This is a genomic window from Serratia sp. (in: enterobacteria), assembly GCF_051654945.1.
In the GTDB taxonomy this organism is placed as follows: Bacteria; Pseudomonadota; Gammaproteobacteria; order Enterobacterales; family Enterobacteriaceae; genus Chania.
The window spans coordinates 115,344-171,150 of record NZ_JBOFZA010000072.1 but is presented as its reverse complement, the minus strand read 5'-3'; the positions used below and the strand labels follow the sequence as shown (position 1 = coordinate 171,150).

Annotated in this window: 59 protein-coding genes and 2 tRNA genes (2 of these 61 only partly in view); 26 read left to right on the top strand and 35 right to left on the bottom strand. The window is 53.4% G+C overall.

Annotation, left to right across the window (positions count from 1 at the left end):
* From sufS to ACRDCA_RS11255, 3 genes are all read left to right on the top strand, one after another.
* Nucleotides 1-699, top strand: the 3' portion of a protein-coding gene (gene sufS / locus ACRDCA_RS11265) for a cysteine desulfurase SufS (protein WP_438689584.1). Its footprint begins 522 nt before the window's first position; only the last 699 of its 1,221 coding nucleotides appear in the window; its start codon lies beyond the left edge, outside the window; the stop codon is at nt 697-699.
* 17 nt (nt 700-716) lie between these two features.
* On the top strand, nt 717-1,133 hold the full coding sequence (gene sufE, locus ACRDCA_RS11260; protein ID WP_438689583.1) for a cysteine desulfuration protein SufE: 417 nt from the start codon (nt 717-719) through the stop codon (nt 1,131-1,133).
* A 280-nt stretch (nt 1,134-1,413) separates the two neighbouring features.
* Nucleotides 1,414-2,433, top strand: a complete 1,020-nt coding sequence (locus ACRDCA_RS11255) for a L,D-transpeptidase family protein (protein WP_438689582.1) — start codon at nt 1,414-1,416, stop codon at nt 2,431-2,433.
* Between the two features lie 158 nt (nt 2,434-2,591).
* Here ACRDCA_RS11255 and ACRDCA_RS11250 read toward each other — a convergent pair whose 3' ends face one another.
* The 6 genes from ACRDCA_RS11250 to ACRDCA_RS11225 form a co-directional block, all read right to left on the bottom strand.
* Nucleotides 2,592-2,828, bottom strand: coding sequence for a major outer membrane lipoprotein (locus ACRDCA_RS11250; RefSeq protein ID WP_005165631.1), 237 nt, complete (start codon nt 2,826-2,828; stop codon nt 2,592-2,594).
* A 307-nt stretch (nt 2,829-3,135) separates the two neighbouring features.
* Complete coding sequence (pykF, locus tag ACRDCA_RS11245; RefSeq protein ID WP_024486166.1) at nt 3,136-4,548, bottom strand: pyruvate kinase PykF; 1,413 nt, start codon at nt 4,546-4,548, stop codon at nt 3,136-3,138.
* Between the two features lie 406 nt (nt 4,549-4,954).
* Nucleotides 4,955-5,260: a cupin gene (locus ACRDCA_RS11240; protein WP_438690143.1), complete on the bottom strand. Its 306-nt coding sequence runs from the start codon at nt 5,258-5,260 to the stop codon at nt 4,955-4,957.
* A 121-nt stretch (nt 5,261-5,381) separates the two neighbouring features.
* Nucleotides 5,382-5,458 (bottom strand) — tRNA-Val (locus ACRDCA_RS11235).
* Nucleotides 5,459-5,479: 21 nt separating this feature from the next.
* Nucleotides 5,480-5,556, bottom strand: a tRNA-Val gene (locus ACRDCA_RS11230).
* A 192-nt stretch (nt 5,557-5,748) separates the two neighbouring features.
* Nucleotides 5,749-7,125 carry an MATE family efflux transporter gene (locus tag ACRDCA_RS11225; RefSeq protein WP_438689581.1) on the bottom strand — a complete coding sequence of 459 codons (1,377 nt, stop codon included), beginning with the start codon at nt 7,123-7,125 and terminating at the stop codon, nt 5,749-5,751.
* A gap of 277 nt (nt 7,126-7,402) precedes the next feature.
* Between ACRDCA_RS11225 and ACRDCA_RS11220 the strand changes: the two genes are divergently transcribed.
* Both ACRDCA_RS11220 and ACRDCA_RS11215 read left to right on the top strand, forming a co-directional pair.
* Nucleotides 7,403-8,053 carry a riboflavin synthase subunit alpha gene (locus ACRDCA_RS11220; RefSeq protein WP_438689580.1) on the top strand — a complete coding sequence of 217 codons (651 nt, stop codon included), beginning with the start codon at nt 7,403-7,405 and terminating at the stop codon, nt 8,051-8,053.
* A gap of 35 nt (nt 8,054-8,088) precedes the next feature.
* Entirely contained in the window at nt 8,089-8,376 is a 288-nt protein-coding gene (locus ACRDCA_RS11215) for an I78 family peptidase inhibitor (protein WP_438689579.1), read from the top strand.
* 33 nt (nt 8,377-8,409) lie between these two features.
* On the opposite strand, the gene cfa is transcribed toward ACRDCA_RS11215, so the two are convergent.
* Complete coding sequence (cfa, locus tag ACRDCA_RS11210) at nt 8,410-9,561, bottom strand: cyclopropane fatty acyl phospholipid synthase (RefSeq protein WP_438689578.1); 1,152 nt, start codon at nt 9,559-9,561, stop codon at nt 8,410-8,412.
* Between the two features lie 339 nt (nt 9,562-9,900).
* Nucleotides 9,901-11,106, bottom strand: a complete 1,206-nt coding sequence (gene punC, locus ACRDCA_RS11205; RefSeq protein ID WP_438689577.1) for a purine nucleoside transporter PunC — start codon at nt 11,104-11,106, stop codon at nt 9,901-9,903.
* 125 nt (nt 11,107-11,231) lie between these two features.
* Between punC and punR the strand changes: the two genes are divergently transcribed.
* Nucleotides 11,232-12,161 (top strand): DNA-binding transcriptional activator PunR, encoded by a 930-nt coding sequence (punR, locus tag ACRDCA_RS11200; protein ID WP_438689576.1) that lies wholly within the window; start codon nt 11,232-11,234, stop codon nt 12,159-12,161.
* A gap of 37 nt (nt 12,162-12,198) precedes the next feature.
* Here the strand turns inward: punR and purR are convergent, their stop codons facing one another.
* Nucleotides 12,199-13,224: an HTH-type transcriptional repressor PurR gene (gene purR / locus ACRDCA_RS11195; RefSeq protein WP_438689575.1), complete on the bottom strand. Its 1,026-nt coding sequence runs from the start codon at nt 13,222-13,224 to the stop codon at nt 12,199-12,201.
* Nucleotides 13,225-13,548: 324 nt separating this feature from the next.
* Between purR and ACRDCA_RS11190 the strand changes: the two genes are divergently transcribed.
* Entirely contained in the window at nt 13,549-13,638 is a 90-nt protein-coding gene (locus ACRDCA_RS11190) for a cytochrome bd-I oxidase subunit CydH (protein ID WP_248945280.1), read from the top strand.
* A gap of 63 nt (nt 13,639-13,701) precedes the next feature.
* On the opposite strand, the gene sodB is transcribed toward ACRDCA_RS11190, so the two are convergent.
* Entirely contained in the window at nt 13,702-14,280 is a 579-nt protein-coding gene (sodB, locus tag ACRDCA_RS11185) for a superoxide dismutase [Fe] (protein ID WP_438689574.1), read from the bottom strand.
* A gap of 230 nt (nt 14,281-14,510) precedes the next feature.
* A complete protein-coding gene (locus tag ACRDCA_RS11180; RefSeq protein WP_438689573.1) occupies nt 14,511-15,326 on the bottom strand; it encodes a C40 family peptidase in 816 nt (271 codons plus the stop codon).
* A 409-nt stretch (nt 15,327-15,735) separates the two neighbouring features.
* On the opposite strand from ACRDCA_RS11180, the gene ACRDCA_RS11175 reads away from it, so the two are divergent.
* A complete protein-coding gene (locus tag ACRDCA_RS11175; protein WP_172413932.1) occupies nt 15,736-16,083 on the top strand; it encodes a Grx4 family monothiol glutaredoxin in 348 nt (115 codons plus the stop codon).
* Between the two features lie 83 nt (nt 16,084-16,166).
* Here the strand turns inward: ACRDCA_RS11175 and rnt are convergent, their stop codons facing one another.
* From rnt to ACRDCA_RS11145, 6 genes are all read right to left on the bottom strand, one after another.
* A complete protein-coding gene (gene rnt / locus ACRDCA_RS11170; protein ID WP_438689572.1) occupies nt 16,167-16,847 on the bottom strand; it encodes a ribonuclease T in 681 nt (226 codons plus the stop codon).
* Between the two features lie 69 nt (nt 16,848-16,916).
* Nucleotides 16,917-17,324, bottom strand: a complete 408-nt coding sequence (gene gloA, locus ACRDCA_RS11165) for a lactoylglutathione lyase (protein ID WP_071683647.1) — start codon at nt 17,322-17,324, stop codon at nt 16,917-16,919.
* 332 nt (nt 17,325-17,656) lie between these two features.
* Nucleotides 17,657-18,754, bottom strand: coding sequence for an alkene reductase (locus ACRDCA_RS11160; protein ID WP_438689571.1), 1,098 nt, complete (start codon nt 18,752-18,754; stop codon nt 17,657-17,659).
* Nucleotides 18,755-18,835: 81 nt separating this feature from the next.
* Entirely contained in the window at nt 18,836-19,456 is a 621-nt protein-coding gene (locus ACRDCA_RS11155) for a TetR/AcrR family transcriptional regulator (protein WP_438689570.1), read from the bottom strand.
* 107 nt (nt 19,457-19,563) lie between these two features.
* Entirely contained in the window at nt 19,564-21,198 is a 1,635-nt protein-coding gene (eptA, locus tag ACRDCA_RS11150; protein WP_438689569.1) for a phosphoethanolamine transferase EptA, read from the bottom strand.
* Between the two features lie 110 nt (nt 21,199-21,308).
* Nucleotides 21,309-21,950, bottom strand: a complete 642-nt coding sequence (locus tag ACRDCA_RS11145) for an NAD(P)-dependent oxidoreductase (RefSeq protein WP_438689568.1) — start codon at nt 21,948-21,950, stop codon at nt 21,309-21,311.
* Between the two features lie 138 nt (nt 21,951-22,088).
* Between ACRDCA_RS11145 and ACRDCA_RS11140 the strand changes: the two genes are divergently transcribed.
* From ACRDCA_RS11140 to ACRDCA_RS11130, 3 genes are all read left to right on the top strand, one after another.
* On the top strand, nt 22,089-23,018 hold the full coding sequence (locus tag ACRDCA_RS11140) for a LysR substrate-binding domain-containing protein (protein ID WP_438689567.1): 930 nt from the start codon (nt 22,089-22,091) through the stop codon (nt 23,016-23,018).
* A gap of 21 nt (nt 23,019-23,039) precedes the next feature.
* Nucleotides 23,040-23,279, top strand: coding sequence for a DUF1289 domain-containing protein (locus ACRDCA_RS11135; RefSeq protein WP_025118939.1), 240 nt, complete (start codon nt 23,040-23,042; stop codon nt 23,277-23,279).
* Between the two features lie 109 nt (nt 23,280-23,388).
* Entirely contained in the window at nt 23,389-24,285 is an 897-nt protein-coding gene (locus ACRDCA_RS11130; RefSeq protein WP_438689566.1) for an aldo/keto reductase, read from the top strand.
* 42 nt (nt 24,286-24,327) lie between these two features.
* Here ACRDCA_RS11130 and ACRDCA_RS11125 read toward each other — a convergent pair whose 3' ends face one another.
* Entirely contained in the window at nt 24,328-25,686 is a 1,359-nt protein-coding gene (locus tag ACRDCA_RS11125; protein WP_438689565.1) for a histidine phosphatase family protein, read from the bottom strand.
* 239 nt (nt 25,687-25,925) lie between these two features.
* On the opposite strand from ACRDCA_RS11125, the gene sodC reads away from it, so the two are divergent.
* Nucleotides 25,926-26,447: a superoxide dismutase family protein gene (gene sodC / locus ACRDCA_RS11120; RefSeq protein ID WP_025118936.1), complete on the top strand. Its 522-nt coding sequence runs from the start codon at nt 25,926-25,928 to the stop codon at nt 26,445-26,447.
* A gap of 14 nt (nt 26,448-26,461) precedes the next feature.
* Here sodC and ACRDCA_RS11115 read toward each other — a convergent pair whose 3' ends face one another.
* Genes ACRDCA_RS11115 through ACRDCA_RS11105 form a run of 3 tightly spaced genes read right to left on the bottom strand, consistent with a single transcriptional unit; the run spans nt 26,462 to nt 29,596 of the window.
* Entirely contained in the window at nt 26,462-28,489 is a 2,028-nt protein-coding gene (locus tag ACRDCA_RS11115; RefSeq protein ID WP_438689564.1) for an FUSC family protein, read from the bottom strand.
* Between the two features lie 3 nt (nt 28,490-28,492).
* Entirely contained in the window at nt 28,493-29,356 is an 864-nt protein-coding gene (locus ACRDCA_RS11110; protein WP_438689563.1) for an efflux RND transporter periplasmic adaptor subunit, read from the bottom strand.
* A 3-nt stretch (nt 29,357-29,359) separates the two neighbouring features.
* Nucleotides 29,360-29,596 carry a DUF1656 domain-containing protein gene (locus ACRDCA_RS11105; protein ID WP_438689562.1) on the bottom strand — a complete coding sequence of 79 codons (237 nt, stop codon included), beginning with the start codon at nt 29,594-29,596 and terminating at the stop codon, nt 29,360-29,362.
* A 179-nt stretch (nt 29,597-29,775) separates the two neighbouring features.
* Here ACRDCA_RS11105 and slyA point away from each other — a divergent pair, with 179 nt between their 5' ends.
* Complete coding sequence (gene slyA / locus ACRDCA_RS11100) at nt 29,776-30,210, top strand: transcriptional regulator SlyA (RefSeq protein ID WP_438689561.1); 435 nt, start codon at nt 29,776-29,778, stop codon at nt 30,208-30,210.
* Nucleotides 30,211-30,299: 89 nt separating this feature from the next.
* Here the strand turns inward: slyA and ACRDCA_RS11095 are convergent, their stop codons facing one another.
* Nucleotides 30,300-30,764: a glycine zipper 2TM domain-containing protein gene (locus ACRDCA_RS11095; RefSeq protein ID WP_438689560.1), complete on the bottom strand. Its 465-nt coding sequence runs from the start codon at nt 30,762-30,764 to the stop codon at nt 30,300-30,302.
* A 366-nt stretch (nt 30,765-31,130) separates the two neighbouring features.
* On the opposite strand from ACRDCA_RS11095, the gene anmK reads away from it, so the two are divergent.
* The 4 genes from anmK to tyrS all read left to right on the top strand — a co-directional run bounded on the left by anmK (nt 31,131) and on the right by tyrS (nt 34,879).
* Nucleotides 31,131-32,252 carry an anhydro-N-acetylmuramic acid kinase gene (anmK, locus tag ACRDCA_RS11090; RefSeq protein ID WP_438689559.1) on the top strand — a complete coding sequence of 374 codons (1,122 nt, stop codon included), beginning with the start codon at nt 31,131-31,133 and terminating at the stop codon, nt 32,250-32,252.
* Nucleotides 32,253-32,296: 44 nt separating this feature from the next.
* Nucleotides 32,297-32,614 carry an MliC family protein gene (locus ACRDCA_RS11085; RefSeq protein WP_438689558.1) on the top strand — a complete coding sequence of 106 codons (318 nt, stop codon included), beginning with the start codon at nt 32,297-32,299 and terminating at the stop codon, nt 32,612-32,614.
* A gap of 195 nt (nt 32,615-32,809) precedes the next feature.
* On the top strand, nt 32,810-33,463 hold the full coding sequence (pdxH, locus tag ACRDCA_RS11080; protein WP_438689557.1) for a pyridoxamine 5'-phosphate oxidase: 654 nt from the start codon (nt 32,810-32,812) through the stop codon (nt 33,461-33,463).
* A gap of 141 nt (nt 33,464-33,604) precedes the next feature.
* On the top strand, nt 33,605-34,879 hold the full coding sequence (tyrS, locus tag ACRDCA_RS11075; protein WP_438689556.1) for a tyrosine--tRNA ligase: 1,275 nt from the start codon (nt 33,605-33,607) through the stop codon (nt 34,877-34,879).
* Nucleotides 34,880-34,930: 51 nt separating this feature from the next.
* Here tyrS and ACRDCA_RS11070 read toward each other — a convergent pair whose 3' ends face one another.
* Nucleotides 34,931-35,629, bottom strand: a complete 699-nt coding sequence (locus tag ACRDCA_RS11070) for a helix-turn-helix domain-containing protein (protein ID WP_438689555.1) — start codon at nt 35,627-35,629, stop codon at nt 34,931-34,933.
* A gap of 658 nt (nt 35,630-36,287) precedes the next feature.
* On the opposite strand from ACRDCA_RS11070, the gene ACRDCA_RS11065 reads away from it, so the two are divergent.
* The 4 genes from ACRDCA_RS11065 (at nt 36,288) to ACRDCA_RS11050 (ending at nt 41,581) form a co-directional block, all read left to right on the top strand.
* A complete protein-coding gene (locus ACRDCA_RS11065) occupies nt 36,288-36,830 on the top strand; it encodes a fimbrial protein (protein ID WP_438689554.1) in 543 nt (180 codons plus the stop codon).
* 56 nt (nt 36,831-36,886) lie between these two features.
* Complete coding sequence (locus ACRDCA_RS11060) at nt 36,887-37,588, top strand: fimbria/pilus periplasmic chaperone (RefSeq protein ID WP_438689553.1); 702 nt, start codon at nt 36,887-36,889, stop codon at nt 37,586-37,588.
* Between the two features lie 72 nt (nt 37,589-37,660).
* Nucleotides 37,661-40,321, top strand: coding sequence for a fimbria/pilus outer membrane usher protein (locus ACRDCA_RS11055; RefSeq protein WP_438689552.1), 2,661 nt, complete (start codon nt 37,661-37,663; stop codon nt 40,319-40,321).
* Nucleotides 40,322-40,384: 63 nt separating this feature from the next.
* Nucleotides 40,385-41,581 (top strand): fimbrial protein, encoded by a 1,197-nt coding sequence (locus ACRDCA_RS11050; RefSeq protein ID WP_438689551.1) that lies wholly within the window; start codon nt 40,385-40,387, stop codon nt 41,579-41,581.
* A 97-nt stretch (nt 41,582-41,678) separates the two neighbouring features.
* Here ACRDCA_RS11050 and ACRDCA_RS11045 read toward each other — a convergent pair whose 3' ends face one another.
* From ACRDCA_RS11045 to ACRDCA_RS11025, 5 genes are all read right to left on the bottom strand, one after another.
* On the bottom strand, nt 41,679-42,599 hold the full coding sequence (locus tag ACRDCA_RS11045) for a LysR substrate-binding domain-containing protein (protein WP_438689550.1): 921 nt from the start codon (nt 42,597-42,599) through the stop codon (nt 41,679-41,681).
* A gap of 636 nt (nt 42,600-43,235) precedes the next feature.
* Nucleotides 43,236-43,838, bottom strand: coding sequence for a glutathione transferase GstA (gene gstA / locus ACRDCA_RS11040; protein ID WP_438689549.1), 603 nt, complete (start codon nt 43,836-43,838; stop codon nt 43,236-43,238).
* Between the two features lie 95 nt (nt 43,839-43,933).
* Entirely contained in the window at nt 43,934-44,815 is an 882-nt protein-coding gene (dapA, locus tag ACRDCA_RS11035; RefSeq protein ID WP_438689548.1) for a 4-hydroxy-tetrahydrodipicolinate synthase, read from the bottom strand.
* 355 nt (nt 44,816-45,170) lie between these two features.
* Complete coding sequence (locus tag ACRDCA_RS11030) at nt 45,171-45,434, bottom strand: DUF3811 domain-containing protein (RefSeq protein ID WP_438689547.1); 264 nt, start codon at nt 45,432-45,434, stop codon at nt 45,171-45,173.
* 238 nt (nt 45,435-45,672) lie between these two features.
* A complete protein-coding gene (locus ACRDCA_RS11025; protein WP_438689546.1) occupies nt 45,673-45,942 on the bottom strand; it encodes a hypothetical protein in 270 nt (89 codons plus the stop codon).
* A gap of 189 nt (nt 45,943-46,131) precedes the next feature.
* On the opposite strand from ACRDCA_RS11025, the gene ACRDCA_RS11020 reads away from it, so the two are divergent.
* Complete coding sequence (locus ACRDCA_RS11020) at nt 46,132-46,443, top strand: hypothetical protein (protein ID WP_438689545.1); 312 nt, start codon at nt 46,132-46,134, stop codon at nt 46,441-46,443.
* A gap of 19 nt (nt 46,444-46,462) precedes the next feature.
* Nucleotides 46,463-46,843, top strand: coding sequence for a nuclear transport factor 2 family protein (locus ACRDCA_RS11015; RefSeq protein ID WP_438690142.1), 381 nt, complete (start codon nt 46,463-46,465; stop codon nt 46,841-46,843).
* A gap of 12 nt (nt 46,844-46,855) precedes the next feature.
* On the opposite strand, the gene ACRDCA_RS11010 is transcribed toward ACRDCA_RS11015, so the two are convergent.
* Nucleotides 46,856-47,233 (bottom strand): RidA family protein, encoded by a 378-nt coding sequence (locus ACRDCA_RS11010; protein WP_438689544.1) that lies wholly within the window; start codon nt 47,231-47,233, stop codon nt 46,856-46,858.
* A gap of 127 nt (nt 47,234-47,360) precedes the next feature.
* Between ACRDCA_RS11010 and ACRDCA_RS11005 the strand changes: the two genes are divergently transcribed.
* Entirely contained in the window at nt 47,361-48,215 is an 855-nt protein-coding gene (locus tag ACRDCA_RS11005) for an aminoglycoside phosphotransferase family protein (protein WP_438690141.1), read from the top strand.
* Nucleotides 48,216-48,221: 6 nt separating this feature from the next.
* Here ACRDCA_RS11005 and ACRDCA_RS11000 read toward each other — a convergent pair whose 3' ends face one another.
* Nucleotides 48,222-49,406, bottom strand: a complete 1,185-nt coding sequence (locus ACRDCA_RS11000) for a benzoate/H(+) symporter BenE family transporter (RefSeq protein WP_438689543.1) — start codon at nt 49,404-49,406, stop codon at nt 48,222-48,224.
* Between the two features lie 109 nt (nt 49,407-49,515).
* Here ACRDCA_RS11000 and ACRDCA_RS10995 point away from each other — a divergent pair, with 109 nt between their 5' ends.
* Entirely contained in the window at nt 49,516-50,079 is a 564-nt protein-coding gene (locus ACRDCA_RS10995) for a helix-turn-helix domain-containing protein (protein WP_438689542.1), read from the top strand.
* A 112-nt stretch (nt 50,080-50,191) separates the two neighbouring features.
* Here ACRDCA_RS10995 and dtpA read toward each other — a convergent pair whose 3' ends face one another.
* From dtpA to rsxD, 5 genes are all read right to left on the bottom strand, one after another.
* Entirely contained in the window at nt 50,192-51,700 is a 1,509-nt protein-coding gene (gene dtpA, locus ACRDCA_RS10990) for a dipeptide/tripeptide permease DtpA (protein WP_438689541.1), read from the bottom strand.
* Between the two features lie 593 nt (nt 51,701-52,293).
* Entirely contained in the window at nt 52,294-52,935 is a 642-nt protein-coding gene (gene nth, locus ACRDCA_RS10985; protein ID WP_438689540.1) for an endonuclease III, read from the bottom strand.
* Nucleotides 52,932-53,633 carry an electron transport complex subunit E gene (locus tag ACRDCA_RS10980; protein WP_438689539.1) on the bottom strand — a complete coding sequence of 234 codons (702 nt, stop codon included), beginning with the start codon at nt 53,631-53,633 and terminating at the stop codon, nt 52,932-52,934. Before ACRDCA_RS10980 ends, nth begins: the two co-directional genes overlap by 4 nt.
* Nucleotides 53,630-54,259, bottom strand: a complete 630-nt coding sequence (gene rsxG / locus ACRDCA_RS10975; protein WP_438689538.1) for an electron transport complex subunit RsxG — start codon at nt 54,257-54,259, stop codon at nt 53,630-53,632. Before rsxG ends, ACRDCA_RS10980 begins: the two co-directional genes overlap by 4 nt.
* Nucleotides 54,260-54,268: 9 nt before the next feature.
* Entirely contained in the window at nt 54,269-55,354 is a 1,086-nt protein-coding gene (rsxD, locus tag ACRDCA_RS10970) for an electron transport complex subunit RsxD (RefSeq protein WP_438689537.1), read from the bottom strand.
* Between the two features lie 339 nt (nt 55,355-55,693).
* On the opposite strand from rsxD, the gene ACRDCA_RS10965 reads away from it, so the two are divergent.
* Nucleotides 55,694-55,807, top strand: partial view of a helix-turn-helix domain-containing protein gene (locus tag ACRDCA_RS10965; protein WP_438689536.1) — the beginning only. The gene runs 780 nt beyond the window's last position; 114 of the gene's 894 nt are visible here — the first part of the coding sequence; the start codon lies at nt 55,694-55,696; its stop codon lies beyond the right edge, outside the window.

Below are 55,807 nucleotides of genomic sequence, written 5' to 3'. Positions count from 1 at the left end.
AACGTGCTGGGTACCGTTAATCCGCTGCATGAAATCATTCCCGTGGCCAAAGCGGCGGGTCTGAAGGTGCTGGTCGATGGCGCTCAGGCGGTGATGCACCAGCGGATCGATGTCCAGGCGCTGGACTGCGATTTCTACGTGTTCTCCGGCCATAAACTGTATGGGCCGAGCGGGATTGGCATTCTGTACGGCAAGCAGGCATTGCTGGCGCAGATGCCACCGTGGGAAGGCGGGGGTGCGATGATCCAACGGGTCAGCCTGACGCAAGGGACCACCTTTGCTGCGCCTCCATGGCGTTTTGAGGCCGGTTCGCCGAATACGGCTGGCATGATGGGGTTGGGAGCCGCCATCGACTATGTCGAGGCTCTGGGGCTGGAAAACATCCACGATTATGAGCAATCTTTAATGCGCTATGCCCTGGAAGCATTACAACAGGTGCCAACGCTGAAGATTTACGGCCCGGCGCAGCGTGCCGGCGTGATTGCCTTCAACCTGGGTGAACACCATGCCTACGACGTGGGCAGCTTTCTGGATCAATACGGGATCGCCATTCGCACCGGGCACCACTGCGCCATGCCACTGATGGATTTCTACCGGGTGCCAAGTATGTGCCGCGCTTCGCTGGCATTGTACACTAGCCGTCAGGAAGTGGATCGGCTGGTGGCAGGTTTGCAGCGTATCCACCGCTTGTTAGGCTAATCATTCAAGGGAGCCACATGGCGCAATTGCCGGACAAAGATAAACTGGTGCGTAACTTTTCCCGCTGCCTGAACTGGGAAGAGAAGTACCTGTATGTGATCGAACTGGGCAGCCAGTTGCCCGCGCTGGAAGAAAGTGAACGCCAGGCGGGCAATCTGATTTCCGGCTGCCAAAGCCAGGTCTGGATCGTGATGAGCAAAGACGCGCAAGGGCGAGTCGAGTTTCACGGCGATAGCGATGCCGCCATCGTCAAGGGGCTGCTGGCGGTGGTGTTTATTGTTTATCACCAGCTCACGCCGCAGCAAATCCTCGATCTGGATGTGCGGCCCTTGTTCAGCGAACTGGCTTTGAGCCAGCATCTGACGCCTTCCCGCTCTCAGGGGCTGGAGGCGATGATCCGCGCTATTCGCAGTAAAGCGGCGCTGATCGTCTGACCGAACCCCCAAGGCTTATTGATGGCAGGTTATGTCAATGAGCCTTTACAATCTCAGCCGAATTCCCTCTTTTTACACCAATCCGCAATCATTTCAGTTACTTATCCGTTGACGATGCCTTGACAATTCCGGTAATTGATTATGTTATAACATGTTGATTTTTGACAATTAATTGCCTTTGAACGGGTTCTTGCTAATATCGAACGAGCATTTGTCTTATTTACCTACCGGCAAGCGACCGCTAGCCTTGCCATGAACCGTAATAACAATAGGGATGAGAATGAAACGTGCGTTGACTCTAATGGGCGTGTTATTCGCCACCGTACTGACCGGCACCCAGGCCGCCAGTGCCAACGAATACCCATTGCCGCCGCCGGGCAGTCGTCTGATTGGTGAAAATACGATTTATAACGTGCCAAACGATGGCCGTTCGCTGGAAGCCATTGCGGCTGAATACAAGATTGGTCTGTTGGGCATGCTGGAAGCCAACCCAGGCACCGATCCCTATTTGCCTAAACCGGGAACGGCGCTGACGATCCCGACGCAAATGCTGCTGCCGGATACCCCACGCGAAGGGATTGTGGTCAACCTGGCGGAACTGCGTCTGTACTATTATCCGAAAGGGGAAGACAAGGTGATCGTCTATCCAATCGGTATCGGCCAGACCGGTATGAACACGCCGCTGAAGGTCACCTCGGTCAGCCAGAAGATCCCGAACCCGACCTGGACGCCAACCACCAACATTCGTAAGCGTTACCAGTCACAGGGAGTCACGTTGCCTGCGGTAGTTCCGGCTGGGCCTGAGAATCCGATGGGCCTGTTTGCCATGCGTCTGGCCATGGGGCATGGGGAATACCTGATCCACGGCACCAATGCCAACTTTGGTATCGGCATGCGCGTGAGCTCGGGGTGTATCCGCCTGCGCCCGGACGATATCGAAGCGCTGTTCAACCAGGTGCCTCAGGGCACCCGAGTGCAAATCGTCAATGAACCGATAAAAGTCGCCGTTGAGCCAGACGGTAAGCGCTATGTCGAAGTGCATCAGCCGTTGTCGAAAGTGGCCAGCGACGATCCGCAAACCATGCCGATCGCGCTTTCCAAAAATCAGAAAGCATTTGCTGCTGATGAACAGACCGATAAGGCCGTGCTCGACAGCGCCATCGTACGGCGTTCAGGCATGCCAGTGCTGGTCAGTGTAGGGCAAGACCCTTCCGCCGTCTCTGTGCCGCCTACAGCGCCTCAGGAACAGGCTGCTGGTACCGCTGGCGAGACTGGGGCCCCGATTAGTTCGGTGAACTGAGTTCTGGTATTGAGGAAGGGCACGGCATAGTTAAAGTGTCATCAATCTGAGCCTGGCGTTGAGCCGGGCTTTTTTTTGTCGGTAAGCGGGCAGGGGCAAATCAGAGGCAAAAAAAAAACGGTGCACAATGTGCACCGTTTTCAATAACCGAAGCAAACTTACTTTTTGTAAGCGTGTGCTTGGTTGTCCAGACGCTGGTTAGCGCGCGCTGCGTCGTCTTTAGCTGCTTGAACGTCTGAACGGATTGCGTTCACGTCGTTGCTCAGCTGATCAACTTTAGCGTTCAGAGTCTGAACGTCAGAAGACAGTTGATCGATTTTAGCATTGCTTGAGCAACCAGCCAGCATAGTTGAAGCCAGGATTACCGCGCCCAGTACCAGTTTAGTACGATTCATTATAACACCCTCTAGATTGAGTTAATCTCCATGTAGCGTTACAAGTATTACACAAACTTTTTTCGAAAGAGAATAAATTTTTTGTATTAGGGTGCTTTATTTTGATCGTTCGCTCAAACTTGCATCTTGTTTTACAAAATAGTTAAAAAAACGAGGGAAAACAGCCGGATTCTATGGGACAACTCTCAATTGAAATGAACAAAATAAAGCGAGTTAATGGTTGCGTTTTTCTGAAACTACGGTACGGCAGATAAAAAAAACGCCGCTAGGCGGCGTTTTGTTCACGGATTTCTTGTCACGTTTAATATTACAGCACGTGAACCGAAGCAGTATTGGTGGTGCCGCTTGGTACCAGAGCACCGGAAACCATCACCACCACGTCGCCTTTTTGTGCCAGGCCGCTCGCCAAAGCCACTTCTTTACCAATGCGGTAGAAGTCGTCGGTAGAAGCAATTTCCTTGACCATCTGAGTGGTAATGCCTTTGCTCAGGATCAACTGACGTGCAGTCACTTCATTGGTAGTCAGTGCCAGGATCACGGCGTTAGGGAAGTATTTACGCACGGATTTGGCTGACTTGCCGCCGCTGGTGGCTACCACGATCAGTGGCGCGTCCAGTTTCTCGGCAGTTTCTACCGCACCACGGCACACCGCTTCGGTGATACGCAGTTTACGGTTGTCGTTCAGGGTGTCGATACGGCTTGGCATTACGCGATCGGTACGTTCGCAGATGGTTGCCATGATGGTCACGGCTTCCAGCGGGTATTTACCCTTGGCGCTTTCACCAGACAGCATTACCGCATCGGTACCGTCCAGGATGGCGTTGGCAACGTCACCCGCTTCCGCACGGGTAGGGCGCGGGTTCTTGATCATTGAATCCAGCATCTGGGTCGCGGTGATAACCACTTTACGGGCGCGGTTACACTTCTCGATCATCATCTTCTGCGCGAAGATCACTTCTTCAACCGGGATTTCAACGCCCAGGTCACCACGAGCAACCATGATGCCGTCAGAGGCTTCGAGGATCTCGTCGAAGTTGTTCAGACCTTCCTGGTTTTCGATCTTGGAGATGATCTGGATGTTTTCGCCGCCGTGGGCTTTCAGGTGCTCACGGATTTCCAGCACGTCGGAACGCTTACGGATAAAGGAAGCCGCAACGAAGTCTACGCCTTGCTCACAACCGAAGATCAGGTCGCGCTTGTCTTTTTCGGCCAGCGCTGGCAGCTGAATGGAAACGCCCGGCAGGTTAACGCCTTTGTTTTCGCCCAGATCGCCGCTGTTCAGAACTTTACAGATCACTTCGCTTTCGGTGACCGCAGTTACTTCCATACCGATCAGGCCGTCATCCACCAGCACGGTATTGCCAATTTTCAGGTCGGCAGCAAAGCCAGGGTAGGTCACCGCAACGCGTTCTTTGTTGCCGATAACGCTTTGATCGGTGGTGAAGGTGAAGGTTTGACCCGCAACCAGGGCTGCGTCAACGCCACCTTCCAGCTTCATGGTACGGATTTCCGGGCCTTTGGTATCGAGCAGGATACCGGCGTTCTTGCCGGTTTTGGCGATCACCGCACGCATGTTCTTGATGCGGTTGCCGTGTTCTTCATAATCGCCATGGGAGAAGTTAAGGCGCATTACGTTCATGCCCGCGTTCAGCAGGCTGGTCAGCATTTCTTCCGATTCGGTTTTTGGGCCGATGGTACAAACAATTTTGGTCTTTTTCATGACGATTTTTTCTGCAAGTTGTGATGGATAATAAAACTAACGGTACCGACGGTTAAGCCATCGGTAAGGGATTTGAGTTGGACCTGGCAATGCAAAACATAGTTAAGGATAGGTGACAGTCGTCGAAATGGTGTGGAAAAATTCGGCCGATGCCCAGATGCGGCTAGGCTGCGCAAAAAGCGAGGATGAGAATTTGTTGTAATCGCGTTTTCGCAGATCAAGGGCTGAAACCATTCAACTGAAAGACGTGGCGCATTATAAGACTATGCGGCTGGAAACAAAACAAAAAACCGCACCCGTCGGCAGGTTTGTACATAAAGTCAGCAAATGTGGCGCAAATAGACCGCAGGTCGGCGGGTTTGTTGCGCAAATAGGGTTACTGTAACGGATTATGTTGGCTAATATTTCAAGCGCTCTGCTGAATTTCCAGCAGGATACCGTCATCCAGACAGAAGCAACCAAATACGGTAGCGGCAGGGATCAATAGCGTTTCCTCGGCGATCAGCGTGTGCACATCGCTGCCGACGGTGAACTCGAAAATACCCGACAGGATACGGATTTGCTGGGGGTAGGGGCGTTTTTGCAGTTGGTCAAAGATGCCCGCGGCAAATTTGACTTCCCAGGCGGTGCTGCCATCGCTCATCAGCCCTTGGCGGCGGGTGAGGCCATTGTCGAGAAGCTCGAACGCTAGCTGTGATTTAAAAACCGACATCATATTACCTCCATCAGGATACAGCGCTGATGATACGCGACAGGCTGACGCTAGTCCGGTATTACTGCTAAACATGATTTGCCGTCAGGCGAGAGAGAATACTGGGAAGCGAAACAAGAAGTGGTGCGTCTGAATGGACTCGAACCATCGACCCCTACCATGTCAAGGTAGTGCTCTAACCAACTGAGCTACAGACGCACTGTGGTACTTGCAGGAATTTGGTGCGTCTGAATGGACTCGAACCATCGACCCCCACCATGTCAAGGTGGTGCTCTAACCAACTGAGCTACAGACGCATCTTCTTCCTCTCTGTCATGGCTGACAGCGGGGACGAATATTAACGAGCAACCCGGCCGCTGGCAAGGGGAAAAACGCAATTTTATTCGGTATTTCACGCGATTGCTGAGCTTCTGTGCAGTCAGGCGGTTTTTTCTGCAATGGCTGGCGAGGAACTGGCCGGTTTGCCTCGGGCAAACCGGCACCAGGGATTAACGGGTGGAACGCTGCAGAATCAATGCAGGCGGTTGGCGCTGCAACCAACGCATACGCAAGACCATCATGATGGCGGCAAAGGTCAGGCCGATAATAAAGCCGAACCAGAATCCGCTTGGCCCCATGGCAGGTACGACGTAATCCGTCAGCGCCAACAGATAGCCGCTTGGTAACCCGAGCACCCAATAGGACACGAAGGTGATGTAGAAGATCGCACGGGTATCTTTATAACCCCGCAGGATCCCGCTGCCGATCACCTGGATAGAGTCGGATATCTGGTAAATCGCCGCCAACAGCATCAGATGGGAGGCCATGGTCACCACTGCTGGATTGTCGTTGTATAACAGGGCGATAGGTTCACGGAACACCGCGGTAAACAGCGCCGAGCAACTGGCCATGGCGATACCGACGGCAATCGCCGCATAGGCGGCAACCCGAGCGCCTTCAACCGAGCCTTCACCAAGGCGGTGCCCAACGCGAATGGTCGCCCCCACCCCGAGCGACAGAGGCAGTACAAACATCAGTGAGCTGAAGTTAAGGGCGATCTGGTGCCCGGCAACCGCGACGATACCCAGCGGCGAAACCAGCAATGCCACTACGGCAAACAGCGTCACTTCGAAGAACAAGGCCAGGGCCACCGGCAGACCAATGCCGATCAGGCGTTTTAACGCCTGCCAGTCCGGGCCACGATGTGCACCTTCCTCCAGTTTGATATCCCGCAGCGAAGGCGCGCGTTTGGCGTACCAGCGCATCATCAGGAACATCATCCAATACACGCTGGCGGTAGCGACACCGCAACCGACACCGCCCATTTCCGGCATGCCAAACTTGCCGAAAATCAAAATGTAGTTGATCGGGATGTTGATCAACAGCCCCAAAAAGCCGATGACCATGCCGGGCTTGGTTTTGGACAAGCCTTCACACTGGCCACGGACTACCTGGAAGAACAAATAGCCGGGTGCCCCCCACATAATGGCGTGCAGGAAACCAATGGCTTTTTCAGCCAGCAGCGGATCGATGTTGTGCATCATGTCGATCACCAAATGGCTGTTATAAATCACGGCAATAATGAGTAGTGACACCCCCGATGCCAACCAAAAGCCCTGACGCACCTGATATGCAATACGATCGCGGCGGCCCGCGCCGTTGAGCTGGGCGATCACCGGGGTCAACGCCAGCAATAAACCGTGGCCGAACAGGATGGTCGGCAGCCAGATAGACGTGCCGACGGCCACGGCCGCCATATCGGTGGCGCTATAGGAACCCGCCATGATGGTATCAACCACGCCCATCGCGGTTTGGGATATTTGCGCAATGATGACCGGAATTGCGAGGGCCAATAAACTACGCGCCTCAATAAAATACTTCTGCACGTACACACCTTTTTAATTATTTATGAAGGGTGTTGCTCTAAAACGGCAACAACTAAAAACTGCGGAATTTGTCGAAAATATTGTACCTGCAAGCCGGAGCTAAGCAAAGGTTGTAACGAAATAGTTATCGCCGTACGGTTTCGGGCCGCAACGTGAAACAACCGGGATGCAAACTAGGCAAGTACCGTTTTTTTTGCCGTTGTGCGTTTGGTTTTCTGCCTTAACTGGGGCAAACTGCTTACAGCGCTTAGAACATAGTCACCAAGAAGAGGCCAACATGTTTACCGGTATCGTACAAGGCACAGCCCCGCTGGTTGCCATTGATGAAAAACCCAATTTCCGTACCCACGTTGTTGAAATGCCAGATGAACTGCTGCCAGGGCTGGAATTGGGGGCCTCGGTTGCCCACAACGGCTGTTGTCTGACCGTCACCGAGATTGCTGGCAACCGTGTCAGCTTTGATCTGATCAAAGAGACTCTGCGGTTGACCAATCTTGGCGATCTTAAGCAGGGGGATATCGTCAACCTGGAAAGAGCGGCCAAGTTTAACGATGAGATCGGTGGGCACCTGATGTCCGGGCATATTATCTGTACGGCGGAAGTTGCCAAGATTTATACCTCGGAAAATAATCGCCAGATTTGGCTACGCATGCCGAATATCGATTTGATGAAATATGTGCTGCATAAAGGTTTCATCGGCATCGACGGCATCAGCCTGACCATTGGCGAGGTGGTAAATAACCGTTTCTGCGTGCATCTGATCCCGGAAACCCTTGAGCGCACCACGCTGGGTAAAAAGCGTCTGGGTGATAAGGTCAATATCGAGATCGATCCGCAAACTCAGGCGGTGGTAGATACCGTTGAGCGCGTATTGGCTAATCGTGAGGCTGCGTTAGCCGTGGCCAACGCGCTGGCACCTAAAGCCTGAAAACCGTAAACCGATAACCCTTGGAGGAGTCAAACGTGAAGTTTTATGGCAAAACGATGATGTTAGCGGCGCTGTTGGCGCTGACGGCCTGTTCAAGCTCAACGGAGCAAGCAAACTCACAGCCCGCCGAGGATGATACCTGTGGCGCGGCGCAATATCAGAATTATGTCGGTAAACCGCTGTCTGCGTTGGATGGGGTCAGTATTCCTCAGCAGGTGCGTACCATTCCTTATAACTCTATGGTGACCATGGACTTCAATCTGAAGCGTTTGAACTTTATGGGTGACAGCGAAGACAAGATCATTCGCGTTTATTGCGGTTAATGACTCTTCCCCCTCGGTGAGGGGGAAGATATTTCAGCGGGGTACGCGCAGGCCGCCCTCGACGCCTTTAGGGCTGAACACCACCTGCCACAGTTGGATATCGCGAGCTCGGAACGCACCAGCACAGGCATTAAGGTAATAACTGAACATCCTTTCGAAGCGTTCGGAATAGCGCGACGCCAGCTGTGGCCAACTCTGTTTGAAACGTTCATACCAGGCCATCAGGGTGCGATCGTAATCCGCACCGATATTATGCCAATCTTCCATCACAAACCGGCCTTCGCTGGCCTTGGCGATATGTTTCACCGACGGCAGGCATCCGTTGGGGAAGATATATTTATTGATCCAGGGATCGACGTTCATATCGGTCTGGTTAGAGCCAATGGTGTGCAACAGGAAAATACCATCCGGTTTTAAATTACGCTCGACCACCTCGAAATAGGTGCGGTAGTTTTTCGGCCCGACGTGTTCGAACATGCCGACGGAGACGATACGGTCAAACTGCTGGTGGAGATCGCGGTAATCCTGCAACAGAATTTCCACGTCCAGCCCAGCACAGCGTTGTTGCGCCATTTTTTGCTGCTCGGCGGAGATGGTCACCCCTACCATGGAAACGCCGTAATGTTTGGCCGCATAGGCAGAAAGCCCCCCCCAGCCACAACCGATATCCAATACCCGCATGCCCGGTTGCAGATGTAGTTTGTCGCAAATCAACCGCAGCTTGGCTTCCTGCGCCTCTTCCAGCGTGTTGGCCTGTGGCCAGTAAGCGCAGGAATATTGCATATAAGGGTCAAGCATCTGGGTAAACAGATCGTTACCCAGATCGTAATGTTCTTTACCCACGATCCAGGCACGTTTTTTAGATTGCAGATTGGTCAGGCGGGCGGCGACAATACGCAGGATATCTTTCAGGTGGTGGGGCAGTTTCTTTTCCAGACCGGCGGCGATAACCCGCTGAAAAAATACGTCCAGCCGCTCGCACTCCCACCAGCCGTCCATATAGCTTTCGCCCAGCCCCAGGGAGCCATCTCGCAGTACGCGTTTAAAGAAATTGGGATTATTGATCTGAATATCGAAAGGGCGTGAGCCATTGATCTCAATACCGGCCATGCTAAGCATTTCATGTGCGATACGATACCAATGGTTATCCTGGACGCTCAGATCTTCTATACACGATGAACTCATAGCTTCTCCATCACCTTCTTCTGACTTATGATCCTGCAGAATTTAGCGTAGACAATTTCTACAGGGGCATACGTATACCTACGGTAAAAGTTGACCGTGGTGTCTGAAATCCGACTGGAACAGAGGTAATTTAAGAGACTCCCTGCGTTAAAGGACGCGGGTAAATTCAGCCTTAAATAAAGTGTGATGCCATCCACGTATGCGGCAGTTGCCGCAATAAGAGCTTAGTATAACTGTTATTGTAAAAGGTCGTTTTGAGTATAGGCTTGCCGAGACACAGACTCAACTGCAAATCGCGCTCGGCAAGAATTTTCATTAAGTGACTATTTACCAAGGTAATTATGACACGGAGTCGGCGTGCTCCTGGCGCGTCACCTGCGTTTCATCCGTTCCTTTCCCACGCTGGATCAGATAGCCCAAGGCTGCCAAAAATACCGTGGCTACCATTACGGTGGTCGTGGCTAACAGCGGTTGGCTGATAAATGCCGAAACCAACAGGCTGGCGATAAAGCATAGTCCCAGCTGGAGCGTGTTTTGCAGCGCTGCGGCTTTGCCGCTGTTGTTGGGGAAAGGCATTAGCGCGTTGGACACTAAAATAGGATAGCTGGCACCGTTCACTAACGCCATAAAGCAGAACGGGATCAACAGCGTGGTCAATGTCGGTTCGCTCAGGATGGCGATCAGATACAACGCCACCATGCTGATGCCATAAGCTACCAGCAGCCACGGCAGCAAGGCTTTGCCAGAAATGCGATTCAAGGCGCTACGGCAGCTGTAACCCCCTAATAAGAAAGCCAGCGTCTGTGGCACATAACTCAGACCAATATCGTTTGGGCCATATCCCATATCGCCGAGAATAAAAGGGGAACCGGTCAGCCAGGCGAAGAACCCGGCAGAGCAGGCAGCAAACACCATCACGTTGCCGCTGAATACCGGAGATTTCAGGATCTGCATAAAGCCAAGACTCGGCTTTTTATCGGCGGAGGGCACCAGTCTGCTACGGTCTTTCAGCAATAACGTCGGGATCAGCAGCAGGGCGGTGATGCCCAGCAGCACGGCGAAGATGGCGCGCCATCCCATATGATTCAGCAACCAGGCCCCCAGCAGCGGAGCCAGCGCCGGGGAGAGGGCAACCAGCGGCATAATGGCAGCGAAAACGCGGTTGGCTTTGCCATCGCGGTAGCGATCGACCACGATCGCCTGCCAGGTGACGGCAGCGGAGCACACGCCAATGGCCTGAATAAAGCGCAATGACCACAGTTGCACAACGTTCTCGACCCACAGCATACCGAGGCAGCCGACGGCGAACAGCGCCAGGCCAATCAATAGCACAGGCTTACGGCCAATACGGTCGGACAGCGGTCCCCACAGCAACTGGGCGAAGGCAAAGCCTGCCAGGAAGATGCTCAGGCTGGCGCTGATGGCACCGGCGGAGATTTGCAGATCCTGCTGCATCGCCCCAAAGGCGGGCAGATACATATCGGTAGCCAGATAGCCCAACATGCTCAGGCCGGCCAGGTAGAACATAAATCCAAAATTTCGCATTACTATTTCTCGTTAAAATTATGTTGTTGCAGGTTTTGAAGCGCCGGCAAGTGTATACGGCTGGATCTCTGGTTGTGAAACGGTAATATTTGCAAGATGCTGTTAAAAAATTTGAAGGCAAGCTTATGTGGTCAGAATATTCACTCGATGTGGTTGATGCGGTCGCGCGGACGGGGAGTTTCAGCGCGGCGGCACAGGAGCTGCACCGCGTTCCTTCTGCGGTGAGTTATACGGTGCGCCAATTGGAGCAATGGCTGGCGGTGCCGCTGTTTGAACGTCGTCACCGTGATGTGGAACTGACGCCAGCGGGGGCGCTGTTTATTAAAGAAGCACGGGTTGTTATCAAAAAAATGCTCGATACCCGGCGACAGTGCCAGCAGGTAGCCAACGGTTGGCGGGGACAGTTGCGGATTGCGGTCGATCTGATCGTCAAACCCCAGCGTAGCCGCCAGTTGGTGCTGGACTTTTATCGTCACTTCCCCGATGTGGAGTTGATGGTGCAGCCGGAAGTGTTTAACGGCGTGTGGGATGCGCTGGTGGATGGCCGTGCGGAGATGGCTATTGGCGCAACGCGAGCGGTGCCTGTAGGAGGGGGGTTTGCCTTTCGCGATATGGGCTTTATGAATTGGCTCTGCGTGGTCCATGCCAAGCACCCGTTGGCTACCTTGACGGGGGAGCTGCGTGACGATCAATTACGGCCCTATCCGTCACTGCTGTTGGAAGACACCTCACGCAATTTACCCAAGCGGGTGACCTGGTCGCTGGACAACCAGCGGCGATTGACGGTGCCGGACTGGGTTTCGGCGGTTGATTGTTTACGTGCCGGGCTGTGTGTGGGCATGGTGCCCGCGCATCGGGTTTTACCCTTGGTGGAAAGTGGCGAATTGGTAGTGTTACCGCTGCAAGAGCCATTCCCGCCCAGCGCCTGCTGCCTGACCTGGCAGCAAAACGCCCAGTCACCGGCGATGGCCTGGCTGCTGGATTATCTGGGCGACAGCGAAACGCTCAATCAGGAATGGCTCAGCGAAGAGATGCCGGGGACAGCGCGTAACTAATCGGGTGCCGCAGGCAGAATACGGCACCCCTTACGGGTTAACGGCGGTAATCGACAAAAGGACCATCGGCCACGGAGCGGCGCTCGATCAGCTTTGGATGTACTTCAATGACCTGTGACTCTTCACGCTTGCTGATGATGCGATCCAGCAGCATGGTAAAGGCCATCTCGCCCAGACGTTCTTTCGGCTGGTGGATGGTGGTCAGGGCCGGGGTGAAGTAGCGCGCATTGCGCACGTTGTCGTAGCCAATGACTGAGATATCCTGCGGGACACGCAGCCCCAACTCATCGGCGGCGCAGATCGCCCCCATGGCCATAATGTCACCCCCACAGAAAACAGCGGTTGGGCGATGCTTTTGCGACAGGATTTGATGCATGGCTTTGTAGCCCGATTCCGGCTCGAAATCTCCCTGCACGATCCACTCTTCGTGTACGTCAATATTGGCTTCCTTCATGGCCTTCAGAAAGCCCTGGTGACGACCTCCGCCGGTATTACGCGACAGTTGACCCGGAATGGCCCCGATATCACGGTGGCCGCGCTCGATCAGGTAACGGCCAGCCAGATAGCCGCCCTCGAAGGCGTTGTCGATAATGGTATCGGTGAAGTCACCGCGTGCGGTGCCCCAATCCATCACCACCATGGGAATATTACGGTAGTCTTCCAGCATGCCCAGCAGTTGGTCCGGGTATTCAGAACACATCACCAGCAGACCATCGACGCGTTTTTGCGCCAGCATCGCCAGATAGGCTTGCTGTTTATCCAGGTTATTGTGCGAGTTACACAGGATCAGGGTGTAGCCTTTACTGTAGCAGCTGTTTTCTACCGCTTCGATCACCTCGGCAAAATAGGGGGCCTCGCTCGAGGTGGCGAGCAAACCGATCGATTTGGTGTGGTTGACCTTGAGGCTGCGGGCCACGGCGCTGGGTGAATAGTGCAGCTCTTTGATAGCGGCCCAAACGGCCGTTTTGGTATCTTCGGCGACGAAACGCGTTTTATTGATAACGTGCGAAACGGTAGTGGTAGAAACGCCAGCGCGTTTGGCCACATCTTTAATCGTTGCCATGTAAAAAATGACTCCTGAACCCACATGTTACAGCATGTAAGTATGATGTTAATCGTTTGCCTGCGTAGATCCTTTCCCAGATAAGCGAAAACTGAGTTTTTAGTGCTGAAGTCGTAAGTCGCTCGAACAGGGAGGGGCAATTTATCGGTACGCAGTTGTGAACTGCGGATTTTGTCGCATATTGGACAAAAGTGGAAGAGCTAATCGGTATTTATCCGCCGGGAAATGATAACAAGATTTTAATCACGAACTGTGGGAAAATGATTTGACGTATTAACTGTGTGGCTTATGCTCTGGAAAAGCCAATCTGAGAGGGAGTTGTATATGGATACCGATTTGAAGATGTCATTACTCACCACCGTGGGTGCTTTGGCAATGATTATTGCTTTCAGCTTTGTTGCCGCATTGAACTGATCCACCGCAATAAACAAAGGCGCAGCTTGATGCCGCGCCTTATTACTCGTTAACCACCCGCCGTTAAGCCAGGTTTTTAGCCACGAACGCCCAGTTTACCAACGCCCAGAAGTTTTCCAGATACTTTGGCCGCGCATTGCGGTAGTCGATATAGTAAGCATGCTCCCACACGTCAACGGTCAATAGCGGAATGTCTTCACCCGTCAGCGGGGTTGCCGCATTCGAGGTGCTGACGATCGCCAGACTGCCATCCGCTTTTTTCACCAGCCAGGTCCAGCCAGCGCCGAAGTTTTTCACGGCGGCATCGGTGAACTGCTCTTTAAAGGCGGCGAAAGAGCCGAATGACTTGTTGATCGCTTCCGCTACTGCGCCCGTTGGCTCGCCACCGCCCTGTGGTGATAAACAGTGCCAATAGAAGGTGTGGTTCCAGACCTGAGCGGCATTGTTGAACACACCGCCGGTAGAGGTCTTGACGATCTCGACCAGGGATTTGCCTTCGAACTCGCTGCCTTTCACCAGATTGTTCAGGTTAACCACGTAGGTGTTATGGTGCTTGCCATAGTGGTATTCCAGCGTTTCGGCGGAAATGTGCGGTTCGAGAGCATTTTTCTCATACGGTAATGCAGGTAATTCAAACGACATTGCTTTCTCCTTTTATCGACAACACGCTTCTCCGACACCGTCAGCCAGGCAGGCCAAGGGAGGAAAAACGCAATTGCACCACTTTTATTATGGTTATTAATCTTAACAACTTTCGGCGCGAAAAGAACATCCAAAGTGTGCCAGGTGGTTGATTGATTAAAGTCGCAGCGGATTTTTATTGGGTAGGGGCAGCAAAGCACGGCCGAACAGCAAGGTTCAGCCGTGACAGGTCAACGAATGGTGGTTGGGGTCACTACGCGGCGGGCGCCAATGTAATGGTTTTGCCAGTAGTCGTTATCCAACTGACTGATGCGGATTTCTTCACCGGTGCGCGGTGACTGGATGAACTTGCCGTTACCAAGATAGACACCAACATGATCGGCGGTGCCGCGGTTATTGATGCGGAAGAATACCAGGTCACCTTTCTCCAGCTCGTTGCGTTTGATCGGTGCTGCATCGCGCAGGTGGTACATTTCGTTGGCGGTGCGCGGCATTTTGATTTTCACTACGTCTTTATAGGCGTAATAAATCAGGCCGCTGCAATCGAAGCCGGTACCCGGTGAAGAGCCGCCCCAGCGGTAAGGTTTACCCATTTGCCCCATCAGCTTGGCCATGGCGGTCTGCTTGGCGTGCTGATAGCGTTTTTTGTGGGCGGCGGAAAGTTTCAGCGGTTTTTCACGACCAGCCAGCTTTGCCGTAGCCAGCCCTTCTTCACGATGACGACCATAACCTTTTTTATAGCCCTTTTTCGGTGGGGTGACTTTAAGTTTGGCCGTCTTGGTTGTCTTATTCTTGGCTTTAACGCTGGTGGTTTTTTTAGCGGTCTTTAATGATGCGGTTTTTGCTTTTAACGTTTTCGGTGGGGGGGTTGCCTTCACTTTTTTATTGGCTTTCTCCGCTTTCTTTTTCTTGCGGTCATCGGGCCGGGCTTCATTAACGTGACTCTTGCGCTGCTCGGCAGAAACACGTGCCTGTGGCGCAGCGTGCGCCAGATTGAAGAAGAGCTGCGTAAACAGCAGCACAAAAAGTGTAATAATTAACCGCATGTCGACGTTACCAACCTTGGCCCCGAACAAAAATCGAATGAGTCACAGTATTCCCGAAATTCACCCTATAAAACAGCGTGGATCTCATAAATACTAATCCATATTGTGAGAAAACGTTAATGGCATTTTTTTTGCTGCATAATCAAACACCTGATGACTAAAAAAACGTCAGGGATGCAGGAGTTTCCTTATTCCGCGCCGGCAGAAGGCGGTGCAAATATAATAGTGAAACGCGTGGATTAAAAATGTTATTCTGGGGCCATGTTTTGACCGGTTCGGTGTGGCCGCAGCCAGTGCTGAGGCAACCAGAGAATGTCCCTGCAAAAGATGGCGTTTTCTTGGTACCGTTCCTGCCGCTACAATAGCCAGTGTGATGCATGTTGTAGCCATGATGTGGCTTGAGGAAGCAATAATGACGACGATTGAAAAAATTCAGCAGCAAATTTCTGCCAACCCGATCCTGCTGTATATGAAAGGCTCCCCGAAATTGCCAAGCTGCGGTTTCTCTGCTCAGGCCGTACAGGCGCTGTCCGCCTGTGGCGAACGTTTCGCCTACGTGGATATTCTGCAAAATCCGGATATCCGCGCCGAGCTGCCAAAATATGCCAACTGGCCAACTTTCCCGCAGCTGTGGGTGGATGGTGAACTGGTTGGCGGTTGCGATATCATCATCGAGATGTACCAGCGTGGTGAACTGCAGCCGTTGATCAAAGAAACGGCCGAGAAATATAAAGATCAGGAAGACCAGCAGCCGTAATCGCTCAGGTCTATCCCGAATAAAATCGGGCGGTACTGTTAAAGTGCCGCCCGATTTTTTTATGCTTGTCGCCCTACGGCAGGCTATTGCGATTCAGCGTTGGCTAGCGGCCAGCCGCCAAGACGTTTCCAGCGGTTGACCAACTCGCAGAACAGCTGAGCGGTTTGTTGGGTATCATACAGCGCGGAATGTGCCTGGCTGCTATCAAACGGCATACCGGCGGCAATACAGGCTTTGGCCAGCACCGTCTGCCCCAATACCAGCCCGCTGAGCGCAGCGGTATCAAAGGTGGCGAAAGGATGGAACGGGTTACGCTTCAGGCTGGCACGCTCGGCGGCAGCCATCAGGAAACTGTGATCAAAGTTGGCATTATGTGCCACGATGATCGCCCGGTTACAGCCCTGATCCTTAATGCCTTTACGCACGGCCTTGAAAATCGCGTGCAGCGCATCATATTCGCTCACTGCGCCACGCAGTGGGTTATGCGGATCGATACCGTTGAAGGCCAGCGCTTCCGGTTGCAGGTTCGCCCCTTCAAACGGCTCGACATGAAAATGCAGCGTTTCATCTTGCTGCAACCAGCCATGCTCATCCATTTTCAGCGTGACGGCGGCAATCTCTAGCAGCGCATCGGTCTGAGCGTGAAACCCGGCGGTTTCCACATCAATAACAACGGGATAAAACCCACGGAAACGACCACTCAGGGCGTTAAGATCACTTTTTTCGGCCATCAGTTTCTTATCTTTAGCGAATTCAGCGCGCATTATGACAAATTTCTTGCCCTGGTGCAGCGGAGAAAGAAAGCAGGGCGCAGAACGCGCCCTGGAGCAACCTCAGTTACCGAGGCCGTGACCGGCGTGCTTGTTCTCGATCAGTTCGATTTTGTAACCGTCCGGATCTTCGACGAAGGCAATCACGGTGGTACCGCCCTTGACCGGGCCAGCTTCGCGGGTGACTTTACCACCGGCCTGGCGGATAGTGTCGCAGGTGGCGGCAACGTCGTCGACGCCCAGCGCCAGATGACCGAAAGCGGAGCCCATGTCGTAGCTGTCGACGCCCCAGTTATAGGTCAGTTCGATGACCGAACCCTCGCTTTCATCGCTGTAGCCAACGAAGGCCAACGAGTATTTGTACTCGGTGTTTTCGCTGGTACGCAGCAGGCGCATGCCTAATACCTTGGTATAGAAGTCGATAGAGCGTTGCAGATCGCCGACACGGAGCATGGTATGGAGTAAGCGCATAATTTCCTCTGATTGGATATGCCGCGGCTGACGGCAGGTGACTTGAACAGCGTCAGACAGTATAGCCTTGTCGCATAAGGCAATTCAACGCATGCGGTTGATAGCGGAGCCAAGTTACGTTGTCACAAAAATAGTTTGCTGCGGATAACGGTGTAGCAGGTGGAAATCATACAGAACGCCGACACGCCGTGAACCCGTCCATGGGGCTCACAATCGCGCTTCCATGCGCTCAACGGTCGGCTAACCTGCATGACTCCCACCTGCCTCAGGCTTGAGGTAATGCGGTAGTAAAGGCATCTATTAAGCTGATTGTGAAATAAATTTCAGTTCACTTACAGGGTTGGGTAATCGGTATAACCTTCGGCACCGCCACCGTAGAAGAAATCGCCGCGAGGTTCGTTGAGCGGAGCCTGCTGCTTGAAGCGCTCTACCAGATCCGGGTTGGCAATATAGCTGCGGCCAAAGGCAACGGCATCAATAAAGCCCTGGGCGATCAGCTCTTCCGCTTTCTCCGCCGTATAGGCACCAGCGCCAATAATCACGCCTTGGAAGTGCGCTCTTACTGCGTCGCGGAACGCGGTGGAGTAAGGCTTGCCACCGGCCCAATCCGGTTCGGAGATATGCAGGTAGGCGATGCCACGCTTGTTCAGCTCTTCGATCAGATACAGCGCCGCCTCTTCCTGATCTTCACCGTTATCCAGGCCATTGAATGGGCCCAGCGGAGAAATACGGATACCAACGCGATCGGCGCCGATCTCGGCGATAGTGGCATCGACCACTTCCAGCGTCAGACGGGTACGGTTTTCAATGCTGCCACCGTATTGGTCGCTACGTTGGTTGGACGCTGGGGACATAAACTGGTGCAGCAGGTAACCGTGCGCGGCATGCAGCTCGATATAATCAAAACCGGCCTCTAGCGAGTTGGCCGCAGCCTGACGGAAATCGTTGACGATCCCTGGGATTTCATCCGTTTCCAGCGCGCATGGGGTAGAGGTTGGCACACGCACCCAGGCCCCGGTTTCATCACGCACCGTGGTGCGGGTTTCGGCATTGATCGCGGAAGGCGCGACCGGAGCCTGCTGGCCCGGCTGTAAGCTGGAATGAGAAATACGGCCTACGTGCCACAGCTGCACGGCGATATGGCCCTGTTTGTCATGTACCGCCTGGGTGATCTTTTTCCACGCGGCAATTTGTTCCGGGGTATGCAGACCGGGAGCGCCGGCATAGCCTTTCGCCTGGAAAGAAATCTGGGTGGCTTCGGTGATCAGCAAACCGGCACTGGCACGCTGGGCATAATATTCCCCCATCAACGGTGTAGGGATGTCACCTGGCTCGATGCTGCGCAGTCGAGTCAGCGGAGCCATGAACACACGGTTGGGTAATGTGGTGTGGCCAACTTTGATTGGAGAGAACAACTTTTCAATCTTCATAGTGCATCCTATAGTATTAGACCAGTCGACTAGTGATGATAAACACTTTCGCTACAATGTCTTTCGGGTAACCAGGGGGTGTTATAGCTGCGCTGGGCGCAACAGCAATTCGATACTTTCCAACGCACAGGTCAGTGGGGCGACCGAATGGCGGATTTTAGCCCGCAACGACGCGCCCAACCACAGCGAGTAAAGCGTTTCCGCCGTAGCGGCCGGGCTCATGGAAACAGCCAGTGAACCTTCACGGATGCCGCGCTCGATCGCTTCTTGCAGATGGCCGATCACGCGGCTGGTGCCCGCTTCCAACGCATGGCGCATAGGTTCAGACAGATCGCTGACCTCTGCGGAGAGTTTCACCGCCAGGCAAGCGTTATGACACTCACTGCGGCAGTGGAAGCTGATGGCCTGCGCGTAGTAACTTAATAACTGATTACGTGCATCGCTACGGTTGTCGGCAAACAGCGCCTGCATCTGTGCGTCGTAATGGGCAAAATAGCGCTGCAACATCGCTTCGCCGAAGGCTTCCTTCGAGCGGAAATAGTGATAGAACGACCCTTTAGGCACGCCGGCGGTGGCCAGCAACTCACTCAGGCCCATGCCGGTAAAGCCAAGGCGCAGGCTGAGGGTTTCGCCGGTAGCAAGCAGATGTTCTCGGGTATCCCCGTTGCAATTCGTCTGTTTTGTCATAATGGAAATGAGCATAATAGACCGACTGGTCTAGGTCAAGCCGCAGATAAAAAAAGCCGGTAAAAAATACCGGCTGAGAATGATCGCATTGAACCGGCGCCGCCTGCGGCACCCGTTTGGCGTTACGCCTTGCGGCAGCGTTGCAGAATATCCAACTCGGGCTGATATTGCTGGGTTTGCACGTTCAACATACCCAACATGGTATGGAACAGATTATCCTGTGAAACCTTATCGGTCTGCGCCAGGGATTGCAGGCATTGGCGGTTAATGCCGAAGTTGCGCTCATAATCTGCCGACATCCACATCAGGAAAGGCACGCGGGTCTGCTGCGAGGGAGCGAACATGTAAGGCGTACCGTGCAGGTACATCCCGTTTTCTCCAAGCGACTCACCGTGATCGGAGAGGTAGACCATCGCCGTATTGAATTTTCCGCTGTATTGCTCAAGCAGCTTGATGGTGCTGTCCAGCATGGCGTCGGTGTACAGTAACGAATTGTCGTAGGTATTCACCAATTGCTCGTGGGTGCAGTCCTGGATCTGGTTGCTGTCACAAGTCGGTGAGAACTGACGTATTTCGGGCGTACTGCGGCGATAATAAGCCGGACCATGGCTCCCCATCTGATGCAGTACGATCACGCCATCTCCTTGCAGGCCATTGATGTAGTCGCCCAGTTTATGCAGCAGCACGTTATCCATGCAGACATCGCCATCGCAATACTGCGAGAGTTGCAACTTGGTCATGTCGATATGCGGGATGCGATCGCAGGCCCCCTTGCAGCCGCCGTCATTTTCGCGCCACAGCAGGTTCACTCCGGCATGTGCCATCACATCCAGCATGCCTTCCTGGTGGGCGGCCAAGGTGGCGTCGTAATCGCTGCGCGGCATGTTGGAGAACATGCAGGGCACGGAGATAGCCGTTTCGGTACCGCAGGAGCTGGCATTTTTGAAATAGACCACATTGTCCTGCTTCAAGCGGGGATTGGTCTCCCGCGGATAACCACCCAGCGAAAAATTTTCTGCCCGCGCGGTTTCACCGACCACCAATATCACCAGGGTCTTCTTGGCCTGGCCACGGATCACCGGACCTAAATGAGCATCCTCACCAATTTTGACCAACGGCAAATTCTTGTGGAAATAGCGGTGTTGAGCGTACTTGATGCTACCAGACACAAAATTGGAAGGGGTGAGCATTTTCACCACGCTTTTATTGTTGCGGATCAGCGAGGCGTAATCTTTATAAAACAGCGCCGCAACCAGCAGGATCACCACTACGGAAAGCATCACGTTCGCCGCGCGCAGGCCAAGCATATACCACCAGGGGCGGGTTTTATTGATGCGTACAAAACACACGAAAACGGCAGGTAAAATGCCCAACAACAGTAACCATAGCCCCATACGCGGGGTGAGCAGCGCCGTGGCTTCCTGTGGGTTGGTTTCGAAGGCGTTCTGCATCATGTTGCCGTCAATCACCACGCCGTAGCTGAACATAAAATAGTTAGCCGCCGCGCTGCCGAGCAGCAGCAGAATAATCAGAGGCTTACGCAGGAAAGGGATGGTCAACACGCTGAAGATAATGTTCAGGGCGCAGAAAATAACAATCGGCATGGTTGCCGCAAAAATGACGCTGCGTACATTATCGAAGGTGATATATGACCAGGCCTGGTGAATAAATAGCAGGTTCTGGAAAACCGTGAAGAATAGGGCGCAGGCCAGGATAAAGCCCAAGCTGTTGTAGTGTAATAATTGACGTAAGCGCATTGCTAAATCTGGATCCTGCTATGAGGTAATGCGCTGAAATTTACCAGATGAAACTTAAGATAACCTTAGACGTAGCGAGCGGCTGCCAAAAGGCAGCCGCAGGCGGTTTGTTAATAGGCAGCGGTGAACTGGGCCTTGATAAACTGCGGTTTTTCAACTTCGTCGATAATGGCGACGGCAAGGTCTTCTACCGAAATGCTGGCCGGTGCCGAACCCTTCATCAGCAACTGCGTGGTGCCCAAACGGAATTGACCGGTACGCTTGCCGGGTTCCAGCAGTGCGGCAGGAGAAAGGTAGGTCCAATCCAGCTGGGTTTCGGTTTTCAACGTATTACGTAAATCACGCACCGCCATGGCTCCCGGACGAATGTTTTCCGGGAACTCGGGGGTATCAACCAACTCAACCCCTGGGGCCACTTCCAGGCTACCGGCACCACCAACGTACAGCAGGCGTTTAACCCCGGCTTTTTTTACCGCCGCCAGAATTTGCTGAGCACCCTTGGCGGTTTTCTCGTACAGGTCGGTTTCCCCCCAACCCGGGTTATAGGCGCTGATCACCACATCATGCCCGGCCAATTGCTGCTCCAGCCACTGGCCATCGGCCACGTCACCCAAAGCGACGGTAACATGGGGATCTTCTGGCAGATCTTTGTTTTGCCGGGCGATGGCGGTCACTTGTAGCCCGCGTGACAGGGCCTCATCCACTACGTGGCGGCCAACAAAACCGGTTGCTCCAATAACGACGACTTTCATGAGGTTTCTCCTGTGACATGCTGTTTAGCGGATAGCCGTGCCACTTAGTGGCGGCTCAGTAGTCATACTATAAGCCTTAACAATAGTGGTGATTAGTGGCATATTCATGCTTTCTTGATTAAGTAAAACTTCATAATCATGGATAAGTTGCATCGAATGGCGGTGTTCGCCACCGTAGTAGCCGAGGGATCCTTTGTCGCTGCGGCTCGTCGGCTACAGATGACACCCTCCGCGGTCAGCCAACATATACGGTCGTTGGAAAAGGCGCTGGGGGTGCCGTTATTGCATCGCTCAACTCGCCGTTTGGCTCTGACCGATGCGGGAGAAGCCTTTTACCCTGGCTGCGAAGCCATGTTGCAGGAAGCACAGCGTGCCGAGCAACGGCTGGCGGAACTACGGGATACGCTGGTTGGCGAGCTACGTATTGCTACTACCGTCGGTATCGGCGGCGGTCCCTTGGCGGAAGCCCTGGCGCCTCTGCTGCTGGCGCACCCGAAGCTGACGCTGCGCATTCTGGCGGACGACCAGGTGGTGGATATGATCGAGCAGCGGGTGGATATTTCGCTGCGCGTGAATCTGCAACTGGCAGATACCAACCTGATTGCTCACCCACTGAGCGCCTGGCCCATGGTGCTGTGTGCCGCACCACGGTATCTCAGCCAGCATGGCGTGCCAGAAACCCCCCAGGAACTGGTACAACACCGCTGGATCACCGGCAGCGGCCATGGGCTGCATCTCGATTTACATCACCAGGCGGGGGAAACCTTCAAACTTCGCCTGGCGGCTGGGCAGGTTGTCAGCGGCAGCATGAACGTCATGCGGGCCTTTACCCGCAATGGATTGGGGATTTCCGGTCAACCGCTGTATGAGATTGCTGACGAACTGCGCCGAGGAGAGCTAATCGCCCTGTTACCGCAGTGGCGGCCAGCGCCATACCGGCTGCATGCGCTGACGCTGGAAAGGGTGCTGCCAGAGAAAACACGCCAGGCGCTGCACTATTTGCGGGATTATTTTCGCCGACATGGGGAAAAGCCGCTTGCCATTGGCACCGATGACGTCTTCAATTAACGGTACAACGCAGGAGGACGTGTGGCCCAGCAACTCGAGTTCTTTGACATCCCCAGCCCGTGCCGTGGCATTTGTCAGGCCGATGAGCGTGGCTATTGCCGTGGTTGTTTGCGCAGCCGCGAGGAACGCTTTGGCTGGATGCAGATGGACGATGTACAGAAGAAGGACGTGCTGCGCCTGTGCCGCCAGCGTTACCTGAGATCGCTACGTGCCGGCAAGCAACCAGACGAAATCCCGCCTGAGCAGCCCTCCCTGTTTTAAACTTTATTGTCGATTTTCCCGATCTGCCGCACGTTAAGGCCCCTTTTGCGTTTCCTACGCCTTGGGCGCTTGTGTATGCTGGCGTTAACTACTGTCATGAGGTTTAACAATGCTGAATCGTATTAAGCTGGCGCCACAAGGGCCTGAGTTCTCGCGCATGATTTGCGGCTACTGGCGTTTGATGGAGTGGGGCATGTCACCGCAGCAGTTGCTGACGTTTATCCAGCAGCACGTCGAGCTGGGGGTGACCACGGCAGATCATGCGGATATTTATGGCGGCTATGCCTGCGAACAGGCATTTGGTGAGGCTATCAAGCTCAAGCCTTCGGTGCGTCAGGAGATGGAACTGGTGACCAAGTGCGGTATCGCGACGACGGCCAAACCGGGCAACCCGATCGGTCACTACATTACCGATCGTGAGCATATTGTGCACAGCGCGGAGCAGTCGTTATCGCATCTGCATACGGATTACCTGGATTTATTGTTGATCCACCGTCCCGATCCGTTGATGGATGCCGATGAAGTCGCAGAAGCCTTTGTGACGTTACATAAAAGCGGCAAGGTGCGTCATTTCGGCGTTTCAAACTTTACGCCAGCACAGTTTTCCCTATTGCAGTCGCGTCTGCCGTTCTCGCTGGCTACTAACCAACTGGAGATTTCCCCGATCTATCAGCCTGCAATCCTCGACGGGACTCTGGATCAATGCCAGCAACTGCGTATCAAACCGATGGCCTGGTCCTGCCTGGGGGGCGGCCGGTTGTTCAGCGATGCCGAATTCCAGCCACTACGTGATGAACTACAGGCTGTGGCGCAAGAGATTGGCGCCGAAACCATTGAACAGGTGGTGTATGCCTGGGTGATGCGTTTGCCTTCTGCACCGCTGCCGATCATCGGCTCAGGTAAAATCGAGCGCGTACGTTCGGCCTTGAAGGCGCAAGAGCTGACATTGAGCCGCCAGCAGTGGTTCCGCATTCGTAAAGCGGCGCTGGGCTACGACGTGCCTTGAGTTCAACTGGCAAAGGCTGGCATCGTGCCAGCCTCTCTACCGCTATTTCACTTGCTGAACGCTGAAGGTTTCGTTTTTATACGCCAAGGTGACAACTTGTACACCTTGGCTTGGTTGCCATGAGGAGTCGGGCAACCGTTTGTTGAAGAACGCGTTCAACACTAACGGATGAGTGAAGACGATCACTTTACCTTGGCTAAACGCATATTTCTGACCGATAGCGGACAGAAATTTATCCAATCTATAGGCGGCGCTCTCGCCACTTTCCCCCTCATCTGGCGAAACAAAATGGATCAGATTGTTTGCCGAGAACAGGTTTCTTGCCGCGTTGCTCGGGTCGCCTTTCAGCGTTGCCACCTTTTCGGCCTCCCAGTGGCCCAGGAACATTTCATTCAACTGGTTATCTTGCTGGATCGGGATGTGGTGGTCTGCCATCACGCGTTGGGCAGTTTTGTAACCGCGCCCCAATTCGCTGCTATAAGCCGCGATGAACCGGGTAGACTTGAGTGCGTGGCGTAATTGCTGGTTAGCTTTTTCGCCTGCGTCGGTGAAATCTGAGTCCGTGGTGCCTTCCATGACGCCAGCTTGCTGCAACTGGGTCAGTGGATTCACGATCAGGGTGATTTCCAGCGGTGACAGGGCTTTTTCTCTGGCGTAACCGGATTTAAGGTAATCAGTATTATTAAAATCGATCAGATGGAATTGACCCTGGTTTAATTCCAGCACCGAGACGCTGGTATTAGCCAATCCGGCCAACGGTTGGTTGGCTCGATATTTTTGCAGGTAGAAAGCCATCGATGAGTGGGCGGTGACCAGAATATTGCCATTCTGATCGGGATGCTGTGCTGCAATTTGTCGCAACGCACCTTCAAAGCGCGCAGAGAAATCAGACATATTCTCGGCATTGACTGGCGATTTGAAGGCTGAGTCGTTATAGGTACCGAAATAGAATGCGAAGTCGTTGCCAGAATGGCCAAATTTTGCCGTCAGATCGTCAATACGCCCCCCCTCGGCATCACCCCAGGAAATATCTTTCAAATCTTCAATCTGTTTCACCTGCAGGTTGCGGCCACGCAAAATCTGGTTGGCGGTTTCATAGGCTCGGCCCAGAGTGCTGCTATAACCGGCGATAAACTCTACTTCTGCCAACCCCAGCCCTAAGCTGCTGGCGTCGTAACGACCTTTCGGTGTCAGTTGGGCGTTACCGCCACCGCCGATGGTCATTTCCTTGATATTGGAGTAGGTCTGCCCGTGGCGAACTAAATAAAAGCGCAGCGTTTTTGACTGCTCTGCGTTGGTTTGATCGTGCGGTATGGGCACTGCCGTTTGCGATAGAGTCGTACCAGGGAGCCATATCATGGCTAAAAACAGAGCCACCAGCGGGATTATTTTCTTTTTCACGCACTATTCCTTTTAATTATCAGTGAGATTGCAGCTTAGGAAATAACAGGTATGGGTACCTTTGCGTTACTGACACGTGTCGACGGAGAGTGGCAAAAAGCCAAGGAATAGCGGGAGGGAGGTCACAAAATGTTATAGCAGGATCGCATGTCGTCTGATTAATGGCTATTTCCGGCTATGGCGGAATTTATTCGGTATATACTCCCTATGGACTATAACTATCGCATGGAGGTTGATTGATGAAACGTTATTGGTGTGCGGCATTGGGTTTAGTGGCCTGTGGCGTGGCGCAGGCAGCAACGGTTGATGTCGAAATGAACCTGGTGACCGGCCAGGGAATCGGGCAGGATATTGGTAAAGTCACAATTAGCGAAACGCCTTACGGCCTGCTGTTTACCCCGCAGCTGAAAGCCTTACCTGCTGGTGTACATGGTTTTCACGTGCATGAAAAAGGGAGCTGCGAGCCGGGTATGAAAGACGGCAAGGCGGTAGCCGCGCTGGCAGCCGGTGGCCATTTCGATCCACAGAAAACCGGTAAGCACCTTGGCCCTTATGCCGATGGGCATTTAGGCGATCTGCCCGCCATTTACGTGACGGCGGATGGCATGGCGGATACCCAGGTGCTGGCACCTCGCTTGAAGAAAATCAGCGAAATCGAAGGCAAGGCGCTGATGGTACACGCCGGTGGTGATAACCACTCCGATCAACCCAAGCCTCTGGGTGGTGGTGGCGATCGCTTCGCCTGCGGCGTAATCAAGTAAACCAGCCGCCCGCGTCAGCCTGGCGTGGGCGCTGTTGTCTCTTCCGGTGGGATGATTGCCTGCTGTAGTTGTTGCAGTGAGCAGTAAAGCCGCCAAATCAACCCTGCCAAATCTCGGGCTGCCTGTTCAGGATGTTGGGCCAGTGCGGAACTCATGCGTTGCAACTCAAGCAAAGTGGCGTCCAACGACGCATGCTGCACTCCTTTCTCGGTCATGACTCCCTTCAGGCAATGAATACAAACGTCTCTGACGGCAGACAGCGGGTCTGACCGGGTTTGCCACTCACGCAAGTGCCAGACTACGTGGCTGCAATTCAACAGCACCACTCCCCAGCGCAATAGCCAGGTGCGAGCCTCCTGATCCAGGCTTTGATTCAGTTGACTGATGCGGTGATAAATACGCGACTCGAACTGGCTTTCGCTTTGCTGCGGTTTCTTGCTCAACTGATCGATAAAATCACGGCGCAAGGCGCGGATAATCCGTCGGCTTTTACGTTTGTCCGAGCTGGGCCGCAGGATTTGGAAAGCCAGACCGGCCAACAGCACGCCGGCAATTTTGGCAAGGCTGTCATTGATATACGCCTGATAGTCGTAGCTTGGCGGGTTGGTCACCGCGAGAAACGATCCCATAAACACGATCAACTGACCCCACAGCGGGGCGAAAGGGGGATTTTGCAGCTTCATCATCTGCATCGTCACCAGGGTTGGGAACAGGAAGGCGCAGAATACCCAGAAGTCATCGATCTGGATCATCAAACCGAACTTCATCACAAAACAGAAGGCAAACAGCAGGGAAACCGCCTTCAGTAGGGTGGTGATGGATTTGATCGGCGAAGGTGTAGAAGAATAGAGCACGCAGCTGATAGCGATTAGCGTCAGCGCCGAGCTGCCTGCTTCCCATTGGGTGGCGATCCAGTAAGCGCAGCCGATCTGAATGCACAGAAAGGTGCGTAGTCCGTTGTAGGCCGCTTCATAGCTGTCGGTATGGCGTGCCAGTGAGGTGACCCGGGGCGGCTCAATATCGCTGGCCTGAGTGGCGTTTTCCAGCCGGTGCAGCCAGCGGGTACAGCGCAGGTAGAGCCAGCAAAAGTGGCGCAGGCGCAAGAAGAAAGCGCGATGGCGGTAATCGGTTGGATCCTGGGGTGCGATGGCCACCAGAATATGCGCCAGCCGGTATTTGTCGGTAGTGGGATCGCGTAATTCATTCAGCAGTTGATCCAACACCGCCGCCAGATTTTCCGGGCGATCGGGCCAGTTTAACAACATGCGGCGCAGGCTGGAGATAACGCTGGTGATACGCAGTTGCTGATGCAGCATATAGTTGAGAATATTGTTTTGCCGACGTAGCCGGTAATGGCTCCAGAAGGCCTGAATGCGCAACAGGTTCATGGTCAGGATCTGGCCGATAACGCCCTCGTGGGAGGTACGCATTCGCAGGCTGATTTCCGGCTGCCACAGCATGGCGGCGTGCTCCAGCAGGCGTAAGTGCATACGGCGCAGCGAAACCAGCAAGGTTTCACCATCCGAGGTGCTGGGCAGGATCATCATCATCAGCCCGCCGCACAGGATCCCGGTGATCACCTCGCAGACGCGCGCCTGGGTGATATCAAAAATTTGCTGGGTATCGGTAATGTTAACCGTGCCAAACACGATGATCGCGGCGGTATAGCCCGCCAGGGCAAAGGCGTAGGAAACGTTGTTCTGATAGTGGTTGGAAATGTAGGTACATAACCCCAACCAGCTGGCAATCGACAGGGTGAACAACCAGGGATCGTTCAGGCAGCCGGCAATCAGCAGTGAGGCCATCGCCCCGAGCAGGCTACCGAAAATGCGGCCAATGCTCTTGCTGATCACACCGCCAACCGTCGGGAAGCTGACGACGGCGGCGGAGGTCAGTGCCCAATAGGGCTCGTCCAACTGCAATACAAAGGCGACCCACAATGCCAGGCACATTGCCAGGGTGTTGCGTAACGCATAGCGCCATTGCCCTGCGGTGGCTTTCCCCCAGGGCGAGCGCTTCCATTCAAGAAAGGGCAGGTTCACACATTAGTCCTGCTGATGTATGGAGATGGTGCAGGTGGTGCCTGCGACCAGCGGCAAATCGACCGGAACATCGACCAGTCTGATCCGTACCGGCACCCGCTGTGCCAGGCGAACCCAGGGCACGTTAGGTTTCACATCCATCAGTAAATCACTGCTGCTGTCGGCGCTTTGGTCGTAAATGGCCCGGCCAATGCTTTCAACCACGCCTTGCAGCCGGATATTGCCGTTATACAATACGATATCCGCCTTACGGCCCTCTTTGATATGCCTGAGTTTGGTCTCTTCGAAATAACCGAGCACATAGAATGAATGGGTGTCTACCAGCGCCACCAGCGGTGTACCTGCGGTGGCGTAGTTGCCGACGCGGGCCTGTAAGTTGGTGATGTAACCGTCGGTTGGAGCATAGATCCGCGTTTTGCTGAGGTTCCATTTGGCCTGTTCCTGATTGGCCTGTGCTGCTTTATACGAGGCTTTCATTGCGGCGGCGGCCAGGTTCGACTCATCCAAATCCTCTGAGGAGATGACGTTGCGGGGCAGGCTGCGGCGACGGGCCGCCTCGTGGTCGGCCTTGGCCATATCAGTCTGGGCTTTAGCCAGAGCCGCCTCGGCATTATCCAACGCAATCTGGTAGGGAACGGGGTCAATGCTGAAAATCAGAGTCCCCTCAGGGACGAACTGATTGTCATGAACCATAATTTTCTCTAATCTTCCAGAGACTTCCGGGGTAATATTGACGAGTTCTGCCCGCACCTTACCGTCGCGTGTCCAGGGGGATTGCATATAGTAATTCCATAACCACCAACCGGCGCAAAGCGCGATGGCACAAACAATAACCGTCGAAAAATACTTTAATGTCTTATGCTTCATGAGCTACCAACTCGCTAGGAGCCACAGGGAACCGCTGACGGTAATGACGAAGAGGGACAAATCCATCAGCATGGGGTGCCAGATATCACCGGAGTACATCCAGTCGCGCAGCAGATGATGTACCAGCAACCAGAAGACCAATCCGAGTAAGAATGCTTTAAAGATGGGAGGGAAATAAAGCGATGCACCCAGCACCAGGTCGGGCAGGGGTGACGCAGTATGGAGCCAAGGCGTATTCACGTTAGCAATCCCTATGAGTGAATATGAACAATGTTTGCATAGAGGATAACCAATTACGGATAAAAGTGGTGTCTATTTTTACTATTTGGATTATATACATTTGTGTTTTTAATATGATTTAACCAAAATGGTCTACACTCTGGGAGTAATGTTAGCATGCTAATTATAAGGAGGTGGAAGTGGAATCAACGTTAGGTTCAGATTTAGCACGATTAGTTCGTGTTTGGCGGGCGCTGATCGATCATCGGTTGAAGCCGTTGGAGCTCACACAAACGCATTGGGTTACTTTGCACAATATCAATCGGTTACCGCCTGAGCAGTCGCAGATCCAGCTGGCAAAAGCGATCGGCATTGAGCAGCCCTCATTGGTCCGCACCCTGGATCAACTGGAAGATAAAGGATTGATCACCCGTCATACCTGCGCCAACGATCGGCGCGCCAAGCGAATTAAGCTGACCGAAGCGGCAGAACCGATTATTCGTGAAGTGGATAGCGTCATCACCTCGACCAGAGGCGAAATTCTCAGCGGTATCTCGGCAGAGGAAGTAAAACTTTTAGTCGGTTTGATTAGCAAGCTGGAACAGAACATCATCGAACTGCAAGAAAAACAATAATTCCAGCGCTTTTTTTATTCAATTATGTCACGGCAACATACAGAAGCCGGAGGCCCAGGGGCCTCCGGTTTTGCATTATGGCGAAGCTGTTACAGAGGAGAAACGGTAACGGTACTGCCGTTTTGTGCCATACGTACACGCTGCCCTGGGGTGAACTTGGTTGACCCGGCTTTCTGTACCACCACGATATTTTCTTTATTATCGGTTTTGATTTCCAGCTCCCAGGCGTTGCTACGGCTAGCCGCGCTGCCGACGCTGTCGCCGACGACACCACCGGCTACGGCACCCGCTGCGGTTGCCAGGCTACGACCTGTGCCCCCACCGATGGTATTCCCCAGGAATCCACCCAGCACTGCACCGCCGATGGTGCCAAGCATGCTTGAGCCTTCACCGCCCTGAATTTGTACCGGGCGTACGGATACCAGGGTACCAAAGGTCACGGTTTGCACCTGTTTAGCCTGAGAGGCGGAATAGACATCACCGGACGCGGTTTGGTTTGCACAGCCCGCCAGTGTGACTGAGGCGAGAGCGACAACGAGAAGACGCTTGATCATATAAAGCTCCTGCAGTAGGTAATCCAGACCTGGGAGGTTGGCCCAGACCAGGTTCTATAAATATTACGGCAACTATGGCTGAATCGATGTGATCTCACCCATTGGCTGCTTCTGTATACAGCTTAGCTTTTCTCTGTTCAACCAATAATAAACGGTGGTTTAGCTTTGTGACAGAACTGAAAACAAATAAGCGCGGCTTTTATCATCCCATGCTGTTGGATATGTAACCAATTCTCAGCATAAAATAAACAACTTCGATCACAGGCTGTAAAAAAGACATCATAATTCATGGCGTTAATCGTGCAATTCTGGTCTATTTACAGGGTGAATAAGGTTGCAACCTGGAAAGGGTAAAGGATATTGCTGATGAAGTCAGGCCGCTATATCGGTGTTATGTCTGGCACCAGTCTGGATGGGATCGACGTGGTGCTTGCCGCGATCGATGAACGTATGGTGGCGCAACAGGCAAGCTATAGCCACCCCATGCCGATCCAACTGAAAAAAGATATTCTGGGGATGTGCCAAGGGCAGCAGACCACGCTTTCCGCCGTAGGGCGGTTGGATGCGCAGTTGGGCACACTGTTCGGTGAAGCGGTGCTGGGGCTGTTAAAACAGACGGGTATTCCGGCGCATGAAATTACCGCTATTGGCTGTCATGGCCAAACGGTGTGGCATGAGCCAGAGGGGGAGACGCGTTTCTCGATGCAACTGGGGGACAATAACCGCATTGCAGCGTTGACCAATATCACCACCGTGGGGGATTTCCGCCGCCGTGATATGGCCTATGGTGGTCAAGGGGCACCGCTGGTTCCGGCATTTCATCAGGCTTTGTTGGCTCACCCCTCCGAGCGGCGCATGGTGCTGAATATCGGCGGCATCGCTAACCTGTCCCTGTTACTGCCTGGCGCAGCGGTTCGTGGTTTTGATACCGGCCCTGGCAATATGCTGCTCGATGCGTGGGTATGGCGGCACCGCTCGCAACCTTTTGATAAAGACGGCCTGTGGGCAATGGAAGGGCGCGTTTGTCTCCCGCTGTTGCAGCAGATGTTGGCCGATCCCTATTTCGCCTTGCCGGCACCGAAAAGTACCGGCCGGGAATACTTCAATATCAGTTGGCTGGAACAACAGCTGGCGACGATGCCGGGGTTAACGCCGGTGGATGTGATGAGCACGCTGGTGGAGTTGACTGCTACCACCATTAGCGAACAGGTGTTGCTGGCGGGGGGCTGCGAGCGGCTGATGGTCTGCGGTGGCGGTGCCCGTAATCCGTTGCTGATGGCGCGTATGTCCGCCTTACTGCCGGGCACCGAGGTCGCTACCACGGACCAATTTGGCGTCAGCGGTGATGATATGGAGGCGTTGGCCTTTGCCTGGCTGGCATTTCGCACCCTTTCCGGTCAGCCGGGTAATCTGCCTTCGGTAACCGGTGCCCGTTGTGAAACCCTGCTGGGTGGGATTTATCCGGTTTTGCCATCGGGCCACCGCTAGCTCTGTTAGGATAAAGAAAAGGTTACTATCTGAAGGAGCATTTGATGAACAAAATAGCGATGGTTGGCGGAGTTCTGGTGTTGGCGGGGTGCAGCTACGTGATGCCGCAACAGAGCGAAACGTTGCACTATCAATGCGGAACGACGCCGCTCACCGTGGCGCTCAATGGTGAAGAGAGCACGGTCAGCTTCCTGATGGACGGCGAACAGCTGAAACTGAAACAGGTGATAGCGGCGTCCGGTGCCAAATACAGCGACGGCAAATACACCTTCTGGTCGAAAGGGCAAAACGCCTTTGTCGAGCGCAATGATAAAGTGATTATGAGTGATTGTGTGTTGGCTAACCGCTCCACCAATGCTTGAGGCTGGTGGGGATAATACAGGTTAGCCGAGCGTTGAGCGCAGGAATGCGCGATTGCGAGCCCCCACGGACGGGTTTACGGCGTGTCGGCGTTCTGTTTATCCCCACCTGCTGCACTAAAGCCGCAGAACGATTGAGATCCTGCTGCTACAGGCGCAGAATATGACAACGAATTTACCGCTTGGTTGCTAACCCAGATGACTGATAATAATGAGTTTGATGTGGCGGATCTGCGCCGTGAATATACCCGTGGCGGCCTGCGTCGCAACGATCTGACCGTCAATCCCCTCGATTTGTTCGAACGCTGGCTCAAACAGGCTTGTGAAGCACGCCTGGCCGATCCTACCGCCATGTGTGTCGCTACCGTGGATGAGCAGGGGCAGCCGTTCCAGCGCATCGTATTGCTCAAGCATTTCGATGACCAGGGGCTGGTATTCTATACCAACCTCGGCAGCCGCAAGGCGCAACAGCTGGCGCAAAACCCGCATATCAGCCTACTGTTCCCGTGGCATATGCTGGATCGTCAGGTGATCTTTCTCGGCAAGGCCGAGCGGCTCTCGACGCTGGAAGTGATGAAGTACTTCAACAGTCGGCCTAAAGACAGCCAGATCGGTGCTTGGGTGTCACAACAGTCAACGCGCATCTCCGCTCGTGGCATCCTGGAAAGCAAGTTCCTTGAGCTGAAGCAAAAGTTCCAGCAAGGGGAAGTGCCGTTACCCAGTTTCTGGGGCGGTTTCCGGGTAAAATTCAACTCCGTTGAGTTCTGGCAAGGGGGCGCGCACCGCTTGCACGACCGTTTCCTGTATCAACGCGCGGGAAATGACTGGAAAATTGACCGACTGGCACCCTGATAGACCGAAAATCCCCCTTAAGCGCTGGCACTGATGCCGCTGGCGCTTTATTCTATGCGCTACCCCGAATTTTATGATTTTCGCCAATGGGCGAAGGCCGTGTACCGGCAAAGGTGCATTCGTTTATACATGGAGAAATTGATGGCTAGCATCAACCTGATTCAACAACTGCAAGAGCGGGGCCTGGTGGCTCAAGTGACGGACGAGGAAGCGTTAGCAGAGCGACTGGCGCAAGGGCCAATTGCACTGTATTGCGGTTTCGATCCGACCGCTGACAGCTTGCATTTGGGCCATCTGGTGCCTCTGCTGTGCCTGAAGCGTTTCCAACTGGCCGGCCATACGCCGGTAGCGTTGGTAGGTGGCGCGACCGGGATGATCGGCGACCCGAGCTTTAAAGCCGCTGAACGCAAACTCAACACCACGGAAACGGTCAACGAATGGGTCGAGAAAATCCGCAAGCAGGTTTCTCCGTTCCTCGATTTCGACTGTGGCAGCAACAGCGCCATTGCGGCCAACAACTACGACTGGTTCGGCGGCATGAACGTGCTGACCTTCCTGCGCGATATCGGTAAGCACTTCTCGGTCAACCAGATGATCAACAAGGAGGCGGTCAAGCAGCGTCTGAACCGCGATGACTCCGGGATCTCCTTCACCGAGTTTTCCTATAACCTGCTGCAAGGGTACGACTTCTCCGAACTGTACAACCGCCACCAGGTGGAGTTGCAGATCGGCGGTTCCGATCAATGGGGTAACATCACCTCAGGCATCGATTTGACTCGCCGCATGCATCAGAAGCAGGTGTTTGGTCTGACGGTGCCGTTGATCACCAAGGCAGACGGCACCAAGTTTGGCAAGACCGAAGGTGGCGCGGTATGGCTGGCTCCGGAAAAAACCAGTCCGTACAAATTCTACCAGTTCTGGATCAATACCGCGGATGCGGACGTGTATCGCTTCCTGAAGTTCTTCACCTTCCTGAGCATTGAAGAGATTAATGCGCTGGAAGAGGAAGACAAGAACAGCGGCAAGGCACCACGTGCCCAGTATGTGCTGGCAGAAGAAGTGACCGGTATGGTGCATGGTGCAGAAGGTCTGGCCGCTGCGAAGCGTATCACTCAGAGCCTGTTCTCTGGCGCACTGCACGACATGACCGAGGCAGACTTTGCCCAGTTGGCGCAAGACGGTATGCCAACCATCAAGCTGGAAAGCGAGGCGGATCTGCAACAGGCATTGGTTAATGCCGAGTTGGTCCCTTCACGCGGGCAGGCCCGCACCATGATCGGTTCCAATGCGGTTACCATCAACGGTGAGAAGCAGTCCAATCCGGAATATCTGTTTACCGACAGCGATCGCCTGTTTGGCCGCTATACGCTGCTGCGTCGCGGCAAAAAGCATTACTGCCTGGTTGACTGGAAATAATCTGAACGGGCGCAGTACGCGCCCTTACACTATCGCCTAGGTCTCACCGCACTAGCCAACCTCATATTTTTGTGGGGTTGGCTGTTTTATCGCGATCGCGAGCTTTTTCCATAATCCCATCATTATCGCCTTCCGCGCTGGTGCTGCATTGTGCCGGTTTAATACCAGAGGAGATAAGGAACTCATCCCCAGTTTTGCCAACGCGCTACGCTTATAATAGCTTACCGTTTTGTAGTGGATTGCCAGACCGCCGGCAATCTGATTCAGGCTTTCCCCGCCCAGCAGTTTTCGTAACACCAACCGCTCGTACTGCGAGAGTCCGGCTCGGGGATCTTTAACCTTCATTTTTTCAGCCGCAGCGATCTCCTGCAGGTGCTTGAGTAAGGCAGCCAACGGGGCTGATGAGGCCGTTATCGACCAAACATTTTCCAGCCCGCTAAAGCAACGCTTCAAAACATTCATCGAGCTCAGATTCCCCATCAGCACGACTTGGCTTGAGGGATGCCAGTGTGGCAATCGTTCCCCAATCAGTTCAAGGAGCGAGGCCAGGTTATAATCGTTATTGCGTAATATCAGGACCACGATATCGACAACGGGTAACTCTGCCAACAGAGACTCACATGGTGTCGCATCACGTGTGCTGGCGACCAGTTCAACTGATGCAGATAGTTCGGACTCGTTGATTAATGCTTCCAACCCCATCCGGGTAAAATGACAGGAACATTGTAATACTAATTTTTTCTTGCGCATCGCCTTCTCATCAGCAGTCTTGGTAGTTAATAGTGTTTTTTAAATTAGTCGTATCTGGTTAATGCAGGTGTTGCACGGAGTTTCTTCGTAATAGCAGCTCTTTCATACGCACTATTGAGGTTAAGCAGGTATGTGGCGCTTTATGAGGTTTCCAGTATAGAGTTCAGCTTAAACGTTATGAATTAACTAATTTGCATTGGCGATAACAAAGTTTCATATTGAAGATAAATACATGTCACTAGCGGTTGTAAATGTGCTCCTTTGTCATTTTTTAATTAAATAACACGTTTAAAATCAATTGGTTGAAATCATGCGTGTTTGGTATAAAACCAATTCCCCATGTCTGCTATTTAGGGTGGTGCGGATTTTTATTTTCGTTATGCAGTTTTTGTATGAGGAATAAAAATTACTTCATTTACTCTCTTTGTAAGAATATTCTATAGTGCTCCACAGCAGCGACAGGTATCCAATATTGGAATTGTCAGTCACTTCTTGTCGTCACTCGTGAATACTAAATAATGCTTGGTTGAACGCATTGAAAATAACCTTTGCATTGAGGGTTATTTTTATCTCGTTCATAGAAGAACGTAAATAGGTTCGACGTTTCTTAACGATAAGGACGTCATACAAGAGTTAATTATACGTAAGGAATACTGTAATGAAAAAAATTCTTCTGTCCGCGATGGCTACCGTTGCTCTCTCTTCTGGTATTGCTCAGGCCGCTTCTAGCGGCACTATCACCTTTAACGGTGAACTGACCGCCAACACCTGTGATGTTGTTGTTGATGGACAGGATGCGGACGCGACCGTAGTTCTGCCAACCGTGAGCACCAACCAGCTGCAAACCGCGACCCGCACGGCGGGTGATACCGGTTTCGTGATGGCGCTGAGCAACTGTGCTGGCACCTTGCAGACCGCTTCTGCCTTCTTCCAGGCGGGGGCCTCTGTTGATGCCGTGACCGGTCGTCTGACTAATCTGAGCGGCACCGCAGCCAATGTCAGCCTGCAATTGCTGGATGGCTCTAGTTCATCACAAGCCGTGATCAAGGCCGGCAGCCAGGATCAGGTCACCGCCACGACCTATCAAAACGTCACCAGCGGTAGCACCACCTTGCCATACATCGTCCGTTACTACGCGGAAGGCGCAACCACTGCCGGTACTGTAGTCAGCAACGTTGTTTATTCTATCCAGTACCAGTAATGGGCTGTGGGAGAGGGCCTACCTCTCCCAATGAGTCAGTTTGTTCGGAGTGTATAATGAAGTTTCTTTCTGTTAATTGGCGCCAGATTACTACCTTGTTCACCGTTGCCTTGTTCAGCGCCAATGGCCTGGCGAGTGTGGTGATTAGCGGTACGCGGGTGATTTACCCCTCTGATGCCAAAGAAATCAGCGTCAAGATCAGTAACGGTGGCCGTTCTCCGGTCTTGTTGCAGAGCTGGATCGATAACGGAGATGCAGATGCCAAGCCGTCGGCGATCAAAGTGCCGTTCGTGCTGACGCCACCGATGAACCGTGTCGAACCTGGCAAAGGCCAGACGCTGCGTATCAGCTACGCTGGCGGCTCGCTGCCGATGGATAAAGAATCGGTGTTCTGGCTGAACGTGCTGGAAGTCCCGGCCAAAGCCCAGACCAAAACCGCAGAGAACCGCTTACAGATGGCTTTCCGTTCGCGTATCAAGCTGTTCTATCGCCCAGCCGGGTTGGAAGGTAATCCTAACGAGGCGGTGAAGGCCTTGACCTGGAGCAGCCAGGGAAATCGTATTCAGGCCACTAACCCAACGCCGTACTACGTATCGTTGGTGAATCTGTCGGTAAATGGCAAAAAGCTCGACCATGCGATGGTGGCACCACGCAGCACCCTGACGTTGGATCTGGCAGGTTTTGCAGGAAGCAAAATTGCTGGCAGCTATGTGAATGATTACGGTGCGGTTGCCGCGTTTAATGCAGAGATAAAATAGCCTCGTTAATTAATAAAAACAGCTCGCATCAATCAATAAGTCAGTATTCAGGACGGATCTGAAGGGATATCTATGTCTAACGCTTTGCCACAGGGCCAGCATGGCCGGTTATCTCCATTGGCTATTGCCGTGTTATCGACTTTCTTTATGGGTAGTGTCAATGCCGGGACGGCGATTGATACAGAGACACCGCAAGAGGTCGCAAAGAATCTGGAGTTTGATACGTCGTTCCTGAATGTCGATGATGAAAAGTCGGTTGATCTCAGTCGTTTTGCCAATGGCTCCTCAGGCTTGCCAGGGATATATAAAACGGCTTTGTATATTAACAATCAGCCGATCAGCAACACCGATATTGAATTCAAGACGCGGGCGGATAAATCGGTTTATCCCTGTCTGACCCGCGATCTGATTAATAGCATTGCGTTTAATTACGCCAAGTTGCCGGCAGATTTTTTAAGCCAACAGAACCCGGGCGAACTCTGTCTGGATCTGCAACAAAAACTGCCGGAAGCCCAGGTCAATTACGACAGTAATGAACAACGCCTGGATATCGTCATCCCGCAGGTATACATGCTGAACACCGCCCGTGGCACCGTCAACCCAGAGTTGTGGGACAGCGGTGTCCCGGCCGTATTGCTTGGCTACAACGTCAATGGCTACACCAGCGAATCGCACGGCAGCAGCTATAACTCGCTGTTTGCCGGGGTAAACGCCGGGGTGAATGTCGGGGCCTGGTATTTGCGCCACAATGGCTCCTATAGCCGGATGGATAACGGTGAGAACCAATACAGCAACATCAATACCTATCTGCAGCGGGATATTCCGGCACTGAAGGCACGAGTATTGATGGGGCAGTCGAACACCACCGGGCAACTGTTCGACACCTTGGCGTTTACCGGCGTACAGCTGGCCAGTGACGAGCGGATGTTGCCGGAGTCTCAGCGCGGTTACGCGCCGGATATTCGTGGCATTGCGCGCACCAACGCCCGTGTCACCGTGCGCCAGAACGGCCAGGTGCTGTATGAAACCACGGTCACGCCGGGTGAGTTCCTGATCAACGATCTGTACCCGACCGGTTACGGCGGCAATCTGGACGTCAGGGTACGTGAATCCGACGGCACCGAACAGACCTTCAGCGTGCCTTATGCCTCGGTGGCACAGTTGTTACGCCCGGGGTCATCACGTTATTCGATTACCGCAGGTGAAGTACGCAGCGATAACCTGCGAGAGAAACCGGCGTTGTACCAGGCGACTTACCAGCTTGGCTTGACCAACGCGATCACCGGATATGGCGGCTTGCAGGCCAGCCAGGATTACTATGCGTTACAACTGGGGACGGCGGCGGGTACGCCCATCGGGGCACTGGCCTTCGACGTTACCCAGGCGGGGACGCGGCTGGATAACAGCACCGATGAAAATGGTCGACATCATCCAGGCAACCGTCTCAATGGGCAAAGCTATCAGGTGAGCTACAGCAAGCTGATCGGTGAAACCAACAGCAACCTGTCGCTGGCGGCCTACCGTTTCTCGACCGACGGTTACATGGACTTTATGACCGCGATGCAAACCCGTGATGCGGTGGCGCAGGGTTATTCGCCAGATGCGATTTCGCGGGCGAAAAACCGCCTGACGGTTACCGCCGGGCAGGGTCTGCCGGAAAACTGGGGCCAGCTGTATATCAGCGGCTCCTTGCAGAATTACTGGAATAAGGACGGTAGCGAGAAGCAGTACCAGGTGGGTTACAACAACCGTTACAAGAGTCTGTCTTACGGTTTGAGTGCCAACCGCAGTTTCTCCAGCCTGGGTACGGCGCAAACCAACTACCTGTTGAGTTTCAGCCTGCCGCTGGGGCGCGACGATCAGAAACACACGCCGCAGTTGCGGATGGATTTATCCCATGACAGCAGCGGGCGTTATGGCCAGCAAGCGACGGTGTCCGGTAGCGCCGGGCAGGAAAATCAGTTCAGCTACGGCGTGACGGCAATGAATGCCAATCAGGGCCAGGGGAGCAGTGGATCGGTAAGTGCGAACTACCGCAGCCCGGCTACCGCGCTGAGCGGGACTTACAGTACGGGTAAAGGTTATCAGAGCGCTTCAGCCGGGATGAACGGCACGGTGATTGGCCATGCGGGTGGCGTGACCTTTACGCCGTACACCTCTGACACTTTTGCGCTGGTAGAAGCCAAAGGGGCCGAAGGGGCCAAAGTCTCCTCGTATCCCGGAGTGAGCATCGACTCACGCGGTTATGCGGTAGTGCCGTACTTGAACCCGTACCAGATGAATGAAATCAGTATCGACCCGAAAGGCACGTCAACCCATGTTGAGCTGGACAGTACCAGCCAGAAAGTGGCACCGCATTCCGGGGCGGTAGTGAAAATGAAATACACCACCAAGCAGGGAACGGCCATCCTGATTGACTCGACTTACCAAGGGGAACCGGTGCCGTTCGGGGCCGATGTCTTCGACGGTAAGGGTAACAACGTGGGAACGGTGGGTCAGGGTGGGCAGCTCTATGCGCGCGTGGCACAAGACAAGGGCCAGCTGAGTGTGAAGTGGGGCGAAGGCAGCCAGATGCAATGCATGGTCAGCTATGTGCTGATGCCGATGGCCAAAGGGCAAAAGCAGGGGCAGATACAGCAGTTCAACTCGCCTTGCACGGCGACAGCACCGGCTATTTCTCCGCGAGCCAAACTGGCGAACAAAAATGCAACATCGGCGGTTAACCACGGTTAACGGCCAGGTATGACAACGATTTTCCTTGCTGGCATGGTTTGCCCGCAACAGGGGTTATGACAGATGAAGTTATCAATAAATAAACTAGCGGGTCTGCTCGGCGGTATTTTGTTAAGTGCTATCAGCACCAACAGTTGGGCCGTGGCCAACTGTTCGTTTCCTGCGGGCTCGACTCAAACGGAAACGGTGCCGTTGAGCCCACCGGTGATTTCTGCCGGGGCTGATATTCCCGTGGGTACGGTGCTTTATCAAGGTACCTGGTTGATGAAAAATACCTTGATGGAATGCCAGTGGACACAGGCGGACGTAGGTAAGTCATTTTGGTTCAGCAGCTCAACGCTGATTAACAATGCTCCGCTGCCGTTGAGCGGCTTGATGACCGGCCCGTTTGCGGGGGCCGTCTATCAAACCAATATTCCAGGGATCGGCGTGGTGATTTCACGCACCCCTGACGGCGATCCGGTCACAGTAAACAGACGTGCCGTGATCGCTGATACAGAGAACCCGATGAAGCAGGTTAGCAATGAATTAGGTGGCGCCTTGAATTTTGGCGGTTCTACTCGTTATGTCTCGCTGATTAAAACGGGGCCGATCACGCCCGGAAGCTTTACGATTAGCGGTGCAAATTTCCCGAGTATCAGAACGATGATTGAACAACCCGCGAATAGCCATCCTGGCTCGGTTGCCGTTACCGGGATCCCGTTTACTTTTTATAATATCAATTTCCAGGGAGCCCTGACGATCTCGACACAGACCTGCACCACGCCGGATGTGACGGTTGGATTGGGTTCTTATGATATCCGTGAGCATTTTAGCCGGGTTGGCTCGACCACGCCTTGGATTGACGCGTCTATCACTCTGACTAACTGCCCGACATTTTACGGTTTTTATAATGCGACCAATACCACATCATTGATGGATTACAACACGGGTAAAGCGACGGTTTCTACCCCACTGAATAACAGTGTTGGCGTGAGATTGGCACCGACGAGCAACGTGATCGATGCCGCCAATGGCGTGATGGCAATCGACTCGACGGTGTCTGGCGCGGCTTCAGGCGTAGGTATCCAGATCGGTTGGGGAGACAGTGCTCAAACGCCGACGCCATTTAACTTTGCTGCCGAACAAACGCAGGCACTACCGAAAGACGGCAGCCCGACGCTTCGTGTCCCGTTGGCTGCCCGTTATATTCAAACGGCTGACAATCCCACGCCAGGCAAGGCGAATGGCAAAGTGACGTTTACGGTCAACTATTATTAATACTTTAACCGTGATGCTGAGGCCATATGGGGATTTGCGATCCCCATATGGACCTGGCTTTTGATTATGCTTGCGTTGGCATGGAGGCCTTAAACATTTAAGCCTTACCAGTAAGAAAGTCAAAACACGCGGTGCCGATCTTCTTCATTAATTGTGCGGCCAAGGGGGTCAGACCTTGCTGTTGTCTGTAGATCAGGATATAGGTCGCCTCGGGGAGTTTCTCTTCGACAGGAACCACCGAGAGTCTATTCCTCAGCTGTTCTACATTGAGAATGGCCTTAGGTCCGATGAACAGATAGTCTTCATGCATGACCAACTGTTCGCCAATGGTCATTGAGTCACCATAAATCACCGTGTCTTCCTTACTTCTGCCCATCGGGAATATCATCCTCTCCAAATTTTTGTAGTAGCCCGTATTGGAATGAGGAAAGTACCACTTGGCACCCTGTAACTGGCTTAGTGACTGGCTATTGGCTAAAGGATGTCCTTTGCGGGCAATAACAAAAAACTCGGTCTTGATTGATTTTTCTATAAAAAATTCACTCATCGATATCTCGGGTGAGGCGATGCCAATGAAAAAATCCAACCGCCCCAAGCGTATAGATGTAATTAGCTCTGAGAGTTGTCCCTCTATGATCGTAATGGTAGCGGATGGGTTTTCGGCTTGAAACTTATTGATCAAAGAAGGCAGTACACTAAAAGCGGGTAAGTGTGAACAACCAAAAACGACAGAGCCTTGTGAAAGCTGGCTGATTTGCTGCAGTTCATCGACGGCTCTTTCTATATCATTAAGGATCAAGTTAACTCTGGATTCGAAAATACGCCCTATCTTGGTTAATACCATGCCCTGCGGGCCTCTGGATAATAGCGTTACGCCCAATATGCGTTCTAACTCTTGCATGCTCCGTGTCATGGCGGGCTGCGTTTGAAACAACGCTTGTGATGCCATGGTGATACTCCCATAGCGGACTATTGCCTGGAAGTTTCTGAGTTGATTAATCTTTGGAAGCTCTTTCATAATTCACCTGGTGACTTATAAATTGATGATTACCTGAGTGATTATTGTTAAATGCTCTTTTAATAGATCATAGACCGTCACGCAGGTTTATCAAGCAAGACAATGTTAAATCGTTATCTTGCTGACATGCTAATGAATGCATTCGGCTTTTTTTTGTCGAAAAAAGTGTGCAGTGAGTGTTATTTGCTTGGCAATCTGCGTGAGGGATGTATATCGAGGTTTGGCAGGGGGGCGTGCATGTTGCGTCCTTTTATTTATTATTGTTTCCTGTAATTAGCTATTGCGTAAACCGTGCATGGCTAGGTAATTATCACTTTCTCAGTATACAATTAATAGCGGGAGTTTCTTTTTGTTGTCCATAAATTACTTTTCAATTTTATAAAAAAAGATGGATAATAATAAAAGTGCGAAATTTAAACGGCATAGGGTTGGTATTTATGTCGTGTTAATAGACTTTTCCAATCAATTGCCGGGTGGTTGGCAGTATAAGATTATACTTATCGCCTGTGAATTAACTTATTTTTATCGGTAATGAAAAATTATTATATTAGCGCAGAGGGGACAACAACCCGATCCTGGCTACGGTGATGTACGAAGGTGGCGGGAGTGATCCCGCCAATAACGCAATCCTGAAAATTACAGGCCTTCGGCACTCAACGTTGCTGCTACCGCAGGGCGTGCCGCTACGCGATCGAAGTAAGCTGTCAGATGCGCGTGCTTTTGCAGATCAAACTGTAACGCCTTTGCCCAACGCAGCACGGTGAACAGATACGCATCCGCCACGCTGAAACGTTGGCCCAGCAGGTAATGCTGTTTCTCTAACACCGAGTCCATATAGCTGAACTGGCTGGCCAGTTTATCGCGGGCTATCGCTTTGTATTCGTCTGGCGTTTTCGGATTGAACAACGGGCTGAAGCCTTTATGCAACTCGGTGGCCACATAGTTCAGCCATTCGATCGCATGATAGCGGGAAAGTGTGCCAGCGGCCGGGATCAGGTTGCGATCCGGTACGCGATCCGCCAGGTATTGCACAATCGCAACGCCCTCGGTCAGCAGGCTGCCATCGTCAAGAACCAATGCCGGGACTTGCCCCTTCGGGTTGATCGCCAGATAGTCGGCACCACTTTCGGTTTTCTTCTGCGCTAAATCGACTTTCTCGACGGTGAAATCCAACCCGGCCTCACGCAGTACGATGTGAGGTGACAGGGAACAGGCGCCGGCTTTATAGAACAATTTCATCGAAAACTCCTTGATGGTGATGAAGGACAGGCAGGTTTAACCTCCCATCCTAGTCCTCGGCCGGAAAAATTACAGCGGTTTTGCCAACAATTTTTTTACTCCACCGGGACGAGTGGCTGCATCTGCGCCAATAAATCAGCAATCTGCTGCTGCAACGCCTGTGGCGCCGTTTGCATTGGCGAGCGCAGCTCATTGTTTATCAGCCCCTGCTGCGACAGCGCTGCTTTAACCGGGCCTGGATTCGGGTAGCTGAATATCTGGTGGATCATGGGTAACAGGGTATAGAAATTATCGCGAGCGGTGGCCAGATCGCCTTGTGCCACTTGTTCTACCAATGCGACAAAGCGTTCCGGATGCAGGTGAGCCGCAGCGGAAATCGCGCCGCGGCCACCGAGACACAGCGTGGTGAAAATTAAATTGTCTTCACCCGTCAGCACGTCGATGTCGCCATCGTGGATCAGCGCCATCGTGGTATCCAGGTTGCCGCCGCAGTCTTTAATCGCTTTGATTTGTGGATGGCGGGCGAGTTGGCGCAGCGTTGCCAGCTCAAAGGTTGCGCCGGTACGATAAGGTACGTTATACAAAATCACCGGTACACGAGAGGCATCGGCAAGGCGGGTAAAATATTCCACCAGGCCTGCCTGTGAAGGGCGAATATAGTACGGAGCAGGGATCAGCACGCCGGCAATGTCGCGCTGATGGATGGCCTGCTGCATCTGCAAGGTGTCCGTCATGTTGTTACCGGCCAGCCCCATGACCACCTGGCGGGCGGGCACCACCTCGAGAACGGCATCCAGCACGGCCAGCTGTTCCTCGTCACTCAGGGCCGCGGCTTCGCCAGTGGTACCGCAGACCACCACGCCAGCCACCCCCTTGGCGATCAAATGCTGAGCCAGCCTTTTCACGGCGGGGAAATCGACGTCGTGATGATTGAACGGGGTAACCAACGCAACCCAAATACCGGAAAATGAAGCCATGTAAAACTCCTTCTGTGAAAGATTAGAAGTCAGATGAGAAAACCAGAGAGGGGTAACGCGTTGCACACCATCCAGTCAGCTCATCTGACGGGACAGCACGCCCCGGTCAAATGAGCGACTGTTTCTTCGAAGTAACCGCCAGGATCCCACCAACGGTCAACGCGGTTTGCTGCGGTGTTGCCTGTTGGAGTAGATAGGTCATGGCGATCTCGTAACCAGTGAATGTCATTCGATAGTGGACAGGTCACGGCAGGCTGTCAATGGATAACTGGCTGATAATAGGGATATTAATAATGGCGGGGTGCAGATAAACCTGGCTTATGCAACCGAAACCCCGCCGCAGCGGGGTCTGATATCAACGGTGTGGACGCGTGCTGATGGAGGCGGTCCAACTGAAGGTCGCGCCTGTCGGTTGCGCCCGGTTGGCTTTGCGTTCTGCCCGGGTTGCTTTGGCAATCTTCTCGCGTGCGGCCATAATGCGATCGATGGCTTCGTCTTTAATTTTATTATGTTCGGAGTTGGTCAACTGACGATCGAGGTTTTTGCTTGCTCTGTCCAGATCGGTTTTTACTTCACGTTGTTCGCTTTCTGTCATTTCTTTCAGCGTTAGTCTCTTCATTTTGGCAACCTGTGTTGTGAAGTTGACTTTCAGTGTACAGGATTTATGGCAATAATAGTGCGCCGTAGCGATCAAACTTCTTCCAGCAGTTCGCTGCAAAAGCGAGGCATGCGTTCGGTGCGCAGTGCCGCCATCTGATGACCCGTCGCTGTCTGAAAACTTTCCTGTAGTGTGAACAACTTGGCTGCGAAGTGATCCAGCGTGAATCGCTCGTCAGCGTACTGGGGGTGAAGAGTGATTACTCGTTGCGAGGGTTGCCGTATTTGCTGTCGTACTCGCGCCGATAGCCGCGTGCCTTATTGCGATCGCGGATCCATAGATAACCACAAACCAGGGCGACCACGGTTGAAAACGAAACGTTACGCATATCCCGGTCATAGCAAAATACCAACAGTGCATCGAGTGCCGCAACCAGGGCAAACCACTTATACATGTGCGACTGCCGCCGCGTTGCGGCGTTGAGGCGTTTCAACTGTCTGGCTTCGTGCAAAACCGGCTTTTGCTGCATAGTCTCTCATCTTTAATCAGTCTCTAGCGGATAAATTAACAGAGTTTTCCCTTCGCCGTCATGACGGAAAAGCGTTGTTGAGGCACTTTCTGCAGCGGATGAAAAATCATGCGCTGACGGATTGAAATCGGCTAAAAACGTGATAGGTTATTTATTCACTATTTCCGACTTTATATTCAGCGGGTGACGATGGTTGTCAGAACCTGGCACGGCTGCGTGCCGCTTCAACATCGGCAAGGGTTTGCCGATCATTTAGCAGTCACAGGCGTCAAGCATGCTAATGGCATTGCGGGCAACCTTGGGGCGTTTGTCAGGCAAGAGGTGCAGGGAGACTACGCACATTTCTTTTTGGCAACCTATTGGACCTCGCTGGAGGCTATCAAATGTTTCGCCGGTGAGGCCTATCAGGTGGCGGTCACTTATCCGGATGACGAAGCCTTCGAGCTGATTTCCGATCCTTACGTGTTTCATCATCAGGTGGATGAAATCACTGAACTTTAACCTTGGGCAGGAGATAATGATGAGCAGCAAAACGGTACGTCCAGAAGAGATCGTGCAGCAGCAACTTGATGCCTACAATGCCCGTGATATCGATGCCTTTATGGCCTGCTGGGCCGATGATGCGCAGTATTACCAGCATCCGGATACGCTGCTTGCCCGAGGTAAAGGTGAAATCCGTGAGCGTCATATTGCCCGCTTCCTGGAACCCAGTCTGTACGGTGAGCGTATCAAACGGATGGTGGTGGAGAATCTGGTCATCGACCAGGAAGTGGTGACGCGCAATTTTCCCCAGGGACGCGGCAAGATGGACGTTATTGCCATCTACGAGATTGAGCAGGGGAAGATCGCCAAAGCCTGGTTCAAGATTGGCCCGTGTGAACTGGATGAGGGGGCGCTATAACGCCCCTCTGATTTACAGCGCCAAAATGGCTTCGATCTCAACGTTAAGGTCCGGGGAAAACAGGGCGCTGACGGCAACCAGTGAACTGGCGGGAAGTGCCCCGTCCAGATAGTCGAACAGTACGTCACGGATGGCGGCCAGATCGGCTATTTCGGTCAGAAAAACGGTGATCTTGATCAGCGATTTAAGATTGGTCCCTTCGCTGGCCGCCACGGCCGCCAGCTGTTCCAGTATGGCACGAGCCTGATCCTGTACCGGCTGCCCCTGGGCTTCGGTGGCAAAGGCCGTCAGGCCGGAAACGTATAACGTATCGGCGTGGCGTACCGCGTGGACATAGGGTCCACCTGGCTTGGGAAGTTTTGCATAATTGGTGCGTTTGATTAATGACATGATGACCCCACGAGATTGCCAAGAGCACGCACCAACCAGCGCGTGCAGCCGAAAGTTTTGCAGGATGCTGCTGGGTAATACTATCATCCCAAACAGTCGTTCTCGCAATTAAGGGTGCATAAGGGTGATCAACCAGGCATTTATTCCTTATCTGCAACGTTGGCAGCTTGAGCCAGACGGGCAAGCGTTTGAAACCCACAGTAGCCTGTTGATGCCGGTACGCTATCAAAGGATGCCGGCGATGCTGAAAATTGCCCGCGAACAGGAAGAAAAATTTGGCGGTCTGCTGATGTGCTGGTGGCGTGGAGAAGGCGCTGCGCGCGTGTTGGCCTGGCATGATGACGGCATTTTACTGGAAAGGGCCATGGGGCCGCTGTCTTTGGCTCAGTTGGTACGTAATGGTGAAGACCAACGGGCCACGGCCATTCTGTGCCAGGTGATTGCCCGTCTGCATGCGCCGCGAGATGAACCTTATCCTGACCTGATCCCTTTGCATCAATGGTTTAATGCTTTATGGCCCGCAGCGCAGGCTCATGGCGGTATGTTACGCCTGAGCGCTACTGCGGCGGCGGAGCTGCTGACCAGCCCCAGGGAGCAAGGGGTGCTGCATGGCGACATCCACCATGACAACGTGCTGGATTTTGCCGACCGCGGCTGGCTGGTGATCGATCCCAAGCGTTTGTATGGCGAACGCGGATTTGATTATGCCAATATCTTCTGCAACCCCAATTACGGTATTGCTACCGATCCCGATATATTCCATCGCCGTGTAGAACAGGTGTGCTCACTGGCGGGATTGGAACGCTGCCGTTTGCTGCAATGGATCCTGGCCTGGGCGGGGCTTTCCGCCGCCTGGTTTTTGGAAGATGGTGAGACGGCGGATATCGATTTCCGGGTCGCAGAACTGGCAGCACGCGCCTTGGGTATCGCGCTGCCGCAGGGCGATAGCGGATTTATCCTGCCGATTGTCGCAGAGCAATAGCTGGGTTCAACGCGTTTTACGCTGCGGTAATGAGAAAATGGCGTAAGCCAGCACCCCGCCAATCAGCCCCCAGAATGCCGCCCCCACATTTAACAACGTCAACCCGGAAGCGGTGATCAGAAAGGTGATCACCGCCGCGTCCCGCTGCTTATCATCTTGCAGTGCACGCTGCAAACTCCCGGCAATGGTACCTAATAACGCCAGCCCGGCGATGGTATGGATCAACGTTACTGGCAGCGCGCTGAACAGCATACCTATGGTGCCGCCGAACACTCCGGCCAACAGATAAAATCCACCGGCGGCCACGGCAGCCATATAACGGCGTTTAGGGTCGGGATGCACGTCCGGGCCCATGCAGATGGCGGCGGTAATGGCCGCAATACACACCGTGAAGCCGCCAAAAGGAGCCAGCACCAGCGCTGTCAGCGCGGTCCAACTGATCAAGGGCGAAGTAGGGACCTCATACCCGGCAGCCTTGAGAGTGGCGATGCCAGGCGCGTTCTGCGAGGCCATCGTCACGACAAAGAAAGGAATACCTATGCCCAGCAACGTAGACAGCGTGAAGTGCGGAGCGATAAATTCCGGTTTGGCGAAGGACAGCGTCTGCTGAGCGAAATGAATGTTACCCTGTAACGCCGCAATGGCCAGCCCGGCAAACAAGGTCAGCACTATGCCGTAACGCGGCAGGTAGCGGCGGGTGAACAGGTATACCAGGCACATCCCCGCGCTAAGCGAAAAATTGATCTGCAAGGAGGCAAAGGCGTCCAAACCAAAACGGAGCAAGATCCCGGCCAGCATTGCCGCCGATATGGCCTGCGGGATGTAGTTCATCAACTTGGCAAATAACCCAGTGACACCACAGAGCAGGATCAGGCCGCTGGCGAAAATAAACACCCCAATGGCCTCATTGAGCGGAGTGCCGGGCAGGCTGGTAACCAGCAACGCAGCGCCGGGTGTTGACCAGGCGGTGAGAATGGGGGTGCGGTAATAGAGCGATAGCCCCAACGAGGTGACGCCCATGCCCAGGCCAAGCATACTCAGCCAACCGCCAATCTGTAGCGGGCTGGCTCCTGCGGCAGCAGCGGCCTGAAAGATTATCGCGGCAGAACTGGTGTAACCCACCAGCACCGCTACAAAACCGGCGACAATGGCAGAAAAGGAGATATCACGTAATGAGAGTGCAGGACGCATAACCGCTCCCGGGCCTGTGTGCGTTATAACGTACGAATGAGGGCAGCATAGCATCGTGCGTTATAGCGCACAAGCGGGTATAATCGTCCAGACCTATCGGGAGAACAGCATGCAGGATCTTGGCAGCCATTTGGCGCAAACGTTGAAGTCATTACGTACACAGCGCGGTTGGAGCCTGAATCAGGCCGCCGAAAATACCGGCGTCAGCAAGGCGATGCTGGGGCAAATCGAACGGGGCGAATCCAGCCCAACGGTGGCGACGCTATGGAAAATTGCCACCGGGTTTAACGTCGCTTTTTCGGCCTTTCTTGAAACGGCACCGCTGCAACCGGCGGCGATGCTGCATCGCTACGGTGAGTTGCCGATGTTCAAGCAAGATAATGCCGATATGCGCGTAGTGCCGCTGTTTCCGTTCGATCGCCAATTGGGTTTTGATATGTTTGTGATCGACCTGGCTCCTGGCGCGGTAAGCGAATCTTCGGCACACGAGGCGGGCGTAATCGAACACGTTATCGTGATCAGTGGCCAGTTGGAGCTGGCGATTAACGGCAAGTGGCACAGCCTTGCCAGCGGTGAAGCCATGCGTTTCCAGGCAGACTGCCCACATGCGTATCACAATGCCAGCTCAGAGCCGGTACGTATCCACGATCTGATCCATTACCCACGGACTTGATCACTGAGTTGGCGCAGCATGCAGCGCCTCTACATTGGCAGTCAAGTGAGGTTTGGTCAAAAAAAACGCCGAAGCTAGGCTCCGGCGTTTCATGGTCAGATTACAGCAGGGATCAGAGAGCAGCAGCTTTCGCTTTTTCTGCCGTATCTTCTGCGGTATCCAGCGTCATACGGTACAGCTTCGGTGCGGTCAGCATCATCAACACGGCGATCACTGCGGTGGCGATACCAATCTGCATAAACACGTGGCTGTAGATGGCCAAAGAAGCGTGAGGGTCGTTGATGTCGCTTGGCACGGCGGTCAGGCCAGCGACTTTACCAGCGATCAGCGCGGCGGCAGCGGTGGTCAGGAACCAGGAGCCCATGATAAAGCCCATCAGGCGCTGTGGTACCAACTGGGCTACCATGGCCAGCCCCAGACCCGAGATCATCAGCTCACCGATACTCTGCAGCGCATAGCTCAAGATCAGCCAGTTAACGGAGACGATGCCCTGGTCATTAGCGAAGCTTGCACCCCACGGCAGCACCAGGAACGCGCCAGAGCACAGGATCATGCCAAAGGCAAACTTGTGCGGCATCGGCAGACGGTCACCCATCTTGTTATACAGTGCCGCGAGGAGAGGGCTGGCCAGCATGATCCAGAATGGGTTCAGTGCCTGGTACTGCTCCGGCTCAAAGGCGATCCCCAGAATATTGTGCTCAACGTTGTGGATAGCAAAGAAGTTCAGTGAGGTTGGCATCTGGCTGTACAACACGAAGAACACGACCGCTTCGAGCATCAGCAGGAAGGCCACGATCATTTTACGACGTGCGGCACCGTGCAAGGCGAAGGTTTCCTTGGCGAACACGATGACGATACCCACGGAAACGATAGCCAGCGCTACGCGCGCAATAATCTGGTTGTGCAGCAACCAGCTGGAAATCGCCACCAAGGCCACCACGCCAACGATCACCATCAGCAGTTTCTGGATTTGCAGCGGCTTAAAGTCCGGTTTGGAACCGTATTGCTTAACCCAGCCGTGGCACATCATAAAGTTGACCAGGGTGATCAACATGCCCACCACGCTCAGCGAGAAAGCCACGCTCCAGCCATATTTGGCCGCTAACCATGGCGTTGCCAGCATGGAGAAGAATGAACCGATGTTGACGGACATATAGTACATAGTAAATGCACCGTCCAAACGCGGGTCGTCTTTCTCATAGCAGGTCGACAGCAGGGAAGAAGGGTTGGCTTTAAACAGGCCGCTACCTACGGCGATGGTAGCCATCCCCAGGTATACCCAGAAGATGTCATGGCCAGAATAAGCCACCATGGCGTAACCGGCGGCCAGCACGATGGCACCCAACACGATCACCCGCTTGGAGCCGAGAACTTTATCCCCCAGCCAGCCACCAATGGCCACGAAACCGTAGACCAGCGCACTGAATGAGGAGAACAGCGTAATCGAGTCGGCTTCACTCAGGCCAAGCATTTTGACCAGGTAGACGGCCATGATGCCTTGCAGACCGTAGTAGCCGAAACGTTCCCAGAGTTCAATCGAGAAGATCAGGTAGAAGGCCTTAGGTTGCTTAAACGCGTTAAGGCTAATGTTGTCCGAAGAATTGTTGTTTGCAGTTGACACTGGTACCTCTGATTTTTCACTACCCGAATTGTCACGACGGGAAATTGCAGAATGTGATGCTGGGCTGCACCCTTCTGCATTGTTATAGGATTAATGCCGGCGGTTAATGTTCACTATCTTTGTCAACGTGGCAAGCTTTTTGACATGTTCTGTTACATATAACATTAACAACGCCATGTAACTATGTTGCAAATGTTATGCAGTATTAACGTTTGTCATTTTTAAATTTGCCGAGTTTTTGTTTTGATTAAAAGCCAACCGGAATTAATTTAGTTATATCTTCTGCTATTTTGCAAATATCCAGTCCATATCAATGCCTGGTGGTGATTGGGCCTTGGTTTGTCGTGCATAACTTGGTTTGAGTGAAATTTTAGAAAATAGAGGATACGCCGATGCGATTTGTAAATGGGATGTGAACATCAAGACGTGAGCTTAACCACAATTTTTGACTAATTTTAGGGTTGAAAATATCGAAAACAACGGGTTTGTAGCGAAATCCCGCATGCAACCAAGGTTAATGCTGTCTGAAGTCACATTTTTGATAAAAAACCGCAGAGAGGGGACGCGGGCACGGATCGCCATGCCCGCCAAGCTTAGTTCAATGGATAAACTTTCTCTTTAAACTCGCACAGGTCTTCGATAATGCATGAGCCGCAGCGCGGTTTGCGCGCAATACAGGTGTAACGGCCGTGCAAGATAAACCAGTGATGACAGTCGACCTTAAACTCGGCGGGAACCACTTTCAGCAGTTTTTCCTCCACCTGTTCAACGGTTTTCCCTGGGGCGAAGTGGGTACGATTACAGACGCGGAAAATATGGGTATCAACGGCAATGGTTGGCCAACCAAAGGCGGTGTTCAGCACCACGTTGGCCGTTTTACGCCCCACGCCAGGCAGGGCTTCGAGTGCGGCACGATCTTCTGGTACCTGACCCTCATGCTGTTCCAGCAGGATGCGGCAGGTTTTAATGACGTTCTCGGCTTTGCTGTTAAACAGGCCGATGGTTTTGATGTACTCTTTGACGCCGTCAACTCCCAACGCCAGTATGGCCGCCGGCGTGTTGGCAACCGGGTAGAGCTTGGCCGTGGCCTTGTTCACGCTGACGTCAGTTGCCTGCGCAGAGAGCAGCACGGAAATCAACAGCTCAAAAGGCGTGGTATACACCAGCTCGGTGGTCGGGTGTGGATCGTTATCCCGCAGGCGGGTGAGGATCTCCAGGCGTTTCTCTTTATTCATAGCGCTTTCTCAACGTGTCCCTGTTCCAGGTTAGTTTCAACTGCCAAGGCCTTGGCTTTACGCGCCTTCATTTTCTCGTCAATCAGATACTTGGTTGCCAGCATCAATCCCAGACCGATAAAGGCCCCCGGTGGCAGCATGGCCAGCAGGAAAGGGGTGTCGAAATGGACAATCTCGATGCGCAACACTTTGGCCCAACCGCCCAACAACAGGTCGGCGCCATCAAACAGCGTGCCGTTACCAATCAGCTCACGTAGCGAGCCCAGCACAAACATGGCGCTGGTCGCGCCAAGCCCGATGGCCATCCCGTCGATCAACGCCAAGCCTACCGGTTTTCGTGCCGCCACCGCCTCAGCCCGGCCAACCACGATACAGTTGGTGACGATCAGCGGGATAAAAATCCCCAAAGACTGATACAGGCCGAAGGCGTAGGCGTTGATCAGCATCTGCACGATACTGACCGCAGCGGCAATGATCATCACGTAAATCGGAATGCGCACCTCACTCGGGATCCAGCGGCGCAGGGCCGAAATGGAACCGTTGGTAATGGTCAGCACCAGCGTTGTAGCCAGCCCCAGGCCCAAGGCGTTGGTCGCCGTAGAGGTGACTGCCAGCAGCGGGCATAGCCCCAATAATTGCACTAATGCGGAGTTGTTTTTCCACAACCCCTGCACGATTAACTCTTTGGCTTCACTCATTCGCTGGCTCCGCAAGCAGGCAAGGTATCCAGTTTAGGCGGCAGCGTCTCCATAAACAACGCCGTACGACGCACGGCGTTGACTACGGCTCGCGGGGTGATCGTCGCCCCGGTGAACTGATCAAACATGCCGCCGTCTTTTTTTACTGCCCAACGCTTATCATCCGGGCCGTCGATCTTTTTACCGCTAAAGAAGGTGATCCAGTCGGTGATACGTAATTCAATTTTGTCGCCCAGCCCAGGCGTTTCGTGATGTTCTATCACCCGGCTTCCCAGCACCGTGCCGTTAAAATCGGCCCCAACCAGCAGCTGGATCGCCCCAGAATAACCGTCGGGAGCGGTGGTTTCCAATGCGGCCGCTACCAGTTGGCCATTTTTGCGCGCCAGATACAGATGGTGCGGTGCGTCGTTGCCTAGCGCCGGATCGCTGACCAGCAGGCATTCGCTCTGCATATCGTTGTCATAATGCTCGGGTGGAACCACCTGGTCCAGCAGCGCTTTCTGTTGCAGCGCTGCCTGGTGGGCAATAGTGGTTTTGGTTAGTTGGTACACCACGGCGGTCAGGCCGGTGGTGACCGCGGCAAACACGGCCAGTGTGGTGCCATGCTTTCTCATGGAATTAAGCATATTGACTCCTCAACGGTGGCCATACACGCGCGGTTGCGTGTAATGATCGATCAACGGAACGGTAATGTTGGCCAGCAGCACGGCAAAGGCGACGCCGTCCGGGTACCCGCCATACACACGGATCAACCAGACCAGCAAACCCACCAGGCCGCCATAAATCAGCCGCCCTTTAGGCGTCGTGGAGGCGCTGACCGGGTCGGTGGCAATAAAGAATGCCCCCAACATGGTTGCCCCGGAGAACAGGTGGATCAGTGGGGAAGCCTGATGGGCTGGATCCAACGTCCAGGCCAGGCCTGAGCACAGGGCAATCACGGCCAGCATGCTGAACGGGATTTGCCAGTGGATCAGCTTACGCCCCAGCATAAACAGCCCACCGAGCAGGAAGCCCAGGTTAATCCACTGCCAGCCGATACCGGCCAGCGTACCGCCGAACAGCGGTTGCTGGAGCACCTGCTCCACCGAATGACCACTACGCAGGCCGGTTTTAAAGCCGTCTAATGGCGTTGCCTGGCTGATGCCATCGACACCCATCTGCAACTCGTGCAGGGTGGCACCCTGAGCGGTGTGGCCGCTGAAAATAGCCAGCAAGGTATCCGGTAGGGTCAGGGCGGTTGCGCGCAGTTCATCAGGCGGTAGCCAACTGGTCATCTGGACCGGGAAAGAGATTAACAGCACCACGTAACCCACCATGGCCGGGTTGAACGGGTTTTGCCCCAGTCCACCGTACAGCTGTTTGGCGATCACAATGGCGAAAAAGGTACCGATAACGATCATCCACCAAGGAGCCAGCGGCGGCAGGCTGATACCCAACAGCAACGCGGTGAGCAGGGCGGAGTTATCCGCCAGCCGTGCTTTTACCGGCTGTTTGCGCAGGGCAAGAATGGCGGCTTCGGCGCCGAGGGCCGTCACCATCGCCAGTGCGGTCTGGATAAGGTTGCCATAGCCAAAAAACCACAGCTGTGCGGCCATGCCAGGAATGCAGGCCAGCATAACCCACAGCATGATACGGCTGGTGCTTTGCTGGTTATGGGTAAACGGAGAGCTGGCGATGTGTAAGCCCTTGGGGGCTGCCTGTTGTACCGGCCTGAACTTCATAGAATAACTACCATTTCTTTGCCATGTTAATCAGTGCATTCACGGTGCGGGCACCGGGGGAAATTACAGCGCTGCATTCTACCTCAATCATATGCCGGGTAATACGTGCTAATCATGGGGATATTCAGGTTTTAGCCTCTATCTGAGGAGAAGGCGCACAAATGTAGGCTGTTTTCCACACTGAGATTAATCTATTTAACGTCCAAGACAGGCAGTAAGGGTTGGCTTGGGCATGATTTAGCTGTTATTTTTGGACGGCTTTTCGCACGAAATAACAACTTTTATATAATTAACGTAGGTTACTATCCCGGCTATTATTGGAGTAGTGAACAGATAATAATGACTAATGAAGATATTTTATTTATTGAAGAGCTGATTGAATGGGTTGAAATCCATCTGGAGACGCGGCCAAACCTCGATGAGGTTGCGCGTATCTCCGGTTATTCCAAATGG

Excerpts from the sequence above, each read along its gene's own strand:
- sufE (WP_438689583.1), top strand. The coding sequence starts at position 717 with ATGGCGCAATTGCCGGACAAAGATAAACTGGTGCGTAACTTTTCCCGC.
- ACRDCA_RS11255 (WP_438689582.1), top strand. The coding sequence starts at position 1,414 with ATGAAACGTGCGTTGACTCTAATGGGCGTGTTATTCGCCACCGTACTG.
- ACRDCA_RS11250 (WP_005165631.1), bottom strand. The coding sequence starts at position 2,828 with ATGAATCGTACTAAACTGGTACTGGGCGCGGTAATCCTGGCTTCAACT.
- pykF (WP_024486166.1), bottom strand. The coding sequence starts at position 4,548 with ATGAAAAAGACCAAAATTGTTTGTACCATCGGCCCAAAAACCGAATCG.
- ACRDCA_RS11240 (WP_438690143.1), bottom strand. The coding sequence starts at position 5,260 with ATGTCGGTTTTTAAATCACAGCTAGCGTTCGAGCTTCTCGACAATGGC.
- ACRDCA_RS11220 (WP_438689580.1), top strand. The coding sequence starts at position 7,403 with ATGTTTACCGGTATCGTACAAGGCACAGCCCCGCTGGTTGCCATTGAT.
- cfa (WP_438689578.1), bottom strand. The coding sequence starts at position 9,561 with ATGAGTTCATCGTGTATAGAAGATCTGAGCGTCCAGGATAACCATTGG.
- punC (WP_438689577.1), bottom strand. The coding sequence starts at position 11,106 with ATGCGAAATTTTGGATTTATGTTCTACCTGGCCGGCCTGAGCATGTTG.
- punR (WP_438689576.1), top strand. The coding sequence starts at position 11,232 with ATGTGGTCAGAATATTCACTCGATGTGGTTGATGCGGTCGCGCGGACG.
- purR (WP_438689575.1), bottom strand. The coding sequence starts at position 13,224 with ATGGCAACGATTAAAGATGTGGCCAAACGCGCTGGCGTTTCTACCACT.
- ACRDCA_RS11190 (WP_248945280.1), top strand. The coding sequence starts at position 13,549 with ATGGATACCGATTTGAAGATGTCATTACTCACCACCGTGGGTGCTTTG.
- sodB (WP_438689574.1), bottom strand. The coding sequence starts at position 14,280 with ATGTCGTTTGAATTACCTGCATTACCGTATGAGAAAAATGCTCTCGAA.
- ACRDCA_RS11180 (WP_438689573.1), bottom strand. The coding sequence starts at position 15,326 with ATGCGGTTAATTATTACACTTTTTGTGCTGCTGTTTACGCAGCTCTTC.
- rnt (WP_438689572.1), bottom strand. The coding sequence starts at position 16,847 with ATGCGCGCTGAATTCGCTAAAGATAAGAAACTGATGGCCGAAAAAAGT.
- gloA (WP_071683647.1), bottom strand. The coding sequence starts at position 17,324 with ATGCGCTTACTCCATACCATGCTCCGTGTCGGCGATCTGCAACGCTCT.
- ACRDCA_RS11160 (WP_438689571.1), bottom strand. The coding sequence starts at position 18,754 with ATGAAGATTGAAAAGTTGTTCTCTCCAATCAAAGTTGGCCACACCACA.
- ACRDCA_RS11155 (WP_438689570.1), bottom strand. The coding sequence starts at position 19,456 with ATGCTCATTTCCATTATGACAAAACAGACGAATTGCAACGGGGATACC.
- eptA (WP_438689569.1), bottom strand. The coding sequence starts at position 21,198 with ATGCGCTTACGTCAATTATTACACTACAACAGCTTGGGCTTTATCCTG.
- ACRDCA_RS11145 (WP_438689568.1), bottom strand. The coding sequence starts at position 21,950 with ATGAAAGTCGTCGTTATTGGAGCAACCGGTTTTGTTGGCCGCCACGTA.
- ACRDCA_RS11140 (WP_438689567.1), top strand. The coding sequence starts at position 22,089 with ATGGATAAGTTGCATCGAATGGCGGTGTTCGCCACCGTAGTAGCCGAG.
- ACRDCA_RS11130 (WP_438689566.1), top strand. The coding sequence starts at position 23,389 with ATGCTGAATCGTATTAAGCTGGCGCCACAAGGGCCTGAGTTCTCGCGC.
- sodC (WP_025118936.1), top strand. The coding sequence starts at position 25,926 with ATGAAACGTTATTGGTGTGCGGCATTGGGTTTAGTGGCCTGTGGCGTG.
- ACRDCA_RS11110 (WP_438689563.1), bottom strand. The coding sequence starts at position 29,356 with ATGAAGCATAAGACATTAAAGTATTTTTCGACGGTTATTGTTTGTGCC.
- ACRDCA_RS11095 (WP_438689560.1), bottom strand. The coding sequence starts at position 30,764 with ATGATCAAGCGTCTTCTCGTTGTCGCTCTCGCCTCAGTCACACTGGCG.
- anmK (WP_438689559.1), top strand. The coding sequence starts at position 31,131 with ATGAAGTCAGGCCGCTATATCGGTGTTATGTCTGGCACCAGTCTGGAT.
- ACRDCA_RS11085 (WP_438689558.1), top strand. The coding sequence starts at position 32,297 with ATGAACAAAATAGCGATGGTTGGCGGAGTTCTGGTGTTGGCGGGGTGC.
- pdxH (WP_438689557.1), top strand. The coding sequence starts at position 32,810 with ATGACTGATAATAATGAGTTTGATGTGGCGGATCTGCGCCGTGAATAT.
- tyrS (WP_438689556.1), top strand. The coding sequence starts at position 33,605 with ATGGCTAGCATCAACCTGATTCAACAACTGCAAGAGCGGGGCCTGGTG.
- ACRDCA_RS11070 (WP_438689555.1), bottom strand. The coding sequence starts at position 35,629 with ATGCGCAAGAAAAAATTAGTATTACAATGTTCCTGTCATTTTACCCGG.
- ACRDCA_RS11065 (WP_438689554.1), top strand. The coding sequence starts at position 36,288 with ATGAAAAAAATTCTTCTGTCCGCGATGGCTACCGTTGCTCTCTCTTCT.
- ACRDCA_RS11060 (WP_438689553.1), top strand. The coding sequence starts at position 36,887 with ATGAAGTTTCTTTCTGTTAATTGGCGCCAGATTACTACCTTGTTCACC.
- ACRDCA_RS11055 (WP_438689552.1), top strand. The coding sequence starts at position 37,661 with ATGTCTAACGCTTTGCCACAGGGCCAGCATGGCCGGTTATCTCCATTG.
- ACRDCA_RS11050 (WP_438689551.1), top strand. The coding sequence starts at position 40,385 with ATGAAGTTATCAATAAATAAACTAGCGGGTCTGCTCGGCGGTATTTTG.
- ACRDCA_RS11045 (WP_438689550.1), bottom strand. The coding sequence starts at position 42,599 with ATGAAAGAGCTTCCAAAGATTAATCAACTCAGAAACTTCCAGGCAATA.
- gstA (WP_438689549.1), bottom strand. The coding sequence starts at position 43,838 with ATGAAATTGTTCTATAAAGCCGGCGCCTGTTCCCTGTCACCTCACATC.
- dapA (WP_438689548.1), bottom strand. The coding sequence starts at position 44,815 with ATGGCTTCATTTTCCGGTATTTGGGTTGCGTTGGTTACCCCGTTCAAT.
- ACRDCA_RS11030 (WP_438689547.1), bottom strand. The coding sequence starts at position 45,434 with ATGAAGAGACTAACGCTGAAAGAAATGACAGAAAGCGAACAACGTGAA.
- ACRDCA_RS11025 (WP_438689546.1), bottom strand. The coding sequence starts at position 45,942 with ATGCAGCAAAAGCCGGTTTTGCACGAAGCCAGACAGTTGAAACGCCTC.
- ACRDCA_RS11020 (WP_438689545.1), top strand. The coding sequence starts at position 46,132 with ATGGTTGTCAGAACCTGGCACGGCTGCGTGCCGCTTCAACATCGGCAA.
- ACRDCA_RS11015 (WP_438690142.1), top strand. The coding sequence starts at position 46,463 with ATGAGCAGCAAAACGGTACGTCCAGAAGAGATCGTGCAGCAGCAACTT.
- ACRDCA_RS11010 (WP_438689544.1), bottom strand. The coding sequence starts at position 47,233 with ATGTCATTAATCAAACGCACCAATTATGCAAAACTTCCCAAGCCAGGT.
- ACRDCA_RS11000 (WP_438689543.1), bottom strand. The coding sequence starts at position 49,406 with ATGCGTCCTGCACTCTCATTACGTGATATCTCCTTTTCTGCCATTGTC.
- ACRDCA_RS10995 (WP_438689542.1), top strand. The coding sequence starts at position 49,516 with ATGCAGGATCTTGGCAGCCATTTGGCGCAAACGTTGAAGTCATTACGT.
- nth (WP_438689540.1), bottom strand. The coding sequence starts at position 52,935 with ATGAATAAAGAGAAACGCCTGGAGATCCTCACCCGCCTGCGGGATAAC.
- ACRDCA_RS10980 (WP_438689539.1), bottom strand. The coding sequence starts at position 53,633 with ATGAGTGAAGCCAAAGAGTTAATCGTGCAGGGGTTGTGGAAAAACAAC.
- rsxG (WP_438689538.1), bottom strand. The coding sequence starts at position 54,259 with ATGCTTAATTCCATGAGAAAGCATGGCACCACACTGGCCGTGTTTGCC.
- rsxD (WP_438689537.1), bottom strand. The coding sequence starts at position 55,354 with ATGAAGTTCAGGCCGGTACAACAGGCAGCCCCCAAGGGCTTACACATC.